57 protein-coding genes and 1 pseudogene (2 of these 58 running past the window's edge) are annotated in these 55,955 nt (G+C 58.7%); 37 read left to right on the forward strand and 21 right to left on the reverse strand.

Annotated elements, in window-relative coordinates; all coding sequences use genetic code 11:
* The 10 genes from opgB to OWK27_RS13255 all read left to right on the forward strand — a co-directional run.
* Window positions 1-1,805, forward strand: partial view of a phosphatidylglycerol--membrane-oligosaccharide glycerophosphotransferase gene (gene opgB / locus OWK27_RS13210; protein WP_267590529.1) — the 3' portion only. It extends 487 nt beyond the left edge of the window; only the last 1,805 of its 2,292 coding nucleotides appear in the window; the start codon falls outside the window, past its left edge; it ends in the stop codon at window positions 1,803-1,805.
* 179 nt (window positions 1,806-1,984) lie between these two features.
* On the forward strand, window positions 1,985-2,623 hold the full coding sequence (locus OWK27_RS13215; protein WP_267590530.1) for an EAL domain-containing protein: 639 nt from the start codon (window positions 1,985-1,987) through the stop codon (window positions 2,621-2,623).
* Window positions 2,620-3,162: a helix-turn-helix transcriptional regulator gene (locus tag OWK27_RS13220; protein ID WP_242173722.1), complete on the forward strand. Its 543-nt coding sequence runs from the start codon at window positions 2,620-2,622 to the stop codon at window positions 3,160-3,162. The genes OWK27_RS13215 and OWK27_RS13220 overlap by 4 nt, the downstream gene beginning before the upstream one ends.
* A gap of 32 nt (window positions 3,163-3,194) precedes the next feature.
* Window positions 3,195-3,692: a spore coat U domain-containing protein gene (locus OWK27_RS13225; protein ID WP_148422018.1), complete on the forward strand. Its 498-nt coding sequence runs from the start codon at window positions 3,195-3,197 to the stop codon at window positions 3,690-3,692.
* Between the two features lie 2 nt (window positions 3,693-3,694).
* Window positions 3,695-4,471, forward strand: coding sequence for a molecular chaperone (locus OWK27_RS13230; protein WP_148422020.1), 777 nt, complete (start codon window positions 3,695-3,697; stop codon window positions 4,469-4,471).
* Window positions 4,392-6,683: a fimbria/pilus outer membrane usher protein gene (locus tag OWK27_RS13235; protein WP_267590531.1), complete on the forward strand. Its 2,292-nt coding sequence runs from the start codon at window positions 4,392-4,394 to the stop codon at window positions 6,681-6,683. Before OWK27_RS13230 ends, OWK27_RS13235 begins: the two co-directional genes overlap by 80 nt.
* The gene (locus OWK27_RS13240) at window positions 6,674-7,630 is read left to right on the forward strand and encodes a spore coat U domain-containing protein (RefSeq protein ID WP_267590532.1); all 957 of its coding nucleotides are present in this window, start codon (window positions 6,674-6,676) and stop codon (window positions 7,628-7,630) included. Before OWK27_RS13235 ends, OWK27_RS13240 begins: the two co-directional genes overlap by 10 nt.
* Before the next feature lie 130 nt (window positions 7,631-7,760).
* Entirely contained in the window at window positions 7,761-8,501 is a 741-nt protein-coding gene (locus tag OWK27_RS13245) for a winged helix-turn-helix domain-containing protein (RefSeq protein ID WP_242173731.1), read from the forward strand.
* Window position 8,502: 1 nt separating this feature from the next.
* On the forward strand, window positions 8,503-8,976 hold the full coding sequence (locus tag OWK27_RS13250; RefSeq protein WP_148422025.1) for a hypothetical protein: 474 nt from the start codon (window positions 8,503-8,505) through the stop codon (window positions 8,974-8,976).
* 29 nt (window positions 8,977-9,005) lie between these two features.
* Window positions 9,006-9,512, forward strand: coding sequence for a GNAT family N-acetyltransferase (locus OWK27_RS13255; protein ID WP_176608781.1), 507 nt, complete (start codon window positions 9,006-9,008; stop codon window positions 9,510-9,512).
* Window positions 9,513-9,582: 70 nt separating this feature from the next.
* On the opposite strand, the gene tsr is transcribed toward OWK27_RS13255, so the two are convergent.
* A complete protein-coding gene (tsr, locus tag OWK27_RS13260) occupies window positions 9,583-11,247 on the reverse strand; it encodes a methyl-accepting chemotaxis protein (RefSeq protein ID WP_267590533.1) in 1,665 nt (554 codons plus the stop codon).
* Window positions 11,248-11,331: 84 nt separating this feature from the next.
* The gene (gene hpaR, locus OWK27_RS13265; RefSeq protein WP_148422030.1) at window positions 11,332-11,772 is read right to left on the reverse strand and encodes a homoprotocatechuate degradation operon regulator HpaR; all 441 of its coding nucleotides are present in this window, start codon (window positions 11,770-11,772) and stop codon (window positions 11,332-11,334) included.
* 268 nt (window positions 11,773-12,040) lie between these two features.
* Between hpaR and hpaG the strand changes: the two genes are divergently transcribed.
* The 13 genes from hpaG to yjiA all read left to right on the forward strand — a co-directional run bounded on the left by hpaG (window position 12,041) and on the right by yjiA (window position 26,012).
* Complete coding sequence (gene hpaG / locus OWK27_RS13270; protein WP_267590534.1) at window positions 12,041-13,318, forward strand: 4-hydroxyphenylacetate degradation bifunctional isomerase/decarboxylase; 1,278 nt, start codon at window positions 12,041-12,043, stop codon at window positions 13,316-13,318.
* Window positions 13,315-14,781 carry a 5-carboxymethyl-2-hydroxymuconate semialdehyde dehydrogenase gene (gene hpaE, locus OWK27_RS13275; RefSeq protein WP_267590535.1) on the forward strand — a complete coding sequence of 489 codons (1,467 nt, stop codon included), beginning with the start codon at window positions 13,315-13,317 and terminating at the stop codon, window positions 14,779-14,781. The genes hpaG and hpaE overlap by 4 nt, the downstream gene beginning before the upstream one ends.
* A gap of 2 nt (window positions 14,782-14,783) precedes the next feature.
* A complete protein-coding gene (gene hpaD, locus OWK27_RS13280; RefSeq protein ID WP_267590536.1) occupies window positions 14,784-15,635 on the forward strand; it encodes a 3,4-dihydroxyphenylacetate 2,3-dioxygenase in 852 nt (283 codons plus the stop codon).
* Window positions 15,636-15,644: 9 nt separating this feature from the next.
* Entirely contained in the window at window positions 15,645-16,025 is a 381-nt protein-coding gene (locus OWK27_RS13285; RefSeq protein ID WP_267590537.1) for a 5-carboxymethyl-2-hydroxymuconate Delta-isomerase, read from the forward strand.
* 122 nt (window positions 16,026-16,147) lie between these two features.
* Window positions 16,148-16,951: a 2-oxo-hept-4-ene-1,7-dioate hydratase gene (hpaH, locus tag OWK27_RS13290; RefSeq protein WP_148422040.1), complete on the forward strand. Its 804-nt coding sequence runs from the start codon at window positions 16,148-16,150 to the stop codon at window positions 16,949-16,951.
* Between the two features lie 10 nt (window positions 16,952-16,961).
* The gene (gene hpaI / locus OWK27_RS13295; RefSeq protein WP_267590538.1) at window positions 16,962-17,756 is read left to right on the forward strand and encodes a 4-hydroxy-2-oxoheptanedioate aldolase; all 795 of its coding nucleotides are present in this window, start codon (window positions 16,962-16,964) and stop codon (window positions 17,754-17,756) included.
* A 21-nt stretch (window positions 17,757-17,777) separates the two neighbouring features.
* Window positions 17,778-19,121, forward strand: coding sequence for a 4-hydroxyphenylacetate permease (hpaX, locus tag OWK27_RS13300; RefSeq protein WP_267590539.1), 1,344 nt, complete (start codon window positions 17,778-17,780; stop codon window positions 19,119-19,121).
* Complete coding sequence (hpaA, locus tag OWK27_RS13305) at window positions 19,093-20,019, forward strand: 4-hydroxyphenylacetate catabolism regulatory protein HpaA (RefSeq protein ID WP_267590540.1); 927 nt, start codon at window positions 19,093-19,095, stop codon at window positions 20,017-20,019. The genes hpaX and hpaA overlap by 29 nt, the downstream gene beginning before the upstream one ends.
* Before the next feature lie 184 nt (window positions 20,020-20,203).
* The gene (gene hpaB / locus OWK27_RS13310; protein WP_267590541.1) at window positions 20,204-21,766 is read left to right on the forward strand and encodes a 4-hydroxyphenylacetate 3-monooxygenase, oxygenase component; all 1,563 of its coding nucleotides are present in this window, start codon (window positions 20,204-20,206) and stop codon (window positions 21,764-21,766) included.
* 17 nt (window positions 21,767-21,783) lie between these two features.
* Window positions 21,784-22,293, forward strand: coding sequence for a 4-hydroxyphenylacetate 3-monooxygenase reductase subunit (locus OWK27_RS13315; protein WP_148422047.1), 510 nt, complete (start codon window positions 21,784-21,786; stop codon window positions 22,291-22,293).
* Between the two features lie 283 nt (window positions 22,294-22,576).
* Entirely contained in the window at window positions 22,577-24,730 is a 2,154-nt protein-coding gene (locus OWK27_RS13320; protein WP_148422049.1) for a carbon starvation CstA family protein, read from the forward strand.
* 114 nt (window positions 24,731-24,844) lie between these two features.
* The gene (locus tag OWK27_RS13325) at window positions 24,845-25,048 is read left to right on the forward strand and encodes a YbdD/YjiX family protein (protein WP_267590542.1); all 204 of its coding nucleotides are present in this window, start codon (window positions 24,845-24,847) and stop codon (window positions 25,046-25,048) included.
* Window positions 25,049-25,058: 10 nt separating this feature from the next.
* Window positions 25,059-26,012 carry a GTPase gene (gene yjiA, locus OWK27_RS13330; protein WP_267590543.1) on the forward strand — a complete coding sequence of 318 codons (954 nt, stop codon included), beginning with the start codon at window positions 25,059-25,061 and terminating at the stop codon, window positions 26,010-26,012.
* Between the two features lie 78 nt (window positions 26,013-26,090).
* On the opposite strand, the gene OWK27_RS13335 is transcribed toward yjiA, so the two are convergent.
* Window positions 26,091-27,449 carry an esterase-like activity of phytase family protein gene (locus OWK27_RS13335; protein WP_267590544.1) on the reverse strand — a complete coding sequence of 453 codons (1,359 nt, stop codon included), beginning with the start codon at window positions 27,447-27,449 and terminating at the stop codon, window positions 26,091-26,093.
* 411 nt (window positions 27,450-27,860) lie between these two features.
* On the opposite strand from OWK27_RS13335, the gene OWK27_RS13340 reads away from it, so the two are divergent.
* On the forward strand, window positions 27,861-28,406 hold the full coding sequence (locus tag OWK27_RS13340) for a YfaZ family outer membrane protein (RefSeq protein ID WP_176608792.1): 546 nt from the start codon (window positions 27,861-27,863) through the stop codon (window positions 28,404-28,406).
* Complete coding sequence (locus OWK27_RS13345; RefSeq protein ID WP_148422055.1) at window positions 28,406-28,726, forward strand: hypothetical protein; 321 nt, start codon at window positions 28,406-28,408, stop codon at window positions 28,724-28,726. The genes OWK27_RS13340 and OWK27_RS13345 overlap by 1 nt, the downstream gene beginning before the upstream one ends.
* Window positions 28,727-28,773: 47 nt before the next feature.
* Here OWK27_RS13345 and OWK27_RS13350 read toward each other — a convergent pair whose 3' ends face one another.
* Window positions 28,774-30,144: an NAD-dependent succinate-semialdehyde dehydrogenase gene (locus OWK27_RS13350; protein WP_267590545.1), complete on the reverse strand. Its 1,371-nt coding sequence runs from the start codon at window positions 30,142-30,144 to the stop codon at window positions 28,774-28,776.
* A gap of 138 nt (window positions 30,145-30,282) precedes the next feature.
* Here OWK27_RS13350 and OWK27_RS13355 point away from each other — a divergent pair, with 138 nt between their 5' ends.
* From OWK27_RS13355 to OWK27_RS13370, 5 genes and pseudogenes are all read left to right on the forward strand, one after another.
* The gene (locus tag OWK27_RS13355; RefSeq protein WP_252004636.1) at window positions 30,283-31,035 is read left to right on the forward strand and encodes an AraC family transcriptional regulator; all 753 of its coding nucleotides are present in this window, start codon (window positions 30,283-30,285) and stop codon (window positions 31,033-31,035) included.
* Window positions 31,036-31,073: 38 nt separating this feature from the next.
* Window positions 31,074-31,721, forward strand: coding sequence for a LysE family translocator (locus tag OWK27_RS13360; protein WP_267590546.1), 648 nt, complete (start codon window positions 31,074-31,076; stop codon window positions 31,719-31,721).
* A gap of 101 nt (window positions 31,722-31,822) precedes the next feature.
* Complete coding sequence (locus OWK27_RS13365; RefSeq protein ID WP_267590547.1) at window positions 31,823-33,004, forward strand: restriction endonuclease; 1,182 nt, start codon at window positions 31,823-31,825, stop codon at window positions 33,002-33,004.
* Between the two features lie 87 nt (window positions 33,005-33,091).
* Window positions 33,092-33,235 (forward strand): annotated as a pseudogene (locus OWK27_RS24370) (type I restriction-modification system subunit M N-terminal domain-containing protein); the annotation flags it as partial.
* On the forward strand, window positions 33,215-33,634 hold the full coding sequence (locus tag OWK27_RS13370) for a hypothetical protein (RefSeq protein WP_420712961.1): 420 nt from the start codon (window positions 33,215-33,217) through the stop codon (window positions 33,632-33,634). The pseudogene OWK27_RS24370 and the gene OWK27_RS13370, both read left to right, overlap by 21 nt.
* Window positions 33,635-33,693: 59 nt before the next feature.
* Here the strand turns inward: OWK27_RS13370 and tssD are convergent, their stop codons facing one another.
* Genes tssD through OWK27_RS13385 form a run of 3 tightly spaced genes read right to left on the reverse strand, consistent with a single transcriptional unit; the run spans window position 33,694 to window position 35,054 of the window.
* On the reverse strand, window positions 33,694-34,185 hold the full coding sequence (tssD, locus tag OWK27_RS13375) for a type VI secretion system tube protein TssD (protein ID WP_193354801.1): 492 nt from the start codon (window positions 34,183-34,185) through the stop codon (window positions 33,694-33,696).
* A complete protein-coding gene (locus tag OWK27_RS13380; RefSeq protein ID WP_252004633.1) occupies window positions 34,186-34,692 on the reverse strand; it encodes a hypothetical protein in 507 nt (168 codons plus the stop codon). It abuts the gene before it with no gap.
* On the reverse strand, window positions 34,692-35,054 hold the full coding sequence (locus OWK27_RS13385; protein WP_193354803.1) for a tlde1 domain-containing protein: 363 nt from the start codon (window positions 35,052-35,054) through the stop codon (window positions 34,692-34,694). The genes OWK27_RS13380 and OWK27_RS13385 overlap by 1 nt, the downstream gene beginning before the upstream one ends.
* 245 nt (window positions 35,055-35,299) lie before the next feature.
* On the opposite strand from OWK27_RS13385, the gene OWK27_RS13390 reads away from it, so the two are divergent.
* Window positions 35,300-36,571 carry a DUF445 domain-containing protein gene (locus OWK27_RS13390; RefSeq protein ID WP_148422062.1) on the forward strand — a complete coding sequence of 424 codons (1,272 nt, stop codon included), beginning with the start codon at window positions 35,300-35,302 and terminating at the stop codon, window positions 36,569-36,571.
* On the opposite strand, the gene OWK27_RS13395 is transcribed toward OWK27_RS13390, so the two are convergent.
* The 7 genes from OWK27_RS13395 to OWK27_RS13425 form a co-directional block, all read right to left on the reverse strand.
* Entirely contained in the window at window positions 36,568-37,644 is a 1,077-nt protein-coding gene (locus OWK27_RS13395; protein ID WP_148422064.1) for a DUF2955 domain-containing protein, read from the reverse strand. The genes OWK27_RS13390 and OWK27_RS13395 overlap by 4 nt on opposite strands.
* On the reverse strand, window positions 37,634-38,701 hold the full coding sequence (locus OWK27_RS13400; protein ID WP_242174438.1) for an HlyD family secretion protein: 1,068 nt from the start codon (window positions 38,699-38,701) through the stop codon (window positions 37,634-37,636). The genes OWK27_RS13395 and OWK27_RS13400 overlap by 11 nt, the downstream gene beginning before the upstream one ends.
* A complete protein-coding gene (locus OWK27_RS13405) occupies window positions 38,698-39,168 on the reverse strand; it encodes a MarR family winged helix-turn-helix transcriptional regulator (protein WP_148422068.1) in 471 nt (156 codons plus the stop codon). Before OWK27_RS13405 ends, OWK27_RS13400 begins: the two co-directional genes overlap by 4 nt.
* 137 nt (window positions 39,169-39,305) lie before the next feature.
* Complete coding sequence (locus tag OWK27_RS13410) at window positions 39,306-40,001, reverse strand: ArsR/SmtB family transcription factor (protein ID WP_267590548.1); 696 nt, start codon at window positions 39,999-40,001, stop codon at window positions 39,306-39,308.
* Window positions 39,976-40,371, reverse strand: a complete 396-nt coding sequence (locus tag OWK27_RS13415; RefSeq protein ID WP_267590549.1) for an amino acid-binding protein — start codon at window positions 40,369-40,371, stop codon at window positions 39,976-39,978. The genes OWK27_RS13410 and OWK27_RS13415 overlap by 26 nt, the downstream gene beginning before the upstream one ends.
* Window positions 40,364-40,687, reverse strand: a complete 324-nt coding sequence (locus OWK27_RS13420; RefSeq protein WP_267590550.1) for an antibiotic biosynthesis monooxygenase family protein — start codon at window positions 40,685-40,687, stop codon at window positions 40,364-40,366. The genes OWK27_RS13415 and OWK27_RS13420 overlap by 8 nt, the downstream gene beginning before the upstream one ends.
* 132 nt (window positions 40,688-40,819) lie before the next feature.
* Complete coding sequence (locus tag OWK27_RS13425; protein WP_176608798.1) at window positions 40,820-41,299, reverse strand: carboxymuconolactone decarboxylase family protein; 480 nt, start codon at window positions 41,297-41,299, stop codon at window positions 40,820-40,822.
* A 102-nt stretch (window positions 41,300-41,401) separates the two neighbouring features.
* Between OWK27_RS13425 and OWK27_RS13430 the strand changes: the two genes are divergently transcribed.
* Window positions 41,402-42,790: a PLP-dependent aminotransferase family protein gene (locus OWK27_RS13430; protein ID WP_267590551.1), complete on the forward strand. Its 1,389-nt coding sequence runs from the start codon at window positions 41,402-41,404 to the stop codon at window positions 42,788-42,790.
* An 81-nt stretch (window positions 42,791-42,871) separates the two neighbouring features.
* Window positions 42,872-43,126 (forward strand): DUF4282 domain-containing protein, encoded by a 255-nt coding sequence (locus OWK27_RS13435; RefSeq protein WP_023334365.1) that lies wholly within the window; start codon window positions 42,872-42,874, stop codon window positions 43,124-43,126.
* A 95-nt stretch (window positions 43,127-43,221) separates the two neighbouring features.
* Here OWK27_RS13435 and OWK27_RS13440 read toward each other — a convergent pair whose 3' ends face one another.
* Complete coding sequence (locus tag OWK27_RS13440; RefSeq protein ID WP_267590604.1) at window positions 43,222-43,383, reverse strand: DUF1127 domain-containing protein; 162 nt, start codon at window positions 43,381-43,383, stop codon at window positions 43,222-43,224.
* Window positions 43,384-43,559: 176 nt separating this feature from the next.
* Between OWK27_RS13440 and OWK27_RS13445 the strand changes: the two genes are divergently transcribed.
* Window positions 43,560-44,975 (forward strand): PLP-dependent aminotransferase family protein, encoded by a 1,416-nt coding sequence (locus OWK27_RS13445; protein ID WP_252004627.1) that lies wholly within the window; start codon window positions 43,560-43,562, stop codon window positions 44,973-44,975.
* Window positions 44,976-45,038: 63 nt separating this feature from the next.
* On the opposite strand, the gene foxA is transcribed toward OWK27_RS13445, so the two are convergent.
* The 3 genes from foxA to OWK27_RS13460 form a co-directional block, all read right to left on the reverse strand.
* Entirely contained in the window at window positions 45,039-47,147 is a 2,109-nt protein-coding gene (gene foxA, locus OWK27_RS13450; RefSeq protein ID WP_267590552.1) for a ferrioxamine B receptor FoxA, read from the reverse strand.
* Window positions 47,148-47,268: 121 nt separating this feature from the next.
* Window positions 47,269-48,219, reverse strand: coding sequence for a helix-turn-helix transcriptional regulator (locus OWK27_RS13455; protein ID WP_267590553.1), 951 nt, complete (start codon window positions 48,217-48,219; stop codon window positions 47,269-47,271).
* 151 nt (window positions 48,220-48,370) lie between these two features.
* Window positions 48,371-48,604, reverse strand: coding sequence for a DUF2171 domain-containing protein (locus OWK27_RS13460; RefSeq protein WP_176608801.1), 234 nt, complete (start codon window positions 48,602-48,604; stop codon window positions 48,371-48,373).
* A gap of 228 nt (window positions 48,605-48,832) precedes the next feature.
* On the opposite strand from OWK27_RS13460, the gene OWK27_RS13465 reads away from it, so the two are divergent.
* Window positions 48,833-49,018, forward strand: coding sequence for a DUF2767 family protein (locus OWK27_RS13465; protein ID WP_148422086.1), 186 nt, complete (start codon window positions 48,833-48,835; stop codon window positions 49,016-49,018).
* 38 nt (window positions 49,019-49,056) lie between these two features.
* Here OWK27_RS13465 and OWK27_RS13470 read toward each other — a convergent pair whose 3' ends face one another.
* Both OWK27_RS13470 and OWK27_RS13475 read right to left on the reverse strand, forming a co-directional pair.
* Complete coding sequence (locus tag OWK27_RS13470; protein ID WP_193354811.1) at window positions 49,057-50,178, reverse strand: cupin domain-containing protein; 1,122 nt, start codon at window positions 50,176-50,178, stop codon at window positions 49,057-49,059.
* A 132-nt stretch (window positions 50,179-50,310) separates the two neighbouring features.
* The gene (locus OWK27_RS13475; protein WP_148422090.1) at window positions 50,311-50,913 is read right to left on the reverse strand and encodes an ATP-dependent Clp protease proteolytic subunit; all 603 of its coding nucleotides are present in this window, start codon (window positions 50,911-50,913) and stop codon (window positions 50,311-50,313) included.
* A gap of 88 nt (window positions 50,914-51,001) precedes the next feature.
* Here OWK27_RS13475 and OWK27_RS13480 point away from each other — a divergent pair, with 88 nt between their 5' ends.
* Window positions 51,002-51,388: a VOC family protein gene (locus OWK27_RS13480; RefSeq protein ID WP_242173770.1), complete on the forward strand. Its 387-nt coding sequence runs from the start codon at window positions 51,002-51,004 to the stop codon at window positions 51,386-51,388.
* Between the two features lie 182 nt (window positions 51,389-51,570).
* Window positions 51,571-52,188: a response regulator transcription factor gene (locus OWK27_RS13485; protein ID WP_148422094.1), complete on the forward strand. Its 618-nt coding sequence runs from the start codon at window positions 51,571-51,573 to the stop codon at window positions 52,186-52,188.
* 3 nt (window positions 52,189-52,191) lie between these two features.
* Here OWK27_RS13485 and OWK27_RS13490 read toward each other — a convergent pair whose 3' ends face one another.
* Window positions 52,192-55,955: the 3' portion of a trifunctional serine/threonine-protein kinase/ATP-binding protein/sensor histidine kinase gene (locus OWK27_RS13490; protein ID WP_267590554.1), read on the reverse strand. The gene runs 1,819 nt beyond the window's last position; 3,764 of the gene's 5,583 nt are visible here — the last part of the coding sequence; the start codon falls outside the window, past its right edge; its stop codon occupies window positions 52,192-52,194.

Raw genomic sequence — 55,955 nt, forward strand, 5'->3', positions numbered from 1 at the left:
ACCTGGTCTATATCTACGGCGAGAGCCTGGAGCGCACCTATTTTGATAACGAGGCTTTCCCGAACCTGACGCCGGAGCTGGGCGCGCTGAAGAACGAAGGCCTCGACTTCAGCCACACCATGCAGCTGCCCGGTACGGATTACACCATTGCCGGAATGGTGGCCTCCCAGTGCGGCATTCCCCTGTTTGCCCCGTTTGAAGGAAACGCCTCCGCCTCGATGTCGAGCTTCTTCCCACAAAACGTTTGTCTTGGCGATATCCTGAAAAACTCGGGCTATGAGAACTACTTCATGCAGGGGGCCAACCTGCGCTTTGCCGGGAAAGACGTGTTTCTGAAGTCCCACGGTTTCGATCATCTTTATGGTTCAGAAGAGCTGAAAACCACCGTGGCCGATCCGGCTTACCGCAACGACTGGGGCTTTTACGACGACACCGTGCTGGATGAAGCCTGGAAGAAATTCGAGGAGCTTTCCCGCGCCGGTAAACGCTTTTCGCTGTTTGCGCTGACCGTCGACACGCACCACCCGGATGGCTTCGTCTCGCGCACCTGCAAGCGTCAGCGCTACGACATCGACGGCAAAAACAACACCTCGTTCAGCGCCGTGACCTGTAGCCAGGAGCACATCGCGGCGTTCGTTGAGAAAATCAAAGCATCGCCTTACTTCAAAAATACGGTCATCGTCGTCTCGTCAGACCATCTGGCAATGAAAAATAGCGCCTGGGACGAGCTGAGCAAGCGGGATCGCAGCAACCTGTTCTTTGTGCTGCGCGGCGACCAGCCCCGGCAGGAGGTTATCGCCACCAAACGTAACTCGATGGACAACGGCGCGACGGTGCTGGATATTCTGGGCGGCGATAACTTTATTGGCCTGGGCCGCAGCACGCTGTCGGGGCAATCCCTGTCGGAAATCTTCCTCAACATGAAGGAAAAAATCCTCGCCTGGAAGCCGGACATCATCCGTCTGTGGAACTTCCCGAAAGAGATACAGGATTTCACCATCGATCGGGATAAAAAAACGATCGCCTTTTCCGGCAGCCATTTCCGCCTGCCGCTGCTGCTGCGGGTGTCAGACAAGCGCGTCGAGCCGCTGCCTGAAAGTGAATACTCTGCGCCACTGCGCTTCCAGCTGGCGGATTTCGCCCCGCGCGATAACTTCGTCTGGGTCGACAGGTGCTACAAAATGGGGCAGCTCTGGTCGCCTCAGCTGTCACTCTCCACCGACTGGTGCGTCTCTCAGGGGCAGCTCGGCGGTAAGCAGACCGTACAACACGTCAGTAAACCAGTGTGGCAGGGTAAAACCGCGTTCAGGGATACGGTTATTGATACCGCACGCTATCAGCGCAACGTCGATCTGCTGAAGGTCGTCGACAACGATATTCGTTACAAAGCGGACAGCTTCATCTTTAACGTAGCCGGCGCGCCGGAGGAGGTGAAGCAGTTCAGCGGTATTTCACGTCCTGAATCGTGGGGGCGCTGGTCCAACGCGCAGTTGGGCGATGAGGTGAAAATCGAATATAACGAGCCGCTGCCGGAGAAATTCGACCTGGTGATCACCGCCCGGGCATTTGGCCCTAACGCCAATAGGCCCGTACCGGTACGCGTGGGCGATCGGGAGCAGACGCTGACGCTGGGGAACGAGGTCAGCACTCACACGCTGCACTTCGAGAACCCCTCGCGCAGCAATACGCTGGTCATTGTGCCGCCAGACCCGCAGGCCACAAACGAAGGGAATATTCTCGGCCACTCTCCGCGCAGGCTGGGCATTGGCATGGTGGAGATCAAAATCGTCAGTAAAGCCGGCTAATGATGCAGCGCCCGGCCAAAAGCCGGGCGCTTATGAAAATAAATAATCCTATAAAAACCTTATAAATTAGCTAAAAACACCATATTTAAGCCTTTTTATTTTATAAATATCCCGCCAAAGCCGTAATTCATAAGATATGCAGCTCCTTAATACACCGCGAGGAGTGACGCACTTTTATCATGCTAACCGGCTATAAGTTCGAATCCATCCGGGCGCTGCGCAGTGAAATAGTGATTGCGTGGGAGGTATTGTCCACGGCCAAGCCTCACGTCAATCTCGAAGACTACTTTTGCGCAATGCCCGCGACGCAGCGTAAAGCGCATTTCTTTGCGCAGCTTCGTCATGCCATGTTGCGCGAAGAAGGCAAAAAATATTATCTCAACGCGACATCGGATTTGCTGCTGGAAACGGACTTCCTCGACAGGCTGAAAGAAGAAACGCCCCGTCCGGAGAGGCTTGCTATCGAAGTTACCGATCTTCATCGCATCGTACAGCTTGATGATGACAAAAGCCGGGCCCTGCGGATATGCATCGCCACGCTGCATCAGCGGGGTATCGAAGTGTGGGCTGACGACGTCTGCGAAGATCTCATTCCGGCTCTGCTTGCCAGCCAGATCCGCTTCTGCGGCGTCAAAATTGACAAGCATACTTTCTGGAGCGGCCGCATCGAGCAGGAAAAGTTTCTGCACCTCACCCGCCAGTGCAAGCGTCTCGCCAGTAAGGTGTTGATAGAGGGTATCGAAACCGCGGGTGATTTCGCGCTGGCCCGCGCCAGCGCGGCCGATTACGGCCAGGGCTACCTGTGGGGCAACTCATGACGCCCTGCATTATCAACGCGGGCTTTCGGGTCATCATCCTGAGCGAAAACGCGTATTTATGCCTTGGGCTCAGGTCGATTATCGCTACCGCCGTCGCCCCACGTCCCGAGATTTACTGGATTAACGACGTTAATCCCGAAGGGCTTCTGCACCTGCAGGAGCACCTCCTGAATACCCGCGCCGGGTCAGACTGGCTGGTCTTTACCGATGCGGCCCGCGTGGATGAGATTAACGCTTTCCTGCGCGGCGAGCGCGCCAGAGTGGTGGCGGACAATCTGACGCTTGCTCAGCTGAGCCGCTGCTTTAGCGACACGACATACTCTTTCGAAAACCTCGCCACGCTCACGTATCAGGAGATGCGGGTTTGCATGCTGTTTCACAAAGGATTCAGCCCGGTTCGTATCGCACAGGTCTTTGGTAAGTCACCTAAAACGATTTACACCCACAAGCGTAACGCGATGAACAAATTTTGCTGCCAGAACCTGGCGGAATTCCATCGAAAACTCTGCCTGCTGGACGCTCAGCTCTCATCTCTGTAATTGCACCGTTAACCACGTTAGGAAATAAGATCATGAGAATTATCCCCACTGTTGTATGTTGTTCGGTTCTCCTGCTTCCTGCCGCTGCGATCGCAGCAGACAGCACCGCAAGCGCGACGATGCACGTCTCGCTCGAGGTGGTTAAATCCTGCACCCTCAACGCCAACGACCTTAACTTCTCGCGCCACGGTTCGGATGAAACCAGTGAAATTCAGGCCAAAACCCAGGTCGATATCGTCTGTACCAACGGTACGCCGTTCACGCTCTCCGCGACCAGCAACGATAGCAGCGAAAACGGCACCTTCTGGCTGAAGCCGGATAACGGCGAAACGGGCGCCCAGAAAATTGCCTGGAAACTGTTTGCTGACGAGGGCAAACAGACGCAAATCACCGGCACGGATGGGCTCACCGATACCGGCAACGGCATGAAACAGGAAGAGACGCTGTACGGTGTTATTGATGCAGGCGCCCTGACGGCCGCGCAGGCAGGCACCTATAGCGACGATATCACCTTAAACCTGGTGTACTGATCGTGCGACGCTATCTTCCCTGCTTCATTATCTGGCTCATGATGCTGGCGCTGCTGTCACGCTACGCGCTGGCCGCCACGCTTCAGGTCGCCCCTGTAACGCTCGATCTCCAGAGCGGGCAAAGAGCAACGGCGGTTTACCTCACTAACAGCGGGAAATCGGCCATCCATGCGCAGATACGGGTGTACGAGTGGAGCCAGAAAAACGGTAAAGACGTCCTGGCCGCCACCGAGGAGGTGGTCAGCAGCCCGGCGATGACCTCGCTGGCGCCGGGCCAGCAGCAGCTGGTGCGTATTATCGTCATGCGGCCGGGCCTGAATGAACAGGAGCAAAGCTACCGGCTAGTCATCGATGAGCTGCCGGATGCAGCGGCCCGCGCGGCCAGCCCCAACGCGGTGCATTTCCTGCTGCGCTACTCAATTCCGGTCTTCATTGCCGGAAACCAGACAGCGCCCGTCAGCCGCGATGCCCTGAGCTGTGAACAGGCGGACACCCCGGCGACTATCCGCTGCTATAACGCCGGAAACAGCCATATTCGCCTTAGCCACCTTCAGGCCCTGACGGCCAGCGGGCAGGCTGTGGCCTCGATTAAAGGCCTGGCGGGCTACGTACTGCCGGGACAGACCGCGCTTCTGACATTCAGGCACGCTCCACGCCATACGCTCAGCGCGCTACGCGCCTACATCAATGACGATCACAATGCCAGCCAGATACCTCTGCGCCCGCTTGCCGCTCGCGCTCCTGCTTTGGCTACCGCTCATGCTGTCAGCCCGGGCTGAATCCACCGCTGACACCGTGCAATGGCTGGCCATCACCGTGAACCACGCCCTGCGTGGCGAGCTGTGGGCCTGCCGGGTAGCGGGTGACGCGTTGTGGATTAGCCGCAGCGACATGCAAAAACTGGGGCTTCGCGCCCCGGATAACCACAACGAGTGGATTGAACTGACGTCCCTGCCGGACCTCAGGGTCAGCCTCGATTTACTTTCTCAGCAGGTGTCAATTACCGCCGGAGCGAAGGCGCTCGCGGGGCAGCAGCACCTGGCTTTCGGGAGGCCGCCCTCGCCGTACCGCTATCCTGAGGCACAGCCCATCAGCGCGCTGACGCTCGGCTACGCGCTCTATGCCAGCGAGTCAGAGGGGAAACGACAGCTTAACGCCCAGACCATGCTGACCGCCTCCGGAATGCTGCCCGGCACCTTCAGCAGCAGCTTTTCCAGCCATGCCGGAGAGGAAAACAGCGCGGGACGGCCCGCCCACACGCGTCTTGAAACCCGCTGGCAGCGGGACAACACGGACTCGCTCACCAGCCTGGCGCTGGGGGACAGTATCACTACCGGCACCCGCTGGAGCCGACAGGTACGCTTTGGCGGCCTGCACTGGGCGCGTAATTTTGAGCTGAATCCCCAGCTCAACACCGAACCGCGCAGCCGCTACAGCGACACGGCCGTCCTGCCCTCAACGGTCGATCTTTACATCGATGGGCTTAAGCAGAGCAGCCAGCGCGTAACGCCGGGGGATTTTCTGCTGGATACCCTGCCCTCTTTTACCGGCAGCGGGCAGGCGCAGGTGGTCATTACCGACATCAACGGCCAGCGGCGCACCGTCCAGCTCGATCTGTACGGCGCGCCGGGAATGCTGGCGGAAGGGCTGAGCAGTGGCTCACTGGATATCGGCTGGATGCGGCAAAACTACGCCCTGCGCTCCGATGACTATGCCGCCTCGCCTATGCTCGACGCCGGCTGGCGTTATGGCGTGAATAACCAGCTGACGATGGCGCTGCATACGGAACAGCAGCGAAAGCTGCGTAACGCGGGCGCCGGCGCGGACTGGCTGATCTCCCCGGCTACGGGCATTCTCAGCCCGCACATCGCCCTAAGCGACAGTCCCTACGGTAAGGGAATGCAGTGGGGTCTTGGCTGGCAGTGGAGCGGTAACGGGACGGGCATTTCCGCCAGCACCGTTCGTACCGATGCCGCGTTCGCCGATAACGCTCGCATGAGCGGTGCCGTCCCCGTCAGACGCAGCGATAGCGTCTGGGTAAGCCACGCCGTTCCCCACGTCGGTACGCTGGGTGCGGGCTGGGTTCAACAACATTTCCAGGGCAATACCCAGCGCTACCTCAACGCCTCCTGGACCGTCTCGCTGCCGGCCCACCTCTCCAGCACGCTGAGCTACACGCGCTCGTTTACGGACTCGTCGAGTAACGTTCAGCTTATGCTCTCCGTTCCGTTTGGCCATCATGACACGCTTTCCGCTCAGGCTAGCCGGGAGTCCCCGCGTATGGATTATCGCCATCAGCCAGACAATCAGGCTGGCGGCTGGTCCTGGCAGCTGGGACAGGGCTTTGGCAAAAATCGGGAAAGGTATGCAGACGTGGGCTACCTTGGCCGCGCCGGAGAGTGGCACGCCGGGCTGGAGCAAGGCGCTAACACAGGCAGCCAGTACGCCTCCGCCGAAGGCAGCGTAACGCTGCTGGACCACAGCCTGCACGCGCTGCGCTACAACCAGCAGGGGCTGGCGCTGGTCTCCACGCGCGGTATCGGCCACGTGCCGGTGATGCTGGAAAACCGCCGGGCAGGCGAAACCGATGAGCGCGGGTACCTTCTGCTGACCGACCTGCCCCGCTATCACAACAGTAAAGTCACCATCGATCCGCTGGATCTGCCCCCCGACGCGATCGCGCCCGTCACCGACATGTATGCCAGGCCGGGCAACGGCAGCGCGGTGAAAGTCGATTTTAACGTCCATTACGCCGTGACGGTTCAGGCCCGGCTGGTGGACGCGCGTCGCCGGCCGCTGCCGCTGGGCAGCGTCGTGTCAACGCCGCACGGCGCCACCATCGTGGGACGCGACGGGTTTATCTGGCTTGAAGATCCGCCCCTGCCCGGTGAGCTGGTGGTGAAAACCGGTGAGGGCGAGTGCCGGGTCACGCTTCCGGCCCCGCGCGCCGCGTCAACCGTAATGAATATTGGAGAACAGCCGTGTCATTAAAAGCGTCGTTACTGCTGCTGCCCGTGCTTTCCATGAAGGCGATTGCGGCGGCATGCTGGATAACCTCGCCCGCCGTCATCAACTTTGGCAATGTCGTAGCGGGCAACGCTGCCTCGACCAGCACCGAGGTAAAATTTAGCTGTCAGGCCGACAACTACGGCACGGCAGAGTATATCAACGTCTGCCTGAGCAGCATTGACGCCCCGCCCTTTCAGATGCTCTCGCTGGGCGACGGGGACGGTAAACAATATACCCTGCTGTTTCGCCTGCTTAACGGCATCGCGCGCGCCCAGGAGCTGGGGCCCGCCAGCAGCGGAAATCTCATCCAGCAGACCGTCATGGCGCAAAGCAATGCCAGCGTCAGCGGCAGCTTTCCGCTTATCGCCACCCTTCCGGCGGGGCAGAGCCAGCTCCCCGCGACCCACTATTACAACTACAACATGAATCTGCGCATCGCCTGGCACAGCGCCACCCGCCGGGACGCCTTGCAAAGCTGTGCAGACGGCTCCGCGGAGGGGGAACAGGTGCAGGGCGGGAGCAATGCCCAGGCCGAAATCAGCGAAGGGTGCTACATAGAGCGCGTCACCCCGCTCAACTTCGGCACCTTAACCAGCGCCGCCACGCTGCGCCCGACGCGCTCCACGGCAACCCTCACCACGCGCTGTCCGGCCGGAACCGCATTCACGCTCGCCATGGGAAAAGGCAATCATGCCAGCGGCGATCGGCGGCAGCTTTGCAACGATGAGGGCCAGTGCCTGCGCTATGCGCTCTGGCAGGATGCCGCGGCCACGCAAAGCTGGGGCGATCAAAGCAGCGGCGATACGCTACAGGTCACCAACCCCGCCGGCGGGACGCAGAACTTCACCGTTTACGGAGAAGTACCGGCCCAGCCCCTGAGCGGTACGGGGGAGTTTATTGACGACGTGATAATTACGCTGACTTATTAAACGACACAAAAAACCGTCTGGATCAATGTTATCGGTAACAATGGCGCTAAAATAACCAGCAGTTCCGCTTAGGAAGGCGTAATGCCTTCTCTTTTTTAATTAATTATCTCTGTCTGCATTACAACAAATTATGAAATACCTGCTCGCTGATGCCCTCGTTTACAACGACGAGGACGGTACCGTTACTCCCGTTAATGCGCCGGAAGAGGATGCGCAGCTCCTCACCTGTACGGCCAATACCATCCTGAAGCTGCTGGTAAAGCATCATGGGAACGTCATCGAACGGGAAACGTTTCTCCGTGAGGTCTGGGATAAGCGCGGGCTTCAGGGATCCAACAACTCGTTAAACCAGTACATCAGCATCCTGCGCAAAATGCTGGCCAGCCTGCTTCCCGACGTGCTGTTTATCGTTACGGTGCCTAAAACGGGCTTTATGCTCTGCGCGGACGTCACGGTAACGGCGCTGGAAGAGGAGGCCCCGGCGGCCGAAACGGCGAAACCCGCCTGGCGCATTCGGCCTGAACTGCTGTTCTGCGGCGCGCTCACGCTCGCTATCGTCGCGCTGTGCGTCTGGATAACGGCCGTCAAGCCAGAAGCCCCGCAGAGCGAAATCCATTTGCTCACCCATATTGGCGCGTGTCCGGTCTACACCTTTACGCCGCTGGCAGATGTGTTTCACGGGAGGGCGGTTGCGCTGGCGCAAACCCTTCAGCGAGACGGTCATTTGCCGTGCCTGAAAAATTCAATCTTCTACATGCACATTCAGAGAACGCTGTTCTACGGTCACGAAGGGCGGCTGGTGCTATCCCAATGCTCCCTTGCCCGGGGTAAAGCCAGCGCCTGCCGGACGCTTTTCTATTACGAGTGGTGATATGAGACAGAAAAAAGTTTGGCTAATACTGGTACTCAACCTGTTGCTTCTGGGCTCCGCGCTGGCGTGGTACTTTTACACGCCTCCGCTGTCGGTGGCCTGCGATGGAAACCTGACGTTCTCCGACAAACGTGACAGCCATGCCTTCACGTTTGACGGTGAGGTTATTATGCGTTTTCAACCCGATAAAACGGGCTACATTACGCTAAACGGTAACGTTGAGAACGCCCCCCAGAGCTGGGAAGTGTCTCGTCAGGAGATGTTTAAGTGGCGCCAGGTGGAGGGAGAACTGTATGAAATCGTCATTCAAAAAGTGGAGCGCTTTAGCCATGACGCCATGCCGCCGGGAGTATTTGAAAAGTATGTCGCCGGCCTGACGCTGGGGAAAAAAAGGCTCCTGACGATAGAGCGCACGCCCCAGGGCGCGCTGGTCATTAGCAATTTTTATTCGCCCGTGCTGATCTGCTCAGTGTAGCGTCGGCCGCTCAGGCTATACTTCCAGCCATGAACATTCGCATTCGCCCCACTTTTGTCAACGACGTTGCCGCCCTGCCCGCCATCGAGCGCGCGGCGGGCCGGCGTTTTCGCGACTATCCGGCACTGGCCTGGCTGGCCGAAGGCGACGTTATTTCCGTTGAAGTGCACCTCGGTTACGTCGCGCGCGGACTAAGCTGGCTGGCGCTGGCAGACGATCGCCCCGTGGGCTTTATCCTCGCAGAAGCCCATCCAACGTCGCTGTTTATTGAGGAACTCTCGGTCGATCTGGACTGGCAGGGAAAAGGGGCTGGACGCCAGCTCATCGCCCGCGCCGCCGCCCATGCCCGCAGCCTCGGCCTGCGTTCGCTGACGCTAACAACCTTTTGCGAGGTACCGTGGAATGCGCCATTTTATGCCCGGCTGGGCTTTGAAAGGGTGACGACGCTGACGCCGGAGCTGCGCCAGAAAAGGGAAGAAGAGACCGCGCACGGGTTAGCGTCAGACGACCGCTGCGCCATGCGCCTGCCTCTCTAATATCGCCCGGTAGCGCTGCGCTTACCGGGCCTCGGGCACACTCAAACCGTCACCGGCGTAACGCGCGGCGTCAGAACGTTTCCCAGTTATCGCCCGCGTCCGCGGTCGCCGGTTTACGCGCCACTACCGGTGCCGCAACGCTTTTCGCAGAAGCGAACTCGCGCGCTTTCTGCTGCTCCTGCTGAATGCGGAACACCGCCACGGCCTGCGTCAGACGGCTCGCCTGCTCTTCCAGCGCCGCTGCCGCAGCAGCAGACTCCTCTACCAGCGAGGCGTTCTGCTGGGTCACGCGATCCATCTCCGCCACCGCCAGGCCGACCTGGTCGATACCGCGGCTCTGCTCGTCAGACGCAGAGGCAATCTCGCCCATGATGTCCGTCACGCGGGTGACCGCGTTCACGATTTCACCCATGGTTTCACCGGCGCTTTCCACCAGCGTAGAACCCACTTCGACACGGCCCACGGAGTCTTCAATCAGGCTCTTGATTTCACGGGCGGCCTGGGCGCTGCGCTGCGCCAGGTTACGCACTTCACCCGCAACAACCGCAAAGCCGCGGCCCTGCTCGCCCGCACGCGCCGCTTCTACCGCCGCGTTCAGCGCCAGGATGTTGGTCTGGAAGGCAATGCCGTCGATCACGCTGATAATATCGGCGATTTTCTGCGAGCTGCCGGCGATATCGCGCATGGTTTGCACTACGTTATCCACTACCTTCCCGCCTTTCTGCGCGGTTTCGGATGCGCTCAGCGCCAGGTTGCTCGCCTGACGGGCGTTCTCGGCGTTTTGCTTCACGGTCGCGGTCAGCTGCTCCATGCTGGCTGCGGTCTCTTCCAGCGACGCCGCCTGCTGCTCGGTACGGGAAGAGAGATCGTTATTGCCCATCGAGATTTCGCTCGCGCCGCTGTAAATGGCGTTCGCGCCGTTACGCACGTCGCCCACGGTGCGGACCAGCTCGCCCTGCATATGGCGCAGGGAGTCGGCCAGCTCACCCATCTCGTTGGTGCCTTCCACGTCGATGCGCTTCACCAGGTCGCCGCTGGCGATATGGCGAATGCTGTCGATCAGACGGGTCATCGGAGAGATGAGCGCCTGACGAATGCCGAGCCAGACGGCTACAATCACCACCAGCACCGCAACCAGAACGCTAATCAGCACCCAGATAGCCTGGTGATAAGAGCTGTTGCTGTCTTCAACCGCGGTCTGATACAGCGCGTCGTTCTGCTGCAGATAGCTGACGTACTGCTTCTCAAAGCCATCCTGATAGCTCTGGGTCGGCTGGTCGAAGAACTCGTTGATTTTGCCGGCACCCAGCAGCTGGATCAGCTCAGCCAGCGCGCCGTGGTAGATATCGTAGTTACGTTTAATTTCCAGTGCCGCAGCGTCGCTCTGGCGCGGGTCGCGCGGCAGCGCTTCGTAATCCGCCCAGTTTTTTTCCGCCTGCTTCAGAGACGCCGTTGCAATCTGCATCAGCTCGGCGACGGTTGAGCCGCTGCCGATATTGTTCTGATCCATCATGTAGCGGATACCCGCGCGGTTCAGGGTATTACGGGTTTGCAGCAGCGCCACCCAGCTGCCGTTCAGGGTGGACTGCTGCTGGCGAATGGTTTGCAGGATGGTGAAATTCTCTTTGTCGTGCTTCAGGGCATTGAAGAAAAGACCACCGGACGTGAGTTGTAAAAGGCCAAATATCGCTAAAACCAGCATTAAGCTGGTGACAATCTTGATACGGTTTAACATGTTTTCGTTTTCCTCAGACAGATAACAGAATTTTCGGCCTGGTAAGGGAAAACTTTACGAAAATCATCCTGGAATTTAGGGTTTTTACTCTTCGTCCCGCGCGGCAATATGCCGGTTTCCGAGTTCAATAAACTCTTCCAGCAGCGCCGTCAGCTGCTTCATCTTCTCCGGCGTATACTCCGCCTCAATCTGCTGGTATGCCTCTTCCACCTGTGCCTGAGCACGCTGGTACAGCGCGTTACCCTCTCTGGTGAGCGACACGTACAGCTTGCGCTGGTCGTTTACCGGCTTTAAGCGCAGCACCAGGCCGTCGCGCTCCATGCGCGTCAGAATGCCGGTCAGGCTCGGGCGCAAAATGCAGGTGCGAAAGGCCAGGTCGTGAAAATCCATGGAGGGATGCTCGGCCAGCACGCGCACAATGCGCCACTGCTGCTCGGTCAGGTTATGCCGCTTCACAATCGGGCGGAAGTAGCCCATCGCCGCTTCCCGCGCCTGCAGCAGCGCGATGGTTAATGAATCATGCATAGCCTTCCCCTCACATCATTAACAAGTAAACAATCCAAAAAAGACGTTTTTATAAACAACACGTTTTAACTCAAAAAGTCTAACAGAATCAGCGCCATTTTTTTAACACGTTAATTTTAATAGCTTTTAATCCTTATATGTAAATTTATTGTTATTCATATCACAAATTATTCACTTCTGATTGCGAAACGAACAGCAAAAGCATAAAACCAGATCATTAACATATTAATGAAATCCAAACCGGTCATCCGGCCAGAGGAGTATGTCAATGAAAGGTACCGTTTTTGCCGTGGCGCTAAACCACCGAAGCCAGCGAGAAGCCTGGGCTGACGCCTTTGAAAAAGCCCCCTACAACGCGCCGCCACAAACGGCGGTATGGTTTATCAAGCCGCACAACACCGCGATCCGCTCAGGCGAACCGATCCCCTTCCCGCAGGGCGAAACGGTGCTAAGCGGCGCGACGGTCGCGCTGGTGGTGGGTAAAACCGCCAGCAGGGTACGGGTGGAGGATGCCGCAGCGTACATCGCGGGATATGCGCTGGCCAACGAGGTGAGCCTGCCGGAAGAGAGCTTCTACCGCCCGGCCATCAAGGCCAAATGTCGGGACGGGTTTTGCCCGACTGGCGAGCTGGCTGCCGTCGGCAACGTCGATAACCTGACCATCGTCACCGAAATCAACGGCCGCGAAGCGGATCGCTGGAGCACCGCCGATCTGCACCGCGGCGCCGCCGAACTGCTGAGCGCCCTGAGCGAGTTTGCCACCCTGAACCCCGGGGATGCGATATTGCTCGGCACCCCGCAAAACCGCGTTGAGATCCGCCCGGGCGATCGGGTACGCATTCTGGCAGAAGGTTTCCCGCCGCTGGAAAACCCGGTGGTTGATGAACGCGACGTCGCCCTCGCGCAAAGCGCGCCCCCGCACCCCACGCTGTTTGCCCTCGGCCTGAACTATGCCGATCACGCCAGCGAGCTGGACTTCAGGCCGCCGACCGAGCCGCTGGTGTTTATCAAAGCGCCGAACACCTTCAACGGCGACAGCCAGACCTCGGTGCGCCCGAACGGCGTTGAATACATGCATTACGAAGCGGAGCTGGTGGTGGTCATCGGCAAAACCGCGCGCAAGGTCAGCGAAGCCGAAGCGATGGACTATGTTGCGGGCTATACGGTCTGCAACGACTACGCCATCCGCGACTACCTGGAAAACTACTACCGCCCGAACCTGCGGGTAAAAAGCCGCGACGGGCTGACGCCCATTTCCCCCAACATCGTGCCGAAAGCGGCGATCCCCGACCCGCACAGCCTCACCCTGCGCACCTTCGTCAACGGCGAGCTGCGCCAGGAAGGCACCACCGCAGATCTCATTTTCAGCATCCCGTACCTGATTGCGTACCTGAGCGATTTTATGACCCTGCAGCCGGGCGACATGATCGCCACCGGCACGCCGAAGGGGCTGTCCAACGTGGTACCGGGCGATGAGGTGGTGGTGGAAGTGGAGGGCGTGGGCCGCCTGGTGAACCGCATTGTCAGCGAGGAGACGACAAAATGAAAAAGATTAACCACTGGATCAACGGTAAAAACGTCGCCGGAAGCGAGTACTTCCACACCACTAATCCGGCCTCCGGCGAGGTATTAGCGGAAGTGGCCTCCGGCGGTGAAGCCGAGGTTCATCAGGCCGTCGCCGCCGCCAAAGAGGCGTTCCCGAAATGGGCCAACCTGCCGATGAAGGAGCGCGCGCGCCTGATGCGTCGCCTGGGCGATCTGATTGACCAGAACGTGCCGGACATTGCCGCGATGGAAACCGCCGATACCGGCCTGCCGATCCACCAGACCAAAAACGTGCTGATCCCCCGCGCCTCGCACAACTTCGAGTTCTTCGCCGAGGTGTGCCAGCAGATGAACGGCAAAACCTACCCGGTCGACGACAAGATGCTCAACTACACCCTGGTGCAGCCGGTGGGCGTCTGCGCGCTGGTGTCGCCGTGGAACGTGCCGTTTATGACCGCCACCTGGAAGGTCGCCCCCTGCCTCGCGCTGGGCAATACCGCGGTGCTGAAGATGTCTGAACTCTCCCCGCTGACCGCCGACCGTCTGGGCGAGCTGGCGCTGGAGGCGGGCATTCCGGCGGGGGTGCTGAACGTGGTTCAGGGCTACGGCGCGACGGCAGGCGATGCGCTGGTGCGCCATCACGACGTGCGGGCCGTCTCCTTCACCGGCGGCACCGCCACCGGGCGCAACATCATGAAAAACGCCGGGCTGAAGAAATACTCCATGGAGCTGGGCGGCAAATCCCCGGTGCTGATTTTTGAGGATGCCGACATCGAACGCGCGCTGGACGCCGCCCTGTTCACCATCTTCTCCATCAACGGCGAGCGCTGCACCGCGGGCTCGCGCATCTTCATCCAGCAGAGCATCTACCCCGAATTCGTGAAGCGCTTCGCCGAGCGCGCCAGCCGCCTGCGCGTGGGCGATCCGACCGATCCCAACACCCAGATTGGCGCGCTGATTAGCAAGCCACACTGGGAGAAAGTCTCCGGCTATATCCGCCTCGGCATTGAGGAGGGCGCGACCCTGCTGGCGGGCGGCCCGGACAAGCCGACCGATCTGCCCGCGCACCTGAAGGGGGGGAACTTCCTGCGTCCGACCGTGCTGGCGGACGTCGACAACCGCATGCGCGTGGCGCAGGAGGAGATCTTCGGGCCGGTGGCCTGCCTGCTGCCGTTCAGGGACGAAGCGGAAGGCCTGCGCCTCGCCAACGACGTGGAGTACGGCCTGGCGTCGTACATCTGGACCCAGGACGTCAGCAAGGTGCTGCGCCTGGCGCGCAATATCGAAGCGGGCATGGTGTTCGTGAATACCCAGAACGTGCGCGACCTGCGCCAGCCGTTCGGCGGCGTGAAGGCCTCCGGGACCGGGCGCGAAGGCGGCGAGTACAGCTTTGAAGTCTTCGCGGAGATGAAGAACGTCTGCATCTCCATGGGCGACCATCCGATTCCAAAATGGGGGATCTGACAATGGGCAAGTTAGCGTTAGCGGCGAAAATTACCCACGTACCGTCGATGTATCTTTCTGAACTGCCGGGAAAAAACTACGGCTGCCGCCAGTCGGCCATCGACGGGCATAAGGAAATTAGCAAGCGCTGCCGCGAGCTGGGCGTGGACACCATCATCGTGTTCGACACCCACTGGCTGGTGAACAGCGCGTACCACATCAACTGCGCGGACCATTTTTCAGGCGTCTATACCAGCAACGAGCTGCCGCACTTTATCCGCGACATGGCCTACGACTACGACGGCAACCCGGAGCTCGGCCAGCTGATCGCCGACGAGGCGGTAAAGCTTGGCGTGCGCGCCAAAGCGCACAACATTCCGAGCCTCAAGCTGGAGTACGGCACGCTGGTGCCGATGCGCTACATGAACGCGGATAAGCACTTCAGGGTGGTCTCCATCTCGGCGTTCTGCACGGTTCACGACTTCGCCGACAGCCGCAGGCTGGGCGAGGCCATCGTCAGCGCCATCAAAAAATATGACGGCACCGTGGCGGTGCTCGCCAGCGGCTCGCTGTCGCACCGCTTTATCGACGACCAGCGGGCGGAAGAAGGAATGAACAGCTACACCCGCGAGTTCGACCGTCAGATGGACGAGCGGGTAGTGAAGCTGTGGCGCGAGGGCCAGTTTAAGGAGTTTTGCAGCATGCTGCCGGAGTACGCCGACTACTGCTACGGCGAGGGCAACATGCACGACACGGTGATGCTGCTGGGCATGCTCGGCTGGGATAACTACGACGGCAAGGTGGAGTTCCTCACCGAGCTGTTCGCCAGCTCCGGCACCGGCCAGGTCAACGCCGTTTTCCCGCTGCCCGCATAAGGAGCCACCATGCCGCACTTTATAGCCGAATGTACCGACAACATCCGCGAGCAGGCTGACCTGCCGGGGCTGTTCGCCAAAGTGAACGAGGCGCTGGCCGCCACCGGCATTTTCCCCATCGGCGGTATCCGCAGCCGCGCCCACTGGCTGGATACCTGGCAGATGGCCGACGGCAGGCACAATTACGCCTTTGTCCATATGACGCTGAAGATTGGTTCCGGGCGCAGCCTTGAGAGCCGGCAAGCGGTGGGTGAAATGCTGTTTGCGCTGATCAAAGCGCATTTTGCCGACCTCATGGCCGCCCGCTATCTGGCGCTGTCGTTTGAGCTCGACGAACTGCACCCGACGCTCAATTACAAGCAAAACAACGTGCACGCGCTGTTTACGTAACACCGTCCCCTCTCCCTTTGGGAGAGGGTTAGGGTGAGGGGATACCTCTGCGGCCCGATGCCCTCACCTCGTCCCTCTCCCACGGGGAGAGGGAGAAAACAAACATAAAACAGGATATCGCCATGCTCGATAAACACACCCATACCCTGATCGCCCACCGCCTGCATCAGGCGGAGCAGTCCCGGGAGCAGATCCGCGCGATCTCGCTGGAGTACCCGGAGATCACGATTGAAGACGCCTACGCCGTACAGCGCGAATGGGTGAGCCTGAAGATCGCCGAAGGCCGCGTGCTGAAGGGCCACAAGATCGGCCTCACCTCGAAAGCGATGCAGGCCAGCTCGCAGATTAGCGAGCCGGACTACGGCGCGCTGCTGGACGACATGTTCTTCCACGACGGCAGCGACATCCCCGTCGATCGCTTTATCGTTCCGCGCATCGAGGTGGAGCTGGCGTTCGTGCTGGCCAAGCCGCTGCGCGGCCCGAACTGCACCATCTTCGACGTTTACAACGCTACGGATTACGTCATACCCGCGCTGGAGCTGATCGACGCCCGCTGCCACAACGTCGACCCGGAGACACGGCGCCCGCGCAAGGTGTTCGACACCATCTCCGATAACGCCGCCAACGCGGGGGTGATCCTCGGCGGTCGCCCGATTAAGCCCGACGAGCTGGATCTGCGCTGGATCTCCGCCCTGCTCTACCGCAACGGCGTCATCGAAGAGACCGGCGTCGCCGCGGGGGTGCTCAACCACCCGGCCAACGGCGTGGCGTGGCTGGCGAACAAGCTTGCGCCGTACGACGTGCAGCTTGAGCCGGGGCAGATCATCCTCGGCGGCTCCTTTACCCGCCCGGTGCCCGCCAGCAGAGGCGACACCTTCCACGTGGACTACGGCAATATGGGCTCCATCAGCTGCCGCTTTGTGTAAGGAGACATTCATGCAAAACGCATTCAAAGCGGCGCTGCAGGCAGGCCGCCCGCAAATCGGCTTATGGCTGGGGCTGACCAGCAGCTACAGCGCGGAGCTGCTGGCCGGAGCAGGCTTCGACTGGCTGCTGATTGACGGCGAGCACGCGCCGAACAGCGTGCAGACCGTGTTAACCCAGCTGCAGGCCATCGCCCCTTATCCAAGCCAGCCGGTGGTGCGCCCGTCGTGGAACGATCCGGTGCAGATCAAACAGCTGCTGGACGTGGGTGCGCAAACCCTGCTGGTGCCGATGGTACAAAACGCCGAGGAGGCCCGTCTGGCGGTCCGTTCCACGCGCTATCCGCCCGCGGGCATTCGCGGCGTCGGCAGCGCCCTGGCGCGGGCCTCGCGCTGGAACCGCATCCCGGACTACCTGCACCAGGCCAACGACGCCATGTGCGTGCTGGTGCAAATCGAAACCCGCGAGGCGCTGAAAAACCTGCCGCAGATCCTGGACGTGGACGGCGTCGACGGGGTGTTTATCGGCCCGGCGGATCTGAGCGCCGACATGGGCTATGCCGGTAATCCGCAGCACCCGGAGGTGCAGGCGGCCATTGAGCAGGCCATCGCGCAGATCCTGAGCGCGGGAAAAGCGCCCGGGATCCTGATGGCCAACGAGCAGCTGGCCAAACGCTATCTCGAACTCGGCGCGCTGTTCGTTGCGGTCGGCGTGGATACCACCCTGCTCGCCCGCGGCGCGGAAGCGCTGGCAGCCCGCTTTACCGACGTCACCACAGCTGTTGATAACAATAAATCCGTCTACTAAACGTACGATGTGGAGCGCAACATGACGACCTCAACCCTGCAAAACAAAGCTGTTGAACATCGCGTTATAAATAAGCTGTTCCGTCGTTTAATCGTGTTTCTCTTTATCCTGTTTGTTTTTTCGTTTCTCGACCGCATCAACATCGGCTTTGCCGGGCTGACGATGGGCAAAGATCTGGGCCTTACGTCGACCATGTTTGGCCTGGCCGCGACGCTCTTTTACGTCACCTACGTGCTGTGCGGGATCCCGAGCAACATCATGCTGGCGAAGATCGGCGCGCGCCGCTGGATCGCCGGGATCATGGTGGTGTGGGGCATCGCCTCCACCTGCACCATGTTCGCCACCAGCCCGGAAACGCTTTACGTGCTGCGTATGCTGGTGGGCATTGCCGAAGCGGGCTTCCTGCCGGGGATCCTGGTCTATCTCACCTGGTGGTTCCCCGCGTATCACCGCGCCCGCGCCAACGCGCTGTTTATGATCGCCATGCCGGTGACCATGATGCTCGGCTCGATCCTCTCCGGGTACATCCTGGCGATGGACGGGCTGTGGAACCTGAAGGGCTGGCAGTGGCTGTTTCTGCTGGAAGGACTGCCGTCGGTAGTGCTCGGCGTGGTGACCTGGTTCTACCTCAACGACACGCCGGATCAGGCTACCTGGCTGGATGATGACGAAAAGCAGGCGCTGAAAACGATGATCGCCCGCGAGCAGGAAATGGCGATTGCGCACGCCGCCACGCCGCGCTCGACGCTTCGCGAGGTACTGACGCCCGCCGTGCTGCTCTACACCCTGGCCTACTTCTGCCTGACCAACACGTTAAGCGCCATCAACATCTGGACGCCGCAGATCCTGCAAAGCTTCAACACCGGCAGCAGCAATATCACCATCGGCCTGCTGGCGGCGATCCCGCAGTTTTGCACCATCCTCGGGATGATCTGGTGGAGCCGCCGCTCCGACAGGCTGAAAGAGCGAAAAAAGCACACCATCCTGCCGTACCTGTTTGCGGCGGCAGGCTGGATGCTGGCCTCGGCGACCGATCACAGCATGATCCAGCTCCTTGGCATCATCATGGCCTCAACCGGATCGTTTACCGCCATGGCGATATTCTGGACCACGCCGGATCGGGTTATCAGCCTGCAGTCACGCGCGGTAGCCCTGGCGGTGATCAACGCCATCGGTAACGTGGGTTCCGCCGTCAGCCCGTTGCTGATTGGGATCCTGCGCGACGCGACCGGCAGCTTCAGCTCAGGGCTGTGGTTCGTGGCCGGGCTGCTGGTGGTGGGCGCGCTGGTGCTGACGCGCATCCCGATGACGCAGCGGGATCAACAGAGGAACGATCATGTGCCAGAGCCCCATCGCCAACATTGATATCAGCAAGGAATACGACGAAAGTCTGGGCACCGACGATGTGCACTATCAGTCGTTCGCCCGCATGGCGGCCTTTTTTGGCCGCGACATGCAGGCGCATCGCCACGACCAGTATTTTCAGATGCACTTTCTCGATACCGGGCAGATTGAGCTCCAGCTCGACGATCATCGCTACTCGGTGCAGGCGCCGCTGTTTGTTCTGACCCCGCCGTCGGTGCCGCACGCGTTTATTACCGAATCCGACAGCGACGGCCACGTGCTGACGGTGCAGGAAGATCTGATCTGGCCGCTGCTGGAGGTGCTCTACCCCGGCACGCGGGAAGCGTTCGGCCTGCCGGGGATTTGCCTCTCGATGGCCGACAAGCCTGACGAGCTGGCGGCGCTCAGGCACTACTGGCAGCTGATTGCCCGGGAATCCACGGAGCAGCTGCCCGGTCGCGAGCATACTCTGGTCCTGCTGGCCCAGGCGGTCTTTACCCTGCTGCTGCGCAACGCGAAGCTCGACGACCACGCTTCAGGCGGCATGCGCGGCGAGCTGAAGCTGTTCCAGCGCTTTACCCAGCTGATAGATGCCCACTACCACCAGCACTGGACGGTGCCGGAATACGCCAGCGAGCTGCACCTGACCGAATCCCGCCTGACCGATATCTGCCGCCGCTTCGCCAACCGTCCGCCGAAGCGGCTGATCTTCGACCGGCAGCTGCGCGAAGCCAGGCGGCTGCTGCTCTTCTCCGACAGCGCGGTCAGCGAGATAGCCTGGCAGCTGGGGTTTAAGGATCCGGCCTATTTTGCCCGGTTTTTTAACCGTTTAGTGGGGTGCTCGCCGAGCGCCTATCGGGCGCAGAAAGTACCGGTTTCCCCTCCCCCCGGCCCTCTCCCCAAAGGGGAGAGGGTGTAATTGTTCCCTCTCCCCTTTGGGGAGAGGGTTAGGGTGAGGGGACAACGATCACAAATCCCCTCACCACCCGAAAAGTACCCGCCGTTGTCCCAATCGTCCCTTCACGGTCCGCCCTTCTCACGCTTCAATTAAACAACAAAAACAAAACATAAATTTAACAACCATCTTCCGATACGAGGTCCCTATGAAGCCTGAAGAGTTCCGCGCCGATGCCAAACGTCCGTTAACGGGTGAAGAGTATTTAAAAAGCCTGCAGGACGGTCGTGAGATTTATATCTACGGCGAGCGCGTCAAAGACGTAACTACCCATCCGGCATTCCGCAACGCGGCGGCGTCCATCGCGCAGATGTACGACGCCCTGCACAAGCCGGACATGCAGGATACGCTCTGCTGGGGCACCGACACCGGCAGCGGCGGCTATACCCATAAGTTCTTCCGCGTGGCGAAAAGCGCCGACGACCTGCGCCAGCAGCGCGACGCCATCGCCGAGTGGTCGCGCCTGAGCTACGGCTGGATGGGCCGCACGCCGGACTATAAAGCCGCGTTCGGCTGCGCGCTCGGCGCTAACCCGGCCTTCTACGGCCAGTTCGAGCAGAACGCCCGCAGCTGGTACACCCGCATTCAGGAAACCGGCCTGTACTTTAACCACGCCATCGTCAACCCGCCTATCGACCGCCACAAGCCGGCGGACGAGGTGAAAGACGTTTACATCAAGCTCGAGAAAGAGACCGATGCCGGGATTATCGTCAGCGGCGCAAAAGTGGTGGCCACCAACTCCGCGCTGACCCACTACAACATGATCGGCTTCGGCTCCGCGCAGGTGATGGGTGAAAACCCGGACTTCGCGCTGATGTTCGTCGCGCCAATGGACGCCGAGGGCGTGAAGCTGATCTCCCGCGCCTCTTACGAGATGGTGGCAGGCGCCACCGGCTCCCCGTACGACTACCCGCTCTCCAGCCGCTTCGACGAGAACGACGCGATCCTGGTGATGGATCACGTGCTGATCCCATGGGAAAACGTGCTGATCTACCGTGATTTCGACCGCTGCCGCCGCTGGACGATGGAAGGGGGCTTCGCCCGCATGTACCCGCTTCAGGCCTGCGTGCGTCTGGCGGTGAAGCTCGACTTTATCACCGCCCTGTTGAAGAAATCGCTGGAGTGCACCGGCACCCTCGAGTTCCGCGGCGTGCAGGCGGATCTGGGCGAAGTGGTCGCCTGGCGCAACATGTTCTGGGCGCTGAGCGACTCCATGTGCTCCGAAGCCACGCCGTGGGTCAACGGCGCGTACTTGCCCGATCACGCGGCGCTGCAGACCTACCGCGTGATGGCGCCAATGGCCTACGCGAAGATCAAGAACATCATCGAGCGCAACGTCACCTCCGGGCTGATCTACCTGCCGTCCAGCGCGCGGGATCTGAACAACCCGCAGATCGACCAGTACCTGGCGAAATACGTGCGCGGCTCCAACGGCATGGATCACGTCGAGCGCATCAAGATTTTGAAGCTGATGTGGGATGCCATCGGCAGCGAGTTTGGCGGCCGTCACGAGCTGTACGAAATCAACTACTCCGGGAGCCAGGACGAAATTCGCCTTCAGTGCCTGCGCCAGGCGCAGAGCTCGGGCAACATGGACAAGATGATGGCGATGGTCGACCGCTGCATGTCCGAGTACGACCAGCACGGCTGGACCGTATCGCACCTGCACAACAACACCGATATCAACATGCTGGATAAGCTGCTGAAATAACGCAGCGGGAGGTTTCAATGCAATCAGAAGAACGCCTGCGTTTTCGCGACGCGATGGCCAGCCTGTCGGCGGCGGTCAACGTCATCACCACCGAGGGCGAGGCCGGTCGCTGCGGCATTACCGCCACCGCCGTCTGTTCCGTTACGGACACGCCGCCGTCGCTGATGGTGTGCATCAACGCCAGCAGCGCCATGAACCCGGTCTTTCAGGGCAACGGCAAGCTGTGCGTTAACGTGCTGAACCACGAGCAGGAGATCATGGCCCGCCACTTTGCCGGGATGACGGGCATGGCAATGGAGGAGCGCTTTGCCCTCTCCTGCTGGCAGAAAGGCCCGCTGGCGCAGCCGGTACTGAAAGGGGCGCTGGCAAGCCTGGAAGGGGAGATAGCCCAGGTGCAAACTATCGGAACCCATCTGGTTTACCTCGTTGAAATTAAGAACATCATCCTCAGCGGCGAGGGGCACGGCCTGATCTACTTCAGGCGCCGTTTCCATCCGGTGATGCTGGAGATGGAAGCCGCGGTGTAATGCCGTTGCGCAAAAAACGCTGAGGTTCCGCACGGGTGTGGACGGCCACGCCCGGCAGTGCTGGATTATTCTTAGTGATCTCAATCACATATTTCCCTCCACTGAGGGCGAGTCCTGACCACTCGCCCTCGCTTTTGACCGCTCACGCATCGCTTTCAACCACTCACCCATTTACCGTCCTTTACGCGCGCGAGGATCTGGCACGATCGCTCCAGCATTAATCAATACCTCCTCACAACGAACCCTGACCCTTTTTTCTTTACATAAAAAACCAGGTCTTACTATGGATACTAAAAAACTACTGAAGCACGTGCCCTGGGCCTTACTCGGGATCCTCGGCGCTTTCTGTCTGGCGGTTGTCGCATTACGCCGGGGCGAGCACGTAAGCGCCCTGTGGATCGTGGTCGCGTCGGTTTCCGTCTACCTTGTGGCTTATCGCTACTACAGCTTATACATTGCGCAGAAGGTCATGAAGCTCGACCCGACGCGTGCCACCCCGGCGGTCATTAACAATGACGGCCTGAACTACGTGCCAACCAACCGCTACGTGCTGTTTGGCCACCACTTTGCCGCCATTGCAGGCGCTGGCCCGCTGGTCGGCCCGGTGCTGGCCGCGCAGATGGGCTACCTGCCGGGTACGCTCTGGCTGCTGGCGGGCGTGGTGCTGGCGGGGGCGGTGCAGGACTTTATGGTGCTGTTTATCTCCTCGCGCCGTAACGGCTCGTCGCTGGGTGAGATGATCAAAGAAGAGATGGGCCGCGTGCCGGGCACTATCGCCCTGTTTGGCTGCTTCCTGATTATGATCATCATCCTGGCGGTGCTGGCGTTAATCGTGGTGAAAGCGCTGGCCGAAAGCCCGTGGGGCGTCTTTACCGTCTGCTCTACCGTACCGATTGCGCTGTTCATGGGCATTTACATGCGCTTCCTGCGCCCTGGCCGCGTGGGGGAGGTGTCGGTTATCGGTATCGTGCTGCTGGTCGCCTCTATCTACTTCGGCGGCGTGATTGCGCACGACCCGTACTGGGGCCCGGCGCTGACCTTCAAGGACACCACCATCACCTTCGCGCTGATCGGTTACGCGTTCATCTCTGCCCTTCTGCCGGTGTGGCTGATTCTGGCACCGCGCGACTACCTGGCGACCTTCCTGAAAATCGGCGTAATCGTCGGGCTGGCAATCGGTATTGTGATCATCAACCCGGAGCTGAAAATGCCGGCGGTGACCCAGTACATTGACGGCACCGGCCCGCTGTGGAAAGGCGCCCTGTTCCCGTTCCTGTTTATTACTATCGCCTGCGGCGCCGTGTCTGGCTTCCACGCGCTGATCGCCTCCGGCACCACGCCGAAGCTGATGGCCAACGAAACCGACGCGCGCTTCATCGGTTACGGCGCGATGCTGATGGAGTCCTTCGTGGCGATCATGGCGCTGGTTGCGGCATCTATTATCGAGCCAGGCCTGTACTTCGCGATGAACACGCCGCCGGCGGGTCTGGGCATCACCATGCCAAACCTGCATGAAATGGGCGGCGAAAATACCGCAATGATTATGGCCCAGCTGAAAGAGGCCAGCGTACACGCGGCGGCGACCGTCAGCTCCTGGGGCTTTGTGATCTCGCCTGAGCAGATCATGCAGACCGCGAAAGACATCGGCGAACCGTCCGTGCTGAACCGCGCAGGTGGCGCACCGACGCTGGCGGTGGGTATCGCTCACGTGTTCCATAAAGTGCTGCCGTGGGCGGACATGGGCTTCTGGTACCACTTCGGTATTCTGTTCGAAGCGCTGTTCATCCTCACCGCGCTGGATGCCGGTACCCGCGCGGGCCGCTTCATGCTGCAGGACCTGCTGGGTAACTTCGTGCCGTTCCTGAAGAAAACCGACTCTCTGGTGGCGGGCGTTCTCGGTACGGCGGGCTGCGTCGGCCTGTGGGGCTACCTGCTGTATCAGGGCGTTGTTGACCCGCTCGGCGGCGTTAAGAGCCTGTGGCCGCTGTTCGGCATCTCTAACCAGATGCTGGCGGCAGTGGCGCTGGTGCTTGGTACCGTTGTGCTGGTGAAGATGAAGCGCACCAAATACATCTGGGTCACCGTGGTGCCTGCACTGTGGCTGCTGCTCTGCACCACCTGGGCGCTGGGTCTGAAGCTGTTCAGCAGCAACCCGCAGCTGGAAGGCTTCTTCTACATGGCTAACCAGTACAAGGAGAAGATCGCCGCAGGCGGCGCGGATCTGACCGCGCAGCAGGTTGCCAACATGAACCATATCGTGGTGAACAACTACACCAACGCGGGCCTGAGCATTCTGTTCCTGGTGGTGGTGTACAGCATCATCTTCTACGGCATCAAAACCTGGATGAAGGTGCGTAACGCTGATGGTCGTACGGATAAAGAGACCCCGTACGTGCCGGTGCCGGAAGGCGGCGTGAAGACCTCTTCCCACCATTAATCTACTAATACCCCTCACCCCAGCCCTCTCCCCATAGGGGAGAGGGTGTAAAAGTTCCCTCTCCCCTATGGGGAGAGGGTTAGGGTGAGGGGCTTTTCCTGTCTGGAATCCACAATGTTTGGTAACTTAGGCGAAGCAAAAAAATACCTCGGTCAGGCGGCGAAAATGCTGATTGGCATTCCGGACTATGACAACTACGTTGAGCATATGAAGACCAACCATCCGGATAAGCCGTACAAGACCTACACCGAATTCTTCCGCGAGCGTCAGGAAGCGCGCTACGGCGGAAGTGGAGAAGGCGGCGTCCGCTGCTGCTAAAGGAGAGACCATGACCCCGATTGCCGTTACCCTGCTGACCGGTTTTCTCGGCGCCGGTAAAACCACCCTGCTGCGCCACATTCTGAACGAGCAGCACGGCTTTAAAATCGCCGTCATTGAAAACGAGTTCGGCGAAGTCTCCGTTGACGACCAGCTGATTGGCGATCGCGCCACCCAGATCAAAACCCTGACCAACGACTGTATCTGCTGCACCCGCTCCAGCGAGCTGGAAAACGCCCTGCTGGACCTGCTCGACAGCCGCGATCGCGGTGAAATCGACTTTGACCGTCTGGTGATCGAGTGCACCGGCATGGCCGACCCTGGCCCGATCGTTCAGACCTTTTTCTCCCACGATATTCTTTGCCAGCGCTACCTGCTGGACGGCGTCATCGCCCTGGTTGATGCGGCCCACGCCGACGAGCAGATGAACCAGTTCACCATCGCCCAGTCCCAGGTGGGCTACGCCGACCGCATCCTGCTGACCAAAACCGACGTGGCGGGCGACAGCGTTAAGCTGCGCGAGCGCCTGACGCGCATTAACTCCCGCGCGCCGATTTACACCGTGACGCACGGCGATATCGACCTGTCCCGGCTGTTCAACACTAACGGCTTTATGCTGGAAGAGAATATCACCGCGAAACCGCGCTTCCACTTTATGTCCGACAAGCAAAACGACGTGGCGTCGATCGTGGTAGAGCTGGACTACCCGGTAGATATCGGCGAGGTCTCCCGCGTGATGGAGAACCTGCTGCTGTCGTTTGCGGATAAGCTGCTGCGCTATAAGGGCATGCTGTGGATCGACGGCGAACCAAACCGCCTGCTGTTCCAGGGCGTGCAGCGCCTCTACAGCGCCGACTGGGACCGTCCGTGGGGCGAGGAAACGCCGCACAGCGTGATGGTGTTTATTGGAATCCAGCTGCCGGAAGAAGAAATTCGGGCGGCGTTTGCGGGGCTGAAGAAATAACCTCTCCGTTTAACTACGCGCACCGAACAATCCCCTCTCCCTTTGGGAGAGGGTTAGGGTGAGGGGTAAGAGATAAACTTATTTCAACGCCTGCGGCAGCGTCACAATCCACAGCTCGCTGTCTGATTCCGGTTTCTTCAGCGGCTTCACGCTGAGCGTGGTTTCCACCGGCTTATCATCCAGCGTCAGCGCACCCTGCGCGTTCACCCGATAGTCCTTGAGCTTTTTGCCCTCCACCGGGTTTTGCATCGCCACCTTCACGCCAAAGTCGTTATCGTTCGCCACCGCCAGCGTTTTACCGTCAATCAGCGCCAGTCCTTCGGCCTTTTCCTGCTGCCAGCCCAGCGCGCGCAGGTCGACCACCTGCGTTTTTTTAGCAAGCGTAATGCCGCGCTGCGCCAGCGTTTTCGCGTCATCAAACTCCGGGTACTCGCCAGGCCTGTCGAACGCCGTCAGGTCGCTCGCGTTGCGCAAATCGACCCTGTAGATGAGGTTGCGCATCGCGTCGTTTTTATCTTCGCCCTGTTCAATCAGCAGGACAGAGTGGTCATCCAGCGCCACGATGTCGCCAATTTTGGCGTCGCTGTTCTTACCGTAAACGTCACTGTCGACGGGGTAGCCGTACATCGCGGTTTTGCCGGTCGCCGGATCGAAGCTCACCAGACGCGTAAACAGCGCCTGCTTTTTGCTCTTACCGTCGATATCCAGCGTGCTTTGCACGGCGGCGATAATACGCCCGTCCGGCATCCGGGTTAGCCCTTCAAAGCCCCGGTTGGCCTGACGCCATTTGATAACGTTGGGCAAACCGCCCGCAATGGATTTCTCCCCTTCTGCCGCCTGCGGGCCGTGGATCGCCAGAATTTTACCCTTGCTGTCGACGTTGATCAGGAAAGGGCCGTACTCGTCGCAAAGCCAGTAACCGCCCTTCCCGTCCGGCGTGATGCCTTCCGTATCCAGCCCGCGGTTGTCGCCCTTGAGCACCTTTAAAGCGTCGCTGAACGCCACTTCATTGGTCGAGCCAATCACGCCGTTTTCCAGCGGCAGGCCGTTAATCTCGCCTTTATCGTCATGCAGCGGGCGCGCATCCACGGCCTCCGCTTTGCCGTTTTGCACGCGAATCGTCATCAGCAGCGGGGCGAAATCCGGCGTCACGAAGATCTTGGCGTCGTTTTTCCCCACCTTTGGCGAATCCGCATTGGGACCGCGATCGGTTACGGTCGCGAAGGTCAGGGTATCGCCCTGCCTGCCGGTGAACAGCAAGCCTGAGCCAATCCCCACCGGAAGCCCGTTCGGAAACGCGCCGGCAAACGCACCGCTGTATTTTACGTGCGAGCCGTCGGGAAAGCTGACGACGTAGCGCTCAGCGGTTGGCTGTGCCGCCAGGCCAGAGAAAGAGAGCGCACAGCCGATAAGCACAGGAATGATTTTTCTTTTCATATTGTTAGCATCCATAAAGTAAAGCCAACAACGTAATGAAGAAACGTGTCAGAAAAATGACATCGCGAGCGCACGGATCCGCCCGAAAGGGTGTATATCAATCACCAGAAATGTAAACCTCTGTCTTTATCTGTGACAGTTGAAATACTTTTGGAAATTATTAGAAACTCAATTAATTCACCCTGAATGACTATTTGCGCCTCGTTCATTCACCGTTTAGCCAGAAATATAAACTGTACCTAAACGCGAATTTATTCCGCATTGACGACAGGCCAAATAAACATTCATGCAACATTTAAGTTTCAATAAACATACATAATCAGCATAAAACCGCGATATGCATCACATTTGCAGTCATAAACATCGCTTGTTAAGGTGCCCTCAGATTAATTTGATGACGAGGGCATACTCATGAAAAAACTTAACGTTCTGATCCTTTCCGCACTGACCGCCGTATCGGGCTCCGCGCTGGCCATGGGCGGCAGCATCGAGCAGGGTAAAAACTTTACCAACCTGAACGTGGAAATGGGTAAATCCACCTCCGGTCTGTACACCGAAGGCAACTGGCTGAAAAACACCGATGACGGCACCCAGACCGGCGGCGTGGGCGCAGGCTACAACGTCGAAGTCGGCCCGGTGATGCTGAACGCTGGCGCGAAGGCTATCTACATCGGCCCGAAAAAAGGCGATAACGGCGTGGCGTTCCCAGTCGGCGGCGGCGTGAACGTTGCTCTGACCGACAGCATCCGCGTGTTTGGTGAAGGTTACGTTGCGCCGGACGGCCTGAACAACAGCGTGAAGAACTACGTTGAAGCCAACGGCGGCGTTAGCTGGACTCCGATCAAACCGGTAACGCTGAAGGTGGGCTACCGCCACGTGAGCGTTGACGGTAAAGACGGCCGTCCAAACCACACGCTGATCGACGGCGCCTACGTGGGCGGTGGAGTGAGTTTCTGATGAAACCCCGCATAGCCGCGCTTTGTGTTTTAAGCATCACGGTCATGCTTGCCGGTTGTGTCCAGTACAAATGGGTTAAGCCTGGCGTCAGTGATGCTGAGATGAATAAGAAGCTTACGGAATGCGAAGCGCAGGCGCTTATCGATCTGCCCCCGGATAACGTCGTGACCGGTTCAAGCTCGGAAAAAACGGACAAGAAGCATAAGAAAAAGGATGTTTCAACGAGCTACACGGTGGAAGACGCGAATGAATATCGCCGGGATACGCTCGTTGACAGCTGCATGTTCAAAAGCGGCTGGGACAAGATTGAAGTGCAATAAATTTCCTGAAAAAAACCTGCCGGATGGCAGGTTTTTTTATTACCGCGTTACTTGCGCACCACCACCAGCTTCTGGTTCACAAACTCTTTGATCCCCAGATCCGACAGCTCGCGTCCGTAGCCGGAACGCTTCACGCCGCCGAACGGCAGCTCGGGCGCGGTGTCGGTGAGCCAGTTGATGTAGACCATCCCCGTCTCAATGCGCGACGCCATCTTCTTCGCCCGCTCGATGTCCTGGCTGAATACCGCCCCGCCCAGACCGTAGTGGGAGTCGTTCGCCAGGGCGACCGCCTCGTCGTCATTTTTCACCACATAGATCTGCGCCACCGGGCCGAAGAACTCTTCGAAATACGCCGGGTTGTCGCGCGAGATGTGGGTCAGGATCGTTGGTTCGAAGAAGCTCCCGTCGCCCTGTACCGGCCTGCCGCCGTAGTGCAGCGTCGCCCCGTTTTTCACCGCTTCGTCGACCTGTTTAGCCAGCGTTTCAAGCGCGTCTTTAGACGATAGCGGCCCCAGCGTAGTGCTTTCATCCAGCGGATCGCCAATCTTCACCTGCTTAAACGCCTCGGTGAATTTGCTCAGGAACGCGTCGGCAATGTTTTCGTGCAGGATAAAGCGCTTCGCCGCGGTACAGACCTGTCCGGCATTGTTGAGCCGCGCGCTAACGCCTGTCTTCACGGCTTTCTCCAGGTCGGCATCGTCCAGCACCACGAACACGTCGTTACCGCCCAGTTCGAGGGTCGATTTTTTAATGTGCTTCGCTGCCTGCGCTGCCACCACGCTCCCCGCTTTTTCGGAACCCGTGAGCGCAGCCCCCTGTACGCGATCGTCGGCGATAATGTTCGCCACCTGTTCAGACGAGATAAACAGGTTGGTCCACGCCCCTTCCGGCGCGCCCGCTTCACGCACCAGCTGCGCAAAGGTCTCGGCACAGTGCGGTACGATGCTGGCGTGCTTGGCCAGAACCGGGTTACCCGCCGCCAGGTTTGGCGCCAGAACGCGCATCAGCTGGTAATACGGGAAGTTCCACGGCTCGACGGCCATCACCACACCGATGGGGTGATGTTCAACCCACGCTTCCCCGAGTTCGGACTGATACTTCACCGGGGCAAGGAACTGCTTCGCGTTGTCGGCGTAATAGCGGGCGATTTGCGCGCACAGCTTCACTTCGCCACGGCTTTGTTCGATGAGCTTACCCATCTCCTGGCTGGCAATCTTCGCCAGATCCTCCGCGCGCTCGTCAATCAGATCGGCCAGCTTATGCAGCACCGGCAGACGCTGGCTTATATCGCCCTTCGCCCAGTCGGAGTGATAGAGCGCATCGGCTGCCTTCAGCGCCGCCTCAACGTCTGCGTCAGTGTGGGAGGGATATTCTTTGACGAGCTGGTTAGTGGCAGGATTTACTGTCTGGTAAGCCATATCGAATCTCCTTGTTTTACCGCTTAGGGTTTTAAGCGTAGTCAAAATGACTGGCGATGGAGGTAAAGTTGGGTATATACGGAGGGTTCTTAGTGGGGCACGGGCATGGTATAAAAAACATACCCGACAGGAGCGCCTATGACCCATACCCGACACGTCCGACAGAACTTTAACCGCATTCCGGGCCTTGAGCTGCGCAGCACGTGGCAGAGCACCGTGGCGTATAAACGTCATTGTCATCCCCAGCTCTCGATTGGTGCGATAGTGGAAGGCCAGACCTGCTGCGTGTGTCATGACAGAGAGTACATCCTTCATCCCGGGGACCTCATTGCGATCCCGGCCTATGCGCCGCACAGCTGCAATCCCGTCGCCGGGCAACCGCGCAGCTACCATATGCTCTATATCGACACGGACTTTCCGCTGGCAGAACAGGTCATTCGCGACCGCACGCTATTTGCGCTTTACCTGAACGTTGTTGAGAACATGTCGGCTAATTCCCTGAACGCGCTGATATCTGCCCTTCCGCGCTGCGCCAGCCGCACGGGTGAGCTACGTTCAACCAGCCAGCACGTTCAGCAGGCTTTGCTTTCCGACCTTGCCGCACCGCCCTCGCTTGATGACCTTGCCCAACGCTTCTCGCTCCGCAAGGAGACGCTGATCCGCACCTTCAGGCAGGACACCGGCCTGACGCCGGGCAGCTTTCTCAACATTTCCCGCGTGGAGTACGCCAAAGCGCGGCTGCGCGCCGGGGACGATATCGCCGACGTTGGCTATCAGAGCGGCTTTGCCGACCAGAGCCATTTCCACAAGACCTTCGTCAGCTATACCGCCGCCACGCCGCGCCAGTACGCCACGGGCCGATCAATATCAGACAATAATCAGGATAAGTAACATCGTAAGGTGGCCTCAGTTAATGCAACGAGGTCACTATGGAAACGTTCTTCCCTTCCGCTTTTCTCGCCCTGGCGCTGGCGCATTTTGTTGCCCTGCTAAGCCCGGGTCCCGATTTTTTCCTGCTGGTGGGCTACGCGGCGCGCTACCGGCTGCGCGGCAGCGCTGGACTGTGCTTCGGCATCGCCGCGGGCAACGGGGTGTACATCCTGTTGGTGATCCTCGGCTGGAGCGCGCTGCGCCAGTTTACGTGGCTGTTTACCCTTATCGAGCTTTGCGGGGCGCTGTACCTGCTGTGGATAGGCTCGCACCTGGTGCGCAGCCGCCCGCAAGCGCTGGTGCTGAATGAAACCCATCAGCGCTTTCCCTCGCTGCGCAAGCAGATCCTGCTGGGGCTCGGCTCGGCGCTGTTAAATCCGAAGAACGCCCTGTTCTATCTGGCGCTGATGACGGCGCTGCTGGGGCCGAACGTCACGCTTCTTCAGCAGTCGACCTGCGGCGTCTGGATGGTGATGGTGGTGCTGGCGTGGGATCTGGCGCTGGTGTCGCTGATGGGGCTACCCGCGGTGCAGCAGAAGCTCAGCCGCTCGCTGTGGCTGATTGAGCGCACGGCAGGGGTAGTGCTGATGGCGTTTGGCGGGTGGGTGCTGTGGCGGCTGCTATCAAATAGTGTTTTGCCTATATAGAATTCAACGCCTTCATTGCCTTACAAAATAAGTGACTTAGCTATTAGTATTTCTTCCCTGACGTGGCAAGCTAAAGTCACAGCAATCGTTAAGGGAACAACGTGAAAAATTACAAAGTCATCACGCCACTTTTTCCAACCTACGCGCAGGTTCAGGCAATGATGAAAGCCGTCTCCGGCTATTCAGTGAATTCCGTACGTAACATGATCAATGCAATACAGGAACAAACCGGCACGCCGCAAAAGCCGGTCGACTGGTCCGAACCCGATATGTGGATCAACGAACGCCTGAAAGGCGAAGATGCCGAGATCGCGCTGAAAATCTGGAACCAGGATAACCACATCCTCAATCCCCGTCATAGTTACGGTAGCTATTTGTTTCTAAACTCTTCTGTCTTCGAACTGATGGAAACGACGTCGAAAGATACATGGGAACCCACCCAGCGCGGGCATCAATTCCTGAATGATGATGACACCACACTACGCGCGCTGGACGATAAAGAAGGGTTGCTGCAACTTCTTGAACTGCTGGCGGGACGTGAAATGTCCCGTCGTGCTGACTTACTCCCGGAATGGCAGGCTTTTTTACATCAGCATTCAAAGTTCGCTTCAACCAGTTCTGTCAAAAGCACCCTCTACTCGAGACTCTATAACCTGATCGATCGCGATATGGTCGCCCGGGAAGGGATGAGTTACTACATCACCGATAGAGGCCGGGCATGGCTGGCGAATGCCTTACCAGCCCGCAAAGCCGATCCGCGAAAAGAACTTCTGGAAGCTGTTAAGCGCTACAACCAGCAGCAAAAAGAGCAGCTTCGCGAACAAATCAGCACCATGAATCCCTACAAGTTTGAGCATTTGATTGGTCAACTTCTGGAGGCAATGGGTTATGAACAGGTGGAAGTGACCAAAGCGTCGGGCGATAAGGGTGTCGACGTCGTCGGCAGAGTACAGGTGGGCATTACTACCATCACGGAAGTAGTGCAGGTTAAGCGTATGCAGAGCAACATAACCCGTCCTGTTATCGACCAGTTACGTGGTGCATTGCCTTATCACAGCGCGATCCGGGGCATGCTCATCACCACGGGCCGCTTTGCCGGGAACTGTGAAAAAGCGGCTCTGCATCCCGGAGCGGCTCCTATTACCCTGATTGATGGTGACCGTCTCCTTGAACTGCTGATAGAGAATAATGTCGGCATACGTCGCAGCAATGCGATCGAACTGCTGGACGTGGACATGCAGCTTTTTGATGAACTGGAAGAGGGATTAAAAGGCGAAATTTAGCGTCTTAATCGCTACAATAGACGCCAAATTTTTCCTGATTGAGTTCATCATGGCTAAAAAGACTAAGCAAAGAAAGGCTTTGAAGACATTTTATGGGATACCGCGAACCAGCTTCGCGGTAGCGTTGAATCCTCCGAGTACAAGCATGTGGTACTGAGCCTCGTGTTCCTGAAATTTATTAGTGATAAATTTGAGTCTCATCGTAAGAAAATGTTCGCCGATGAAGAGCAAAAATGTTGCAACGGTAAAAAAATTAGCTGGAATGATTTTTTCTATGATGAAGATCGCTATCCCGTCCTTTTTAAAAAAGCTGATAAAATTACGCATCCTGTCGCAATTCTTATAACTGTTAAAGATGCACAGAAACACATTAATACTGAAAAAAGTAATTTCTACTCACTCAAGGGAGAGTTATGTACACTGGAGCATGAGGATAAAAGCAAAGAGTTTTTCGCTCCTGGTTTAACCTGTAACGATTCTACCTTTTTTGAAAAACTCGAAGCTAAAGACGAGATTATAGTTATCGGTAAAGTACGTCCAATAATAAAACAATGGAGTAAAGGGAAAATCTTTAAAAACTTAAATATTAATGTTTTCAATAAAAAACAAATTACACGGTTAAAAGATTGAATTACAGCAGAGATTTTCCCCCGGCTACGGGAAACTGTCTCTCTCCCGTAGCCAGTTAATCAAGCCCCTAATCGATAATCCCAGTCGTCCGAATGGATAACATTACCGTCACGGTAATGCCAGGTAATCTTTTCATAACGAAGCGAAACAAGCTCAAGATGCCCTTGTTTTTCATGGTAAGTATCTTTCACGTCATGCATCACTGAAAATACCGTAACGACCTTCACCGCTTCCAGCATTATCGTAAAATAGGTTTCTTCTTGCCCGGCATCATTGATTCTATACAGGTCGATAGCCGCTTTCCTGAGCGTGCCACCCGTGCTCAATGCTTTGTACAGGTGAACGCTAGAGGCATCAATTTCCTTCTCGATTAGAAATGGACGATGCTGCCGCTTGCTTAACGCTCTGCCATTATGCAGATCAGAGTTATAGCTTACGTTATGATAGAGGCCTAAAACCTCAATCTGATTTTCACGATCTTTAACTCTCACGCTGCCTTTTATGATATTACCCACTTCGTCAGTTAATGACATATATCCTGGAATGGCCATTTAAATATCCTTATCGAATGGAACAGAGTGTTCAATGGTTTCGATCATAACGGCGAGACATCTTTTACCCTCTGTGGTTTTAACCTTAAACATCTCTCTTATTGAATCGACAAAAAGCTTATTGCTCTCTGCTTCCGTCTTCGGGAAATTAGCGAAAGCACAGATTTGGTCAATAGAGAGCAACGGTTTATCGTCTTTTAAGATTGCCAACACACCCGCTGGATTATGTGGAATAGCTTCAGAAAGCGCCGCCTTTAGATCTTCAGCCGTACTGGCATCCACACCAGGTTCAAGTGCACTCGCTACGGCTAACCATGCACGGGAACCTTTACTTATCTCCGGGATGACAAGATTCCACCATTCCGACTCACCGCTATCATTTGAATCCAGTTCCGTTACAACTGAACTGGCACCTTTATCATTTATCATTTGCAAAATCTGTTCAGGTCCATGGCCCTTAGCAAATAAATACATGGGGAAAAAGATAAATACAATGAGGTATTTCATCACCTCACCACCAGTATTGTGTCACCTGAATCATAAATCATATGTCGTTTATCCTGACCGTTCATAATGATGCAGCCTGCAGATGCTGACCCCGGTGGTTGGCCTTTCTTATCGCCATGGATTTGAAAATGATTCCTACCAAAAGTATTGGTCCCCGCTATAGGTTCAAGGATAATTGCCTCTGCGCTTTTGTGATTATTCCACCCGGCAATAAAATAAATACCTCTTGGTATAGGGCCTCTGTTTCGTTGTCGTTCGCATTCTGGTTTATCTTTCGATTCGCCAGCACCGCTGTAGCAGTTAGCAACAAACTCGCCATTGTGACTTAATACCCCTGTTGATACTTTGTATTCCCATGTCATTAATAACCCCTCCTTTCACGAATAGTTCTTTATCTTATGACTAACAAGAGAGTTAAAATTACCTCAACGGTCACAAAATCTTATGCCCAGGAATAGAGGAGCACAAAAAACATAGAAAAATTAATAATAAATAATTTCAATGCATATTTTTTTAATATAATAGCGACCTGTTTACTCAAAGAAGACATCTTCCTCCCTTAACGCCAGCTTTGCACTTTTGGTTCACTTACCTCTATCCTTAACCCATGGAAAAAATAGCTGAACTCAAACGCGCCAAGCTGCTGGCGCTGTCGCTGCTGCTGATTGCCGTCGCGGCGTTTATCACCACCCTCTTCCTGCCGCAAACCTTCTGGGTGCGCGGCGTGAAGGCCATTGCCGAGGCGGCGATGGTCGGCGCGCTGGCGGACTGGTTCGCGGTTGTCGCGCTGTTTCGCCGGGTGCCCATTCCGTTTATCTCGCGCCATACGGCGATTATTCCGCGCAATAAGGACCGTATCGGCGATAACCTCGGCCAGTTCGTGCAGGAGAAGTTTCTCGACACGCAGTCCCTTGTTGCCCTCATCCGTCGCTATGAGCCCGCGCAGATGATTGGCACCTGGTTCAGCCAGCCCGATAACGCCCGGCGCGTGGGGCAGCATCTGGTGCAGGTGATGAGCGGTTTTCTGGAACTGACCGACGACGGTCGCATTCAGCGCCTGCTCAAGCGCGCGGTGCATAAGGCTATCGACAAGGTCGATTTAACCGAAACCAGCGCCGTCATGCTGGAGAGCATGACCAAAAACAACCGCCATCAGGTGCTGCTGGACGCCATCATTAACCGGCTGATTACCCTGATCCAGCGGGAAAGCACGCGGGAATTTATTTCCGACCAGATCGTCCACTGGCTTAAGACCGAGCATCCGCGCAAGGCGATGGTGCTGCCCACCGAGTGGCTGGGCGACCAGAGCGCCGAGATGGTGTCAAACGCGGTAAATACCCTGCTGGACGACATCAGCCACGATCGCACGCACCAGATCCGTCAGGCGTTCGACCGCGCCACCATCAGGCTCATCGACAATCTGAAAAACGATCCGGAGATGACGGCAAAAGCCGAAAACATTAAGCACTACCTGAAAAATGACGAGGCCTTTAACCGCTATCTGGGGGAGATGTGGGCCGACCTGCGCCAGTGGCTGAAAAATGACATGCAGAGCGACGACTCCCGCGTGAAGCAGCGCATCGCCAGCGCCGGGCTGTGGTTTGGCGAAACGCTGACCAACGACGCCAGCCTGCGCGCGTCCCTGAACGAACATCTGGAGCAGGCCGCGCACCGCGTGGCGCCGGATTTCGCCGCGTTCCTGACGCGACATATCAGCGACACGGTGAAAAGCTGGGACGCCAAAGACATGTCGCGTCAGATTGAGCTCAACATCGGTAAAGATCTTCAGTTCATTCGCGTTAACGGCACCCTGGTGGGCGGGACGATCGGTCTGATCCTGTTTCTGCTCTCGCAGCTGCCCGCCGTGCTGGGGCATTAATCCGCTTTTGGCGGCGCGATAACGTAGCGCGTCGCCTCGAAGCGGTTGAGGATCAGGTGCACCAGAAAGACCATCGTCAGCGTGACCACCAGCGCGAAGGTGACGGAGGTGATGCGGTACAGATCGCTGAACACCAGGTCGCTGTCCGGGTGCATGTTCTGCCCGAACATAATGCCGATGGTGGTAATACTGGCGAAGCCCACCCCGGCACCCACCTTCTCCATCACGTGCAGACGCGCGCCAAAGGCCAGCCCAAGGCCAATCAGCGGCATCATCAGCAGCATGTGGCTGCTGTGATCGTACAGAATAAGCTGGACGACAAGGATATAAAGACACCCCAGCACCACGCCGACCACGCGCCAGATGGAGCTGATCACCGAGCCGCGATAGTGCATCGGGAACAGGATCAGAATGCCCGCCATCAGCGCCGACAGGGAATCGCTTAAATCGCTAATCTGAAACACCACGAAAATCAGCGTCGCCACGGTGCCGGAGAGCAGCGACTCGTGGCGCACGCGGGCGTCGTTTTTCTCGATCAGCGGCGGCGGCTTGCGCGGCTCAACGTCCGGCAGCAGGTAATTCATCAGCGCGCTCAGGCACACCGCCATCACGCTCGCTTCAATGTTGGAGAATAAAAGCGTGTGCCAGCTGGTCGTGGGATAGCTCATAAAGTTGAGCATCACGCTCTGGCACACCACCCCCATCGAACCGAACAGGAACAGCGGCCCCTTGCTCATAAAGCGAAACCGCATCACGTACAGGGCAAATACCACCAGCGTCATGATGACCGGCCACTGCGACAGATAGCCGATGATAAGCACCATCTCCACGCAGTTTAGCGAAGCGCTGAACACAAACTGCTTCGCCACGTGGCGGTTAAACACCGGCACCAGCGACAGCAGCATGATCGGATAAACCACAAAAAACACGCCGTAGCTGGTGTTGTAAAAGCTCGACACGCTGAGCGCAATCATCCCGGCAAAGACGATGCGCAGGGTCTGGCGAAAGTCGTTTGCCGTGTAGACGATGTTGCCGTGCGGGGTAAAGACCCGCGCCAGAGTGCTAATAGACATAGTGAAGCAGGCTCACCAGATGAATTTGCATCCCGGAGAAGAAGCGCGCAAACGGCCCTTCGCTGTTGTAGAGCTGAACGGTGGCGCGCGCGCCGGTCGGCAGCGGCTTCGGTATGGCCTCGTCCAGCGCCACGTGAATGCGCATACGCTGAGCGTCACGCACCCAGCGGTTGGAGGTTTCGGGCTGTGACAGCTGGCCGTTAACGGCCTCCTGTCCGGCGAGGATCCCCGCGTCGCTGCTGGTGACGTGGGCGCGGAACACCTGCCCCGGGAAGGCGTCAAACACCACGGCGGCATCGGTGCCCTGGTGGGTATGGCGCAGGCTCTTCTCGCGGAAATCGGCCACGATATCCGTCTGCGTGTTCACCAGGGCCAGCGCGGCCGAACCGGACGAGGCGTAAAATCCGGGGCTCAACTGCAGGTTACTGACCGTACCGTCCGCCCCGGCGTAGACCTTCGTCCAGCCCAGATTCAGCTCCGCCTCCTCCAGCGCGTTGCGGTATTTTTGCAGCGTCACGTTGCGGTGCTCATCCCGCTCCCCGCGCTGAATGCGCAGGTTATGGATGTTGGCCTGAATTGCGCTGACGGACTGCTCGCTGCTCTGCCAGGCGGTGCGGACTTTGTCCAGATCCGCCTGCGAAACGTTCTGCATGGTGCTCAGCTTCCGGTAGCGGTCGAAGGTCACCTTATCGTTACGCGCCGTCAGCACGGCGGTTTTCAGGCTGGCCTGCGCGGCGGCAATCTGCGCGTCCAGCTGCTCGTTAGACAGGCGGGCCTGCTCCAGCGCGATGCGCGCCGCGTCGACCCGGTTGCGAAACGGCGTGTCGTCGAGTTCAAACAGCAGATCGCCTCTCTTCACCTGGCTGTTGTTATGGACATGGACCGCCGCCACATAGCCGGAGACGCGCGCCGACACCGGCGTCACCACGCGCATCACGGTGGAGTCCGGCGTCAGCGGGATCCAGATATCCGCGACGATAAAGTAGACAAACATCAGCAGGAAAGAGGCAATACTCACCCTTACCCAGCGGGCAAACTTTTGTTCAGGAGTCATTATTTTTCGGTCTTGTTATCTTCTTCGCGGATTGTCCGCAAATTGCAGGCGATTTGATTTAACGTGGCGCTGAAAATATCGATATGTTCCGGCGCGATGTTTTGCGATACGCGCGCCTGAAGCGTCTCGATCACCCGAGTGAGCCGTTGAAGAATGGCCTTTCCTTCAGGCGTCAGCGTCAGCAGCCGGATGCGCCTGTCGTATGGCGAGACGGTGCGCAGCAGGTAGCCCTGCTTTTCCAGCTGCGTCAGCGTGCGCATCAGCGGGGGCAGTTCAATACCCTGCACCTCCGCCAGCTCGCTGACCGAGACGTTATCCCCAAGCTGATGAAGCTGCATCATCACCGTCCAGCTCGACTGGGTTAACCCGGTGTCGAGAATGGCGTCGTCGATCACCGCGCGCCACTGGCGCACGATCATCGCCATCCGCATGCCCATCGGCCTGCGGCTAAACAGATCGTCTTCACTCATGGGGAGTTCCTCTCGTATTACCCCACCACGATAATAGTTATCAGGGTAAGTATCAAGAAACGAGAATCTAAAGCGCAGGAATTGCGAAAGGCTGTCTGCTCCTCCCTGAGGGTGAGGGGATCGGGCCGCAATGGCGTTTAGCGGCTAAAGTACTTCCTGACGGCCGCCTTCCCTGCGCCCGTAACCACTACCTCCCTGTATCCCGCCACCCGCTGGATCCAGCCCTTGCTTTCCAGATGCATGAGCAGCGCCGCCCCCGCCTCTCCGCCCAGATGAAACCGCCGCTCGCTCCAGTCCAGGCAGGCGCAGCAGGCTTTCCGGCGCGGATGCGCGCTTAACGGAACGCCGAGCTTCAGGAACTGCTCCCGGCCATACAGCGTCAGCGCGGAGCCGTCCGCCTCAAGCCAGCCTTCCGCCTTCATGAACTCATAGATCTGCACCGCCACCGTTCCGGCAAGATGGTCGTAGCAGGTCCTGGCTTCACGCAGGGCTTTTGGCGCGGAGGTTTCCGGCGGCGTAATGCGGCTCCAGGAGAGCCCCATCATCTGCTCGACCAGCGCCGCCACGTCGTGCCCCACCAGACGATAATAGCGATGCCGTCCCTGCGACAGGCAGGTAATCAGCCTTCCTTCCACCAGCCGGGCGAGGTGCCCGCTGGCGGTCGACGGCGCCACGTCGGCGGCAGCGCTCAGCTCCGTGGCGGTCCAGGCCCGTCCGTCCATCAGCGCGCAGAGCATCTTCACGCGCGACGGATCGGCCATGGCTGCCGCCACCGCGGCAATGGCCCGCTCCAGCGCCGCGCTGCCGTCAGGAGGTAAGCTCGTCTTTAACATTCGTTGCCCAGGGTTCGGTGATCTCTGCGGCCAGCTTATCATCATCCGTCAGCAGAATAAGGTGATTCGCATGGTCGCTGTACTGGGTAAGGACAGACACGCCCCGTGCGGCCAGCGCGGCCGCCAGCTCGCCCAGCTCGCCGGGTCGCTCCTGCTTAAGTTTTCTGATTACCGGTTTAAGTATGGCCAGCACGGTAAACCCACCCTCAGCCAGCACGCGGCGGGCTTTTTCACCATCCTCCACCAGAAAATGAGCATCGGTGCCGAATACGCCGCCGCCTTCCAGCCCCACGCCGTTGCGCCCCAGAAGTTGCCCAAAGCGCGCCAGCTCGCCGGGAACAGCGTTAAACACGACATGAACGTCATACATCCGCGTACCCTCCGGTTTCGGAGGCGTACTCCCGCGTGACCTGCGCCACCCGAATACGGTAGTACGCAAAAATCGACTCCCGCCCTTCGGCCTGCGCGGCCTGATGAAAGACGTTCTGCTTCCAGCTGCGGACAGCCGCTTCATCCCGCCACCAGGAGAGCGAGAGGATTTTGCCGTCGGTGGTCAGGCTCTGGAAACGTTCGATATCGATAAACCCGTCGATACCCGCCAGCAGCGGCTTGAGCTCAGCGGCCAGCTGCAGGTAACGCGCCTGATGGACGGGGTTGGCTTTGGCTTCGAAAAGGACTGCGATCATGGTTGTCTCTCCGTTGTGAGGTTACGAAGAGCATGCGGGAACAGAATGGGCGATGCTTCGGCAGGGAGCGAAATGTGGTGGCACGGCGCTTATCGGTCTACGGCAGGCCCGGTAAGCGCCGCGTTATTGTGATTATTCCAGGTTAGCCTTGTTCAGCCCGTAAGCCGCATCCAGCGAGCCGGGCGCCATGCGCGACGTAATGCCCAGACGGTTCCAGGCGTTGATCGCTGCGATGGCGAAGTTCAGCTCCGAAATCTCCACGTCCGAGAAGTGCTCCGCCACGCTGCGGTACAACGCGTCGCTCACCCCATGTACGCCAATCTGGGTCAGCGCTTCGGTGAAGGCCAGTGCGGCTTTCTCGCGGGCGCTGAACAGCGGGGATTCGCGCCAGGCCGCCAGATGGTACAGGCGCAGCTCGCGCTCGCCGGCGATTTTTGCCTCTTTCGAGTGCATGTCCAGGCAGAAGGTACAGCCGTTCAGCTGCGACACGCGAATGTCGATCAGGTGCTTCAGCGCCGGGTCGATGGAGGTTTTCGCCACCTCCATGCTCAGGGCGGAGAGGGCGTTGGCGAGGGCAGGTGTGGCTTTATGGTGGTTTACGCGGGTGCTCATTGTCTTTCCTCTGTATTGTGCGGTTTATGTCGCGCGATGAGGCAAATCTACGCCGTTCATGACATAGTAAAAAGATACAAAAAGCGTGAAACGAGGTAGGACATGAAGCCAGGCTATCACGACATCTATGCCCGCTATCGCGACAACATCACGCGCGGCGTGCTGAAGCCCGGCGATAAGGTGCCTGCCATCCGGGTGCTGGCTGAGGAGCTGAAGGTGGCGCGCAAAACCGTCGAAACGGCCTATGCCATCCTGACGGGCGAAGGGTACCTGGTAAGCCAGGGCGCCCGCGGCACGCGGGTAAATCCGGATCTCCTGCTTCCGGCTACACCCGCTCCGGCGGAGCAGACCACCGGCCCGCTCCCGGCATCGCTTATCAGCCAGCGCGAGCGGGCCGGCTTTTTGCGCCCCGGCATTCCCGCACTCGACAGCTTCCCGTACAAAAAATGGCTGCTGCTGGCGGGCCAGGCGACGCGCGCCATGCGTCAGGATGAAATGCTCAACCCGCCGGTGTCGGGCTGGTACCCGCTGCGCGAGGCGATCGCCCGCTATCTGAATATCTCCCGCGGGCTCTCCTGCACCGCCGACCAGGTGCTGATCACCAGCGGCTACAGCGGCAGCCTGCGCCTGATCCTCGACACGCTTGCGAGCCGCAGCGACAAGGTGGTGTTTGAAGATCCGGGCTATTTTATGGGCCAGCAGCTGCTCAGGCGGATCGTGCCGCGTCTGCACACCGTGCCGGTCGATCGCAGCGGGATCGACACGGAATACCTGCTCCGTCACCATCGCGACGCCCGCTTTGCCATCGTCACCCCGTCACACCAGAGCCCGCTGGCGGTAACGCTCTCCCTGCCGCGCAAACAGCAGCTGCTCGACTGGGCTTCGCAGAACGAGGCGTGGATTATTGAAGACGATTACGACGGGGAGTTTCACTACACCCGCAAGGTGCTGCCGTCGCTGAAAAGCCTCGACCGGCATGACCGGGTGATCTTTATGGGCACCTTCAGTAAAACCATTATGCCGTCGCTGCGCATGGGCTACGTGGTAATGCCCGCGCGCGCAGTCGGCGCTTTTACCGACTGCGCGGAAATCACTACCAGCGGCCAGCCGGTACTGACGCAAAAGATCCTCACCGCGTTTCTCAACGAGGGGCATTTTTTCCGGCATCTTAAGAAGATGCGCGCCCTCTACCAGACCCGGCGCGACTGGATGATTGCCGCCCTGCGTGAGGTGTATGGCGATCTGTTCTTCACCGAGCAAAACGACGGCGGGATGCACATTGTGGCGTTTCTTAGCTCAGGAAGCCGTGACCGGGAGGTGGCGCGCTGCTGGCAGGCACACCAGCTGCAGGTTAACGCGCTATCCGAGTGGTATTGCGGGTCGGGAAAACGCTACGGGCTGGTAATGGGCTATAACAACGTGCGATCGTATCAGGAGGCGGTTGAGCTGCTGGAACGGCCGAAACGGCGGACGCTTGAAATATTACTCTGAAATCAGATATCTGCCCAATTAGCACCGATTTAAAATATCGATATAATCTGATGGCTTTTTTACATTTCTAAGGAAAAGAAAATGAAATCAATTTTGGGATTTGATTATTTATTAACACCACGCGTGCTGGTCTTATTTTACTGGATCGCCATGCTGCTTATTTTTGCAGGCGGTGTGTATACCATGTTCAGCGACCATCTCATCACCGGCTTTATCGGTACGGTATGCAGCCTGGTCGGATGCCGCGTGATGTTCGAACTGATTATGGTTGCGTTCAAGAACAACGAATATTTGCGCCGCATCGCTGAAAACACGTCGATAAAATCTGCCGAATAATCCGCTTGTTATATGCCGGGTGGCGGCTGCGCCTTACCCGGCCTACGGGATCGAGTAGGCCCGGTAAGCGTAGCGCCACCGGGCGATGACGCGGCTCATACATCATGCCGCGACAACCCAACGTCCTTGAGCTGCTCGTCGCTCATCTGGCTCAGAATGCGGCGGGTACGGTTGATGCGATACCAGTTACGCAGCATTTTCGCGATCCAGACAAACGCGATAAAAGGTTGCCTTGCGCGGTTCTCGTTAAATTCCATCATGCTCTCCTCACTGTGCCAGTGAGGCTATCATCGTGCAAATCAGCCCGTGCAATACAGATTCAAAAACACCTTTTGTTTAACATACAGATCCGCTAAAACGATATCTGCATGCCGTTTGTAACGGCAATCTGTACTGGTTTATTAAACTGTATGGTAATAACAAAGGATACAGCATGACGCGCTACCAACATCTGGCCAATCTTCTGGCGGAACGCATCGAGCAAGGGCTGTACCGCAGCGGCGAACGTCTGCCGTCGGTGCGCGCGCTGAGCCAGGAGCACGGCGTAAGTATCAGCACCATACAGCAGGCCTATCACATCCTTGAAAACCTCCAGCTCATCACGCCCCGGCCGCGTTCCGGCTATTTTGTTTCAACACGGAAGGCTCAGCCACCCGTACCGGCGATGACGCGCCCGGTGCAGCGCCCCGTGGACGTTACCCAGTGGGATGAGGTGATGATGCTGCTGGACGCCCGCGCCGATAAAGAGATGATCTCCTTCGGCGGCGGCTCGCCGGACGTTAACCAGCCGAGCCTGAAGCCGCTCTGGCGCGAGATGAGCCGCATTGCGCAGCACAATCCGGGCGAGATGCTGAGCTATGACGTGCTCGACGGGCGCCTGGAGCTGCGCGAGCAGATCGCCCGCCTGATGCTGGACGGCGGCTCCACCGTGGCGGCAAACGAGATTGTGATCACCAACGGCTGCCACGGCGCGCTGTCTATCGCCCTGCTGTCGATCTGCAAGCCGGGAGATATCGTGGCGGTCGAGTCCCCGTCGTTTCACGGCACCATGCAGATGCTGCGCGGCTTCGACATCAAGGCGATTGAAATTCCTACCGATCCTGAAACCGGCATCAGCATTGAAGCCCTGGAGCTGGCGCTGGAGCAGTGGCCGATCAAGGCGGCGATCCTGGTGCCCAACTGCAACAACCCGCTCGGCTTTATCATGCCTGAAGCGCGGAAAAAGCAGGTGCTGGCGCTCGCCCAGCGGCACGATATTGTGATTGTGGAGGATGATATCTACGGCGAGCTGGCCGCAGAGTACCCGCGTCCGCGCACCATTCACTCCATGGATATCGACGGCCGCGTGATCCTGTGTAGCTCGTTTACCAAGACCGTGGCGCCGGGGCTGCGCGTCGGCTGGATTGTTCCGGGCCGTTATTACGACCGGGTGATGCACATGAAGTATGCCGCCGGCGGATTCAACGTGCCGGGTACGCAGATGGCGGTGGCGGCCTTTATTCGCGACGGGCATTACCATCGCCACGTGCGGCGTATGCGCCAGATTTATCAGCAAAATATGGAAACCTATACCTGCTGGGTGCGGCAATATTTTCCGGCAGAGATATGCGTCACGCGGCCTCAGGGAAGCTTCCTGCTTTGGGTCGAACTGCCGGAGAAGGTAGATATGGTGTGCGTGAGCAAGCAGCTGTGCCGCATGAAGATCCAGGCGGCGGCCGGGTCGCTGTTTTCCGCCTCCGGCAAGTACCGCAACTGCCTGCGCATTAACGTGGCGTTACCGCCTTCGGAAAAGCATCGCGAGGCGTTGAGGAAAATGGGGGAAGCGATTGTGATTGCGATGGAGGAGTAGCGCGGCCTGATGCCCTCACCCCGGCCCTCTCCCACCGGGAGAGGGCGAAAAGGGGCTAACGCCTCAGAACGTCCAGGAAACGCTGCCCACAATGCTGCGTTCTGCGCCAAAGTAGCAGTAGGAAAGCGAGTTACACGCCGCCACGTAGCTTTTGTCCGTGAGGTTATTGACGTTTAGCTGCGCGCTCACGCCCTTCAGCCCCACCTTCGACAGATCGTAGCCCACCACCATATCCACCAGTGTATAGGACGGCAGCGTGTGGGTGTTCTGGCGATCGCTGGTAATACCGTTTACGTAGCGCACGCCGGAGCCGACGGTCAGGCCGTCCAGCGGACCGGTTTTAACGTCGTAGCTCAGCCAGGCGGAGGCCATATTGCGCGGGGCATAGACGGCGCGCTTGCCCTCCTCTTCCGGGCTGCTCTTTTTATAGCGAATATCGGTATACGTATACGCCGCCTGCACGCGCAGGCTGTCGGTCAGCTGACCAATCGCCTCCAGCTCAACGCCTTCGGACTCAATTTCACCGATGGAACGATACGGATCGGTCGGCTCCTCTTTGGTGGCGATGTTCTTCTGGTTGATGCGGAACACCGAGGCGCTGAACTGGCTGTTCATCCCCTCCGGCTCGTACTTGACGCCCGCTTCCCACTGCCTGCCCTTCATCGGGTCAAGGATCTTACCCTGCTCGTCGGCAAAGCTGGTCGGCGTAAAGGCGGTAGAGTAGCTCACGTACGGCGCAACGCCGTTATCAAACAGATACAGCAGCGCCGCGCGGCTGCTGAAGTTGTTCTTGTCCAGATCGCTGCGGGTATGGTTGAAGTTGTCGATATTCGACACGCTCACTTGGTCGTACCGTCCGCCCAGCGTCAGGCGCCAGCGGTCGATGGACATCTGATCCTGAAGGTAATACCCGGTCTGGCGCAGCTTGTGTTTTTCCCGGCTGTACTGGGTGATGTAGTCGGGCTTCGCGCCGTACGCCGGATGGAAGGCGTCGATCGGCGGGAAGCCGCCGTAGTAGCCCGTCACGTTGTTGGTGCGATCCTGATAATCCATGCCGATCAGCACCCGGTGGTTCACCGCCCCGGTGTCGAAGCTGCCGTCCACCTGGTTATCCAGGGTGATGGCGTTCATCTTCTCGTCAGAGCCGGAGTAGCCCCGGTTCAGTTCGCTGTCGTTCAGCCAGCCCGCGGCATACACCTGATTCAGCTCCACTTTGGTATGCAGGTAGCGCAGCTTCTGGCGCACTGACCAGCCGCTATCGAACATATGTTCGAAGCTGTAGCCCACCATATTCTCGCGGCGATCGTATTTGTCGTAATCGTCTTCCCCTTCATAGAAGGTGTTGGCGATCTTTCTGCCATGGTGCGGCACGACGGTGCCTTCATACGGCAGACCGGAGTGGCTACCGCCCTCCGGATCCCGGTGCAGGTAGGCCATCAAATCCAGACGGGTGCTGTCGGTGATGCGCCAGGTCAGGCTCGGCATCAGCGCGTAACGCTCCTCCTTCAGCGGGTCGAACTGGGAATCGGCGTAGCGGGTCATGCCGCTGAGGCGCGCCGCCACGCGGTCGTTATCGTCCAGCGGGCCGGTGACGTCAAACATCGCCCCGCGCTGGTCGTTATTCCCGGCAAATAGCTTGATCTCCCCGCCCGGATCGAACGACGGCTTACGGGAGGTCAGCGCCACGATCCCGCCGGGGGATGAACGGCCATACAGCACGGAGGCCGGGCCGCGGACCACCTCAACGTTTTCCAGGAACCACGGATCGACCACCAGCGAGCTGTGGGAATTGGTGTCCCCCATCATCTTCAGGCCGTCGAGGTAGATATTATCCAGGCTGCCGTCAGAGAAGCCGCGCAGCACGATGTAGTCGAAGCGGTTTGAGGCCCCAATCTGGTTGCTGTACACGCCCGGCGTATAGCTCACCGCCTGACGCACGCTGGTGGCACCCTGCTCTTCAAACTGCTCGCGGGTGATGACAGAGACCGACTGCGGAGTTTCAATATCCGGCGTTTCAATTTTGGTGGCGGCAGACTGCATCTGCGAGGTGACCACAACGGTTTCGGTTTTTTGGGCATCCTGTGCCAACAAAGGAAAAGCGACGCTACCGGTAACCCATCCCACCAGCAGAGCCAGACGCGACTTAGCAAACATGATCCTCTCCAAAGGCATTTCTTATTGTTAATAAGAATTATTACCTTTTTCATTCCGCAAACGACTATGCGCGCCGCCAGGTTTCGTATGCGCGATGGCAAACCGCACGGATCGCGTTCGCAGGAACAGGAAAAATGGGTTAGCGCGGCTGGCGCACTTCGCCGGGAGAGACGCCGTAGCGGCGACGAAACGCGGTCGAGAAATTGGTGGCATGCTGGTAGCCGGACATCCACGCCGCCTGCTGCACGCTGTAGCCTTCAAGAAGGTAGCGGCGCGCCAGCGAAAGGCGGCAGTCGCGCAGATAATCAAATACCGTACAGCCGTAGCGCTGACGAAACTTGCTGCGCAGGCTGCTCTGGCTCATTGCCGCGAGGGCGGCCAGTTCGGCAAGGGTGTGATTCAGTTCGGGCGACTGTTCCAGCATGCTCCGCACGCGTTCCAGACGCGCATGCTCTGGCCGGCACAGGCCATGCTGCTGGCGCTGGCTCAGGCCATGTCCCAGCAGCTGATACATCAGCCCTTCCAGAAGCAGCCTTCGGGAGAGCGCACTTACCCCCTGCCGTTGCGCATGCTCAATGCCGGAAAGCACGTGGTCCGGAACCTGCCAGATAAACCCCGGTATCTTCTGGTTTTGCCATTCCAGAAGCAGCGACTCCAGCAGGCCTTCACGTCTGGCAACGGAAGGGTAGACGCCGAACGACAGCGTCTTCAGGGCGCAGTCGGCATCGTGTCGCGCGCCCATCACCTGCTCTTCGCTGAGGCGGGCGCTGAACGCCATCCCGGATCGCACCACGTATTCATCATCCCCGAGCGTGAGCGTGACGCATCCCTCCAGCACCACCAGCATATAGAGCGGGCTGCTGTGGCGGGAGGTGGTTTCGTAGGGCTGCAGTACGTGAACGTCGGAATGGGTCAGGGAAATCCCTGAGGAGAGCGTCATCTCCTCCACATCGCCGCGGAGCACCGGGCTGGTGGCCTGCGACTCCTTGAGCTGCGGGAAATGGTAGTCGATGCCGTAGCGCTCGCCAAATACCTGAAAATCCGCCACAAGGTAAAGGCGTTTCGCTGGGGTATTTGCATTCTGGCGCATCGTGAGGAGCCTGCATCGGATAATAGACGAAGGGAAACAGTACCATTCATTTATCGTGGCGGCAATGCGGCGTTTTTTAATGCGGGTTTAGTAGCACAAAGCCCCGGCCTGAGCCGGAGCCTGATAATATATTTTCAGGAAAGAAATATATTTATGCTTCCTGCCATTCAGCAAAGACCGCGTTATGGTCTTTGGTCAGAATAACTTTATTATCATCCACTTTGTCGACCCAGCCGAGCGGAATATAGTGATGCTTGCCGCCGGATTCAGGATCGCTTTTCGCAAGCTTAATGCGCTCGCCGTCCAGATGGTCCACAACGCCCACATGCGTACCGCAGCTGGCTACAACCTGGGTATGATCCTTAATTGCGCTTTTATCTACCATGTTGATTCTCCTGTTTCGGTTATATGGCTGTTGCACGTCATTAACTGTAGCGTATAAAAATCTGCTTGCGGCCTGTATTAGCATTTTGAAACATCATTGACATAATCACTTATTCAGTCTATTTAGCGATTCCTATTTACACTGTTCCTGATAAGAATTAGATGAATTATTTCCGGCTCGTTATTTCTCTTTCATAATTTAATTAACGCAAACCACGAGGAGGCATTTATGGCGATTCGTAATAATCGGGCTGAAATTTCACAGGCCCTTGGTGAAGCGGTATTAGATATTGTCCAAAAAGGGCATGAAGTGTCGCGGGAAAATCTGGCGCAGGCGATGAAGATCAAAGCCGAAAAAGAACGCGATGATGAACGGCTTCTGAACTACTGGAAAGCCTGCAATATGCTGGTCTGAACAACGCGGCGTTTAGCCTGGCTAAACGCCGCCCTTCGTCATTCGTCGAAGTACCAGTAGCCCTGGTTAATCAATCCGGTCAGCTCTTCCACAAACGCCGGATTATTCAGTGCGTCACCCAGCTCGGCCTGGCCCAGCTCGGTGTAGCGGCACAGCGCATCCGCGCCCTTCGCGTCCACCGTCTCCAGCTGCTCGCTGTTGATGAAGAAGCTGCCGTTGATGTTCAGCACGCGCAGGCCGCTCAGGCGTGACAGCGTTTCGCCGCCCTGCAGCGCATCCAGCACCTCTTCCGGCGCATACGGCGGTTCAGCGGCGGCGATATCCAGCTCGTGGCGCGGCGTGGAGACGAAGCTGCCAAACCATTTCGTGAAATCTTCGGTTTTGCCGATCGTGTCGATCATCATCTGGCGAATGCGATCCAGCTCGTACTGCTCCACGCGCCCTGGATGTTCGCGACAGGTCAGATCCGGATCGCTGTAGTGTTCCCCGCCCAGATCGTTTTCCAGCACGTAGTCGGCGAAGCTGCTGATCAGATCCCGGCCGTTTGGCCCGCGGAAGCCGACGGAGTAATTGAGCGCGGTCTCATGGGTAAAGCCGTCGTGCGGGAATCCAGGTGGGATATAGAGGATATCGCCCGGCTCAAGATCTTCGTCGATGATCGGCTCGAACGGATCCACGTGCAGCAGCGCCGGATGCGGGCAGAACTGGCGCATCGGCAGCTTGTCACCCACGCGCCAGCGGCGGCTGCCCATTCCCTGAATGATAAACACATCGTACTGATCGATATGCGGCCCTACGCCGCCGCCCGGAACGGAGAAGGAGATCATCAGGTCGTCCAGACGCCAGTCCGGCAGCACGCGGAACGGGCGTACCAGCTCCGCCGCAGGCATATGCCAGTGGTTCACCGCCTGCGCCAGCAGTGACCAGCCGGTCTCGCCGAGATGGTCAAAATGCTCAAACGGGCCGTTGCTCGCCTGCCACTTGCCGTTAGCATGGCTCACCAGGCGGCTATCCACTTCCGGCTCCATCGCCAGCCCAGCCAGCTCGTCCGGGGTAATCGGGTCGACAAAGTTCGGGAAGGCATTTTTCAGCACAACGGGTTGTTTTTGCCAGTATTTCTCGAGAAATTCCGGCCAGTTCAGGTTCAGTTGATACGCCATGGTCAGCACCAGTGAGAGGGGAAACAGGCGCGATTATAGGCAAGAAGGCAGAGGGGGAACTTGTCGTGGGTCAAACGCGGGCGCGTAGGTCAGGTAAGGCAACGCCCCACCCGACGCACGCGCGGGCCAAACTTAGTCCAGGTTCAGCTCGTCATAATGGGTAATCAGCTTGCCGACGATGCCGTAGTCCAGCGCTTCTGCCGGGGACATCCAGAAGTTGCGGTCGGTGTCTTTTTTCACTTTTTCCAGCGGCTGGCCGGTAGCGTCAGCGATCAGCTTGTTCACGCGATCCAGCATGCGGATGATCTCACGCGCTTCGATCTCAATATCCGACGCCTGGCCGCGCACGCCGCCCAGCGGCTGGTGGATCATAAAGCGGGTATTCGGCAGAGAGTAGCGGTGCTCTTTTTTCGCCGCCAGGAAGATGGTGATCCCGGCGCTCGCCACCCAGCCGGTGCCAATCACGTGCACTTCCGGACGGATGAACTTGATGAAGTCGTGGATGGTGTCGCCCGCTTCCACGTGGCCGCCCTGGCTGTTGATGTACAGCTTGATCGGATCGTTGCTCACGCTTTGCAGCAGGATCATCTGGGTGATGACCTTCTGCGCCAGCTCCTGGTTGATCTCACCGGAGATAACAATCGAACGGGACTCAAGCAGCTTTTGCTGTAGCGCGCCCGCGCCGTTTGACCCTTCCGCTTTTTCCTTGTCGCTTTCTTTCAGTGTGTAGTGCATTGTTATGTCCTCAGCATTTAGCGCTCAAAACCAGAGTGTAGCCTGTTTTACCGGTGAAAGTCCTCACAGACAAATAACGAGGGATCTTATGAATATTGCACACGTCGCTCTCTGGACCCGCAGCCTCGAGGCACAGGTTCAGTTCTGGGAAACGGTGTTTGGCGGCCGCAGTAACGAACGCTACGTCAGTCAAAACCGCCCGGGGTTTGAATCCCATTTTATTACGCTGGATAACGGACCGACCATTGAGCTGATGACGCTGCCGGACCTGCCCGGCGCGCCGGCGCACCCGGAGTTCATCGGCTGGGCGCATATCGCCATTAACGTAGGCAGCAGGGCGCAGGTGGACAGCATGGCAGAGCGGGCGCAGGCAAACGGTACGCTGCTCAGCGCCCCGCGCATGACCGGTGACGGTTTTTATGAAGCGGTGATTGCCGATCCGGACGGCAACCGCATTGAGCTGGTCGGTGCATAAAATCAGCGTTTCGTTCCTTAACCGCCCCCGCCATGGCTCGCTATACTTCATATGGTTATCATATTGTTAAATGATAATGATATTTAATGTGTTAAGATGAAAGTCAGCATAAACAGTCTCTTACGCAAACGTCGGGGGCTGTTTTTATTCTCGATGATTTACTGATCGCACCGGGGCGGTGAATGGAACACATTGTTTATGTGGTTGATGACGATGACACTGTCAGGCAGTCCGTGGTCGGGCTGCTGGAGTCAGCAGATTTACGCGCCCTTGGCTTCTCTTCCGCAGAAGCTTTCCTGAACCATCCCTTTGAGGAGCTGCCCTCCTGCGTGATCCTGGACATGCAGATGCCGACAATCACCGGGTTTGACGTGGCGGACGCGCTGAAGGCCAGCGGGCGGGAAATACCGATTATCTTTCTCACCGGCCACGGCACCATTCCGATGTCCGTCCGGGCGATCAAAGGCGGAGCCTACGAGTTTCTCACCAAGCCCGTTGAGTCCGGCGCGCTGATTGATTCCATCGAATCCGCGCTCAGGCTGGCGGAACACAACGCCGTGCGCAACAAAGAGCATTTCGCCCTGAAGCAGCGGCACAGCTCACTCACCCCGCGCGAACATGAGGTGCTGACGCTTGCGATTAGCGGCATGCTGAACAAGCAGATTGCCGCCGAGCTTGGCGTCAGTGAGATCACGGTTAAGGTCCATCGCCGCCGGGTGATGGAGAAGATGCAGGTGCGATCCGTCGCGGAGCTGGTCAGGGCCGTTGAGCGCCTGACCAAGGGCCAGCCGACGGAGTAGCCGCTACGCCTCCTGCGCGGCAAGCGGCAGCGTAAAGGCAAACACGGTGCCGTGCGGCTCCCGCCGACGCGCGCTCAGCTTCCCGCAGTGGCGCTCAATGATGCTGGCGCTGATGGTCAGCCCCATCCCCATGCCCTGCGCTTTGGTGGAATAGAACGAGTCAAAGATCTTCTCCAGCCGCTCTGGCTCAATACCGCTGCCGGTATCGGCTATCTCCACCAGCACTCTCCCCTCCGCATTGCCGGTAGCGATGGCGATGGTGCAAGGGCGATCTTTCACCTCGGCCATCGCTTCTACCGCATTCATCACCAGGTTAAGCAGCACCTGCTGGATCTGCACGCTGTCGCCGGTAATAAAGCTGTCCTGCGCCTGCAAAAGGTAATCAACGCTAATGTGTCGCTGCTCAAGCTCGCTGCGCGAGAGCGCGATGATGTGGTGGATCAGGTAGTGCAGATCGATGCGCGAGAAGGTCGGATCCTGCTTGCGCGTCAGGGACTGGATGCTGCGGATGATCTCCCCCGCCCGCGCCCCTTCTGCGGCGATCTCCTCCAGCCCTTCGCGGACCTTATCCAGCCGGGCGGGCTCCCGGCTGAGCCAGCGCAGGCTCGCCCCGGCGTTCGAGACGATCGACATCAGCGGCTGGTTGATCTCGTGGGCGATGGAGGAGGTCAGCTGCCCGACGGTGGTGGCCCGGGACACCCGCGCCAGATCCGCCTGCGCGACCCGCATGGCATCCTCCGCGGCGCGCTGGCTGGTGATGTCGGTGATGATGCCGTAATACTCGTTCACTTCGCTGCCCACGCCCACCGGATCGCCAATCCCGAGAATATAGCGGGTGGAGCCGTCGGTACGCTTAACGCGAAACTCCGCCCGCATGGAGAGCCCGTCACGCACGCTTCCGGTGACGAGGGCGCTGATGCGGGCGTAGTCGTCCTCGTGAACGAAGGTTAAAAACTCCGCCATGGAGATCATTTTCTGCATCTCAGGCAGGCCGAGGATGCGGGCGTACTCCTCGGAGATAAACATCAGATCCTGCTCCAGCTCCCAGCGCCAGCTGCCGGTGTGGCTGATCTGCTCGCCCAGCATCAGCGAGGTCTGGCTGGATCGCAGCTCTTTCTCCACCCGTCGGCGCTGGATGTTTTCCGCCAGCAGCTCGGCGTACAGGCGCGCCGTCTCAAGGGATACCGCGGCCTGCGCGCCCAACAGGCTCACCACGCGGGAGTGTTCGGCGGTAAATACCTCCGGCATCAGGCGATTTTCCAGATAGAGCACGCCCACCAGCCGCGCCTGTTTGAACATCGGAACGCACATGACGGCCGCCCCCGAGGTCACCAGATAGGGATCCTGGCTGAAGGGGTGAAACTCCTCCGGCTTGCCGGTGCGGATCTCCTGCCCGGTGCGGATCACCGCCGCCAGCACCGACAGCGGCATATCGGTCGCCATCGGGGCCTCCTTCAGGATCCGCACCCGTACCCCCTCGGTGCTGGTCCAGGCGCTGGCCTCGATCTCCGGGATATGGCTGTCGCTCACGCGCAGCAGCAGGCCGCGCTGTGCACCGGCCCGTTCAAGCAGCAGCGTCATCAGGTTTTCAATCAGCCGCTCAAGGTTAATTTCTTCAGACAGCGCGCGCGACGCCTTGATCACGCTTTGCAGATCGCGGATCGTCTCATTCTGGGCAAACGCCACCGTGTCGTAGGCGCTGGCCTGCGCGGAGTTCAGCAGGTGCGGGAAATCCTGCTCAAGCTGACGCACTTTTGCCTGCGCCCCGGTGCGTCCCCAGGCGGCTATCGCGCCGCGGAAGTGGGCGTCCGAGGCGGTCGGATAGCCGCAGGCAAGGGCAAAGCGCCCTGCCAGCTCGTGGGCCAGCGCGTTCAGGGGGTTAAAGCCGCCTTCCCGCGAGAGGCGCACCGCCTTCTCATACTGCTCAAGCGCAATGCTGTTCATGCCGTCCAGGCGCACGATTTCGGCGTAAATCAGCGCCTCTTTATCGGCAAAGGTACCCGGATTAATGCGCGCCCAGAGGGCGATTTTGTCGTAGTGGGCGTGAATGCTGCGGCGGTGATTTGCCGAGAAGGTCTCCGGCGTCAGCTGTCTGGAAAGCGACAGGGCGCTGTAGAGATGGTAATCCAGCAGATGGATGTGCCCCGGCGCAGACCACGCGAACCAGCCCGCCTGCTCCAGCTCCGCCTGCGCGGCGGCATACTCCCCGCAGGTGAAGTGCGCCATGCCGCGATACAGCCAGTACCAGAACAGCATGGTCGAGGTATGCTCCGGGGCCTGCTCCGGCGAGGCGGGGAGCAGTGCTTCAGGCAGCACCTGTGACGCGCTCCAGGTGCCGATGGTTGGCGTGCGCAGAAACTCAACGTAGCCGCGCTGGAGCATAAAAATCGTTTCCACGTCCTGGAAGTGGGTTTTGCGCACAAACGCCAGGCCGCGATCGATGCTGGTCAGCACCCCGTCCAGGTGATCGCCCCGCGAGAGGAAGTTGATCACCTGGTGGCAGGCCGCAAAGCAGGCCACCGTCATATCGCCGTGGGTCACGGCGGCGGTAAAGCACGCCTTTGCACACTCGATGGTGAAGGACAGCGGCTGGGTCCAGACGCTGAGCTGGTCGAGCGGCAGCAGGGTTTTGGCTTCAAACGCATCGTAGCCGTGGCGATTGACCAGCTCGCGGGCCAGGGTGCCGTACTGGAACCCGAGGCGGTACTCGGCGTAGCGTTGACCAATCAACACCCCAAACCAGGCCATTGCCGTGGTGGAGGCGCCGGTAATGCCGTGGTCGAGGGTCAGGTGCATCATGCGGCAGAGCAGCAAAAAGTGCAGGCGCGGGCAGATAAAGCTGGCGCAAATGCTGGCGCTGTAGAGCAGGTTCATCACCGCTTCGGTTTGCGGGTTATCCATCTGCGAGAGCTGAACAAAAAGATTTTGCGGCGCGTCGCCCGCGCGGTTGCAGAAGCGCTCCCAGGCCTCGTCGCACTCGACGTCTTCCGGATAATGGCTGATCTGGATGCCAAAAATCCCCAGCCAGCACAGCGCCGCCTCCAGCGCCAGGCGGCTGTCCGACTGTCTTATGTACACTTCCACCAGCAGGTTAGCCGCCAGCGCTTTTTCGGTCAGCCCGCCGGGGGAGCCGAGGATGGCGTCACACAGCTCGCGGGTTCGCGCCAGATGGCCGAGCGCAAATTCGCAGCCCGCCTCTTCGATATCGAGCATAAAATCTGACACCGCCCCGGCGTTGCCCAGCGCCCTGGCGGTCTGAATGTAGCTCAGCGCCGAAGGGTAATCGCCCGTGCGCTTCGCACGCCGCGCGGCCAGCAGGCTGAGTTCGCGGAACATCTGGCGCTGCGGCGCGGGCTGAATGCTGTCCAGGGCAGCCGTCACGTGGTGTACGGCGCGGAACAGGAGCTCGTTGCCCGCCGCCTGCCGCGCGGCCTCGGCCAGCAGGCTGGCGGTGGTCAGGTGCAGGTGACTTTTCTCACCCTGATCCAGCAGGGCGAAAGCGGCCTCCTGAACCCGATCGTGGGTGAAGGCGTACTCTTTTTCCGTCAGCACTATCAGCTGCGCTATCACCGCCGGGTGCAGGGCGTAACGAATTTCCGCGACCGACATCCCGACCACGCGGCACATCATCTCCAGCTCCCCCGTGCCGCCGAGACAGGCAATGCTGCCCAGCAGGCGACGCGTTTCGTCGGGCATCTCTTCGAGCTTTTCCAGCACCAGGGTAACGACGTTCTCGGTGTAATGCCGGGCGCGGATCGCCTGCAGAT

Source organism: Enterobacter cloacae complex sp. 2022EL-00788 (assembly GCF_026627565.1).
In the GTDB taxonomy this organism is placed as follows: domain Bacteria; phylum Pseudomonadota; class Gammaproteobacteria; order Enterobacterales; family Enterobacteriaceae; genus Enterobacter; species Enterobacter pasteurii.

Coding starts and splice junctions, on each gene's coding strand:
- OWK27_RS13215 (WP_267590530.1), top strand. CDS start 1,985: ATGCTAACCGGCTATAAGTTCGAATCCATCCGGGCGCTGCGCAGTGAA.
- OWK27_RS13220 (WP_242173722.1), top strand. CDS start 2,620: ATGACGCCCTGCATTATCAACGCGGGCTTTCGGGTCATCATCCTGAGC.
- OWK27_RS13225 (WP_148422018.1), top strand. CDS start 3,195: ATGAGAATTATCCCCACTGTTGTATGTTGTTCGGTTCTCCTGCTTCCT.
- OWK27_RS13235 (WP_267590531.1), top strand. CDS start 4,392: ATGCCAGCCAGATACCTCTGCGCCCGCTTGCCGCTCGCGCTCCTGCTT.
- OWK27_RS13245 (WP_242173731.1), top strand. CDS start 7,761: ATGAAATACCTGCTCGCTGATGCCCTCGTTTACAACGACGAGGACGGT.
- OWK27_RS13250 (WP_148422025.1), top strand. CDS start 8,503: ATGAGACAGAAAAAAGTTTGGCTAATACTGGTACTCAACCTGTTGCTT.
- OWK27_RS13255 (WP_176608781.1), top strand. CDS start 9,006: ATGAACATTCGCATTCGCCCCACTTTTGTCAACGACGTTGCCGCCCTG.
- tsr (WP_267590533.1), bottom strand. CDS start 11,247: ATGTTAAACCGTATCAAGATTGTCACCAGCTTAATGCTGGTTTTAGCG.
- hpaR (WP_148422030.1), bottom strand. CDS start 11,772: ATGCATGATTCATTAACCATCGCGCTGCTGCAGGCGCGGGAAGCGGCG.
- hpaG (WP_267590534.1), top strand. CDS start 12,041: ATGAAAGGTACCGTTTTTGCCGTGGCGCTAAACCACCGAAGCCAGCGA.
- hpaE (WP_267590535.1), top strand. CDS start 13,315: ATGAAAAAGATTAACCACTGGATCAACGGTAAAAACGTCGCCGGAAGC.
- hpaD (WP_267590536.1), top strand. CDS start 14,784: ATGGGCAAGTTAGCGTTAGCGGCGAAAATTACCCACGTACCGTCGATG.
- OWK27_RS13285 (WP_267590537.1), top strand. CDS start 15,645: ATGCCGCACTTTATAGCCGAATGTACCGACAACATCCGCGAGCAGGCT.
- hpaH (WP_148422040.1), top strand. CDS start 16,148: ATGCTCGATAAACACACCCATACCCTGATCGCCCACCGCCTGCATCAG.
- hpaI (WP_267590538.1), top strand. CDS start 16,962: ATGCAAAACGCATTCAAAGCGGCGCTGCAGGCAGGCCGCCCGCAAATC.
- hpaX (WP_267590539.1), top strand. CDS start 17,778: ATGACGACCTCAACCCTGCAAAACAAAGCTGTTGAACATCGCGTTATA.
- hpaA (WP_267590540.1), top strand. CDS start 19,093: ATGTGCCAGAGCCCCATCGCCAACATTGATATCAGCAAGGAATACGAC.
- hpaB (WP_267590541.1), top strand. CDS start 20,204: ATGAAGCCTGAAGAGTTCCGCGCCGATGCCAAACGTCCGTTAACGGGT.
- OWK27_RS13315 (WP_148422047.1), top strand. CDS start 21,784: ATGCAATCAGAAGAACGCCTGCGTTTTCGCGACGCGATGGCCAGCCTG.
- OWK27_RS13320 (WP_148422049.1), top strand. CDS start 22,577: ATGGATACTAAAAAACTACTGAAGCACGTGCCCTGGGCCTTACTCGGG.
- OWK27_RS13325 (WP_267590542.1), top strand. CDS start 24,845: ATGTTTGGTAACTTAGGCGAAGCAAAAAAATACCTCGGTCAGGCGGCG.
- yjiA (WP_267590543.1), top strand. CDS start 25,059: ATGACCCCGATTGCCGTTACCCTGCTGACCGGTTTTCTCGGCGCCGGT.
- OWK27_RS13335 (WP_267590544.1), bottom strand. CDS start 27,449: ATGAAAAGAAAAATCATTCCTGTGCTTATCGGCTGTGCGCTCTCTTTC.
- OWK27_RS13340 (WP_176608792.1), top strand. CDS start 27,861: ATGAAAAAACTTAACGTTCTGATCCTTTCCGCACTGACCGCCGTATCG.
- OWK27_RS13345 (WP_148422055.1), top strand. CDS start 28,406: ATGAAACCCCGCATAGCCGCGCTTTGTGTTTTAAGCATCACGGTCATG.
- OWK27_RS13350 (WP_267590545.1), bottom strand. CDS start 30,144: ATGGCTTACCAGACAGTAAATCCTGCCACTAACCAGCTCGTCAAAGAA.
- OWK27_RS13355 (WP_252004636.1), top strand. CDS start 30,283: ATGACCCATACCCGACACGTCCGACAGAACTTTAACCGCATTCCGGGC.
- OWK27_RS13360 (WP_267590546.1), top strand. CDS start 31,074: ATGGAAACGTTCTTCCCTTCCGCTTTTCTCGCCCTGGCGCTGGCGCAT.
- OWK27_RS13370 (WP_420712961.1), top strand. CDS start 33,215: ATGTTCGCCGATGAAGAGCAAAAATGTTGCAACGGTAAAAAAATTAGC.
- tssD (WP_193354801.1), bottom strand. CDS start 34,185: ATGGCCATTCCAGGATATATGTCATTAACTGACGAAGTGGGTAATATC.
- OWK27_RS13380 (WP_252004633.1), bottom strand. CDS start 34,692: ATGAAATACCTCATTGTATTTATCTTTTTCCCCATGTATTTATTTGCT.
- OWK27_RS13385 (WP_193354803.1), bottom strand. CDS start 35,054: ATGACATGGGAATACAAAGTATCAACAGGGGTATTAAGTCACAATGGC.
- OWK27_RS13390 (WP_148422062.1), top strand. CDS start 35,300: ATGGAAAAAATAGCTGAACTCAAACGCGCCAAGCTGCTGGCGCTGTCG.
- OWK27_RS13395 (WP_148422064.1), bottom strand. CDS start 37,644: ATGTCTATTAGCACTCTGGCGCGGGTCTTTACCCCGCACGGCAACATC.
- OWK27_RS13405 (WP_148422068.1), bottom strand. CDS start 39,168: ATGAGTGAAGACGATCTGTTTAGCCGCAGGCCGATGGGCATGCGGATG.
- OWK27_RS13410 (WP_267590548.1), bottom strand. CDS start 40,001: ATGTTAAAGACGAGCTTACCTCCTGACGGCAGCGCGGCGCTGGAGCGG.
- OWK27_RS13415 (WP_267590549.1), bottom strand. CDS start 40,371: ATGTATGACGTTCATGTCGTGTTTAACGCTGTTCCCGGCGAGCTGGCG.
- OWK27_RS13420 (WP_267590550.1), bottom strand. CDS start 40,687: ATGATCGCAGTCCTTTTCGAAGCCAAAGCCAACCCCGTCCATCAGGCG.
- OWK27_RS13425 (WP_176608798.1), bottom strand. CDS start 41,299: ATGAGCACCCGCGTAAACCACCATAAAGCCACACCTGCCCTCGCCAAC.
- OWK27_RS13430 (WP_267590551.1), top strand. CDS start 41,402: ATGAAGCCAGGCTATCACGACATCTATGCCCGCTATCGCGACAACATC.
- OWK27_RS13435 (WP_023334365.1), top strand. CDS start 42,872: ATGAAATCAATTTTGGGATTTGATTATTTATTAACACCACGCGTGCTG.
- OWK27_RS13440 (WP_267590604.1), bottom strand. CDS start 43,383: ATGGAATTTAACGAGAACCGCGCAAGGCAACCTTTTATCGCGTTTGTC.
- OWK27_RS13445 (WP_252004627.1), top strand. CDS start 43,560: ATGACGCGCTACCAACATCTGGCCAATCTTCTGGCGGAACGCATCGAG.
- foxA (WP_267590552.1), bottom strand. CDS start 47,147: ATGCCTTTGGAGAGGATCATGTTTGCTAAGTCGCGTCTGGCTCTGCTG.
- OWK27_RS13455 (WP_267590553.1), bottom strand. CDS start 48,219: ATGCGCCAGAATGCAAATACCCCAGCGAAACGCCTTTACCTTGTGGCG.
- OWK27_RS13460 (WP_176608801.1), bottom strand. CDS start 48,604: ATGGTAGATAAAAGCGCAATTAAGGATCATACCCAGGTTGTAGCCAGC.
- OWK27_RS13465 (WP_148422086.1), top strand. CDS start 48,833: ATGGCGATTCGTAATAATCGGGCTGAAATTTCACAGGCCCTTGGTGAA.
- OWK27_RS13470 (WP_193354811.1), bottom strand. CDS start 50,178: ATGGCGTATCAACTGAACCTGAACTGGCCGGAATTTCTCGAGAAATAC.
- OWK27_RS13475 (WP_148422090.1), bottom strand. CDS start 50,913: ATGCACTACACACTGAAAGAAAGCGACAAGGAAAAAGCGGAAGGGTCA.
- OWK27_RS13480 (WP_242173770.1), top strand. CDS start 51,002: ATGAATATTGCACACGTCGCTCTCTGGACCCGCAGCCTCGAGGCACAG.
- OWK27_RS13485 (WP_148422094.1), top strand. CDS start 51,571: ATGGAACACATTGTTTATGTGGTTGATGACGATGACACTGTCAGGCAG.